Genomic DNA, 57,671 nt, shown 5'->3' on the forward strand with positions numbered 1-57,671 from the left:
ATGGCTACGATCCGACTTGCGTAGATGGTTGGTGAAGTCAACCAGCAGGATAGAGTTTTTGACTTCGATACCAATCAAGGCAATCAACCCAATAACCGCTACGAATGAGAATGGATTGCCCGAAAAGTATAGGGCCAGCACGGCGCCAATGATGCCCAGCGGAATTACCGATAGCACAATCAATGTGCTTTTAAAGGTACCAAATTCTAATACTAATACAGCGATGAATCCAAAAATGGTGATCAGAATAATGGTGCCTAAACCACCGAATGATTTCTCGCGGCTTTCCAACTCTCCAGCAGCCTTGTAGCTGAAACCCGTCGGGAACTTCATCTTGTCGAGTTTTGATAATACCCCATTGAATACATTATCGACCAGATAGCCCGTTTTTACAAAGCCGGTGATCGTCACATAACGGTCTTTATCGTAGTGGCGAATCTGGTTCATGCTACTCTCAAATTCGAGATCGGCAATCTGGCGCAATGGTACTGCTGATCCCGTTAAGGTATTGACATACAGATTGCTCAAAACGTGCTGGTCGGCTACTTTGCCTTTGGGAAGGGTTACGTTGATCGTGTAATCGTCGCCGTTGGGCTCTTTAAAGGTACCTACGTTCAGACCTGCAATAGCGAGTCGGATAGTGCGGTTTACATCGGCAATAGAAATGCCTAACAGGCCCGCTTTCTCTTTGTTAATGCGTACCCGCAAATCGGTTTTCTGACTGGATAACGGGTTGTTGACGTAAATCAGACCGGGCGTTTGTTTGAAGGCGGTTTCAACCCGAGCCGCCATCACTTTCAGGGTGTCAAGGTTTTCACCAAATACGCGAACGGCTACCGGAGCCTCCTGATCGGGGCCTTGCTCAAAATCTTTTACTTCAATTTTTGCGTTCGGATAGAATTTGAATCGCTCGCGTAGCTTATCAATCAATACGCGTTTTTCGGCGGGTTCTACATCCACCAATTGCACGTAAAACTGAGCGTAGTTCGGCGATTCATTTCGTTGAATGATGTTGTAGTAAATACGTGGCTGGCCCCGGCCCACGTTTGTGGTAACGTATTTAACGTCGGGTTCCTTTTTCAGAACGCCTTCCACGTAACGGGCTACCCGGTCGGTTTCTGACAAACTGGTGCCATCGGGCGTATCGATATTGATCAGAAACTGTGGTTTTTCGGAAGCTGGAAACAGCGCGAAGCCAACAATTTTAAACATGTACAAAGCACCTGTAAACAACACCCCCGCTACCAGCAACGTAACAACTGGATGGCGTAATCCCCAGTGCAACAGGCGACTATAGGAACCACTAATAACTTTTTTGAGGGCACGCATGAAGATGTTCCCTTCTGGATTATGCGATTCCTTTAAAATTCGGCTCGATAGAAAAGGAACAATCGTCAGTGATACCAGCAACGAGGCCAGAATAGTTGTTACGACCGCCATCGGCAGTGAACGGATGAAATCGCCAGAAGCTTCGGGCAGAAATAAGAGTGGCAAAAAAGCTAGAATCAGCGTGGTTGTACAGCCGATAACCGCTAGTGTAATCTGTCCGGTCGCCTTAATGGCGGCTTCCCGTTTTGAATACCCATCGCGTAGGTAACGCTCGATGTTTTCGACGACCACAATGGAGTCATCGACTAGAATACCCAGAGCCACAATCAGTCCGACAATGCTTAACTGATTGATGCTGAATCCAAGAAAGTCGAGACCCGCTAAGCCAATTGCCAGCGATAGTGGAATTGAGATCATGACGACGATGGCAGCTCGGAAACCGAGTGGGAGCAGGGTAAGCGAAACAAGCAGAATGGCCAGACCAAAATCCTGTACAAAATGGGCGAGTCGTTTGTTGACGCTAACCGTCTGGTCGAAATTTTTAACGAGCGTAATGTGTGGAGGTAGTGTTTTTGCAAACCGATCGATAACGGGATTCAACTGCTCACCAACTTTGGCAATGTTTTCGCCCGTTTTTTGACCTGCTGTTACAAGAACAGCCCGGTGGCCATTCAGACGTGTGATGTACGTTTCGTCTTCATAATTAAAATCAACGTCGGCAACGTCACGCAAATAGATGATTTTCTGACCGTTGGTCGAAACAATTGTATTCCGGATTTCGTCGAGCGATTGGTAGTCGCCAGCAGTTTTAACGTTGAATTTCCGCGTACCGGCCTGGATATTTCCACCCGGAATATTCAGATTTTCAGCCTGAATGGCACCCAGTACTCGGTTTACGGCTACCCCATTCTGAGCCATTTTTTCAATGTTCAGCGACACCCGAACCACGGATGCCGGATAACCCCAATCTTCGGCATTTTTCAGGCTTTTTACTTTCTCAAAGTCTTCTTTCAGTTTGTCGGCATACTCACCCAGCTCTTTGGAAGACGCCACTTCCGACAACAAAGCCACCTGTACGATACTGACGTCGGTTGGCGAAAATTTCTTGATATCAATCCGGTAAATATCCGAGGGTAATTCGGCCTTCAGCGCGTTTACTTCCCGAATAATTTCCTGGTATTTTTCTTCAGGATCGACACCGTAATCGTAATCAAGTCGGAACACGGCCAGACCATCATCCACGTTTGTAATCACGTGGTTCATGTTCTCCAGTGCATTGAACCGAGCTTCTCCCGGATCAACCACCAGCTTTTCCATATCAAGCGCATCGGTGCCAGGATAAATGACCGCTACGGCAAAACTAGGCGCCGTAAATTCGGGATCTTCGCCCCGTGGCATATTAAGCAGTGAGTTGATGCCCAGCGCGGCTACGCCCAGAAACAGCACCAACATAAACTGCCAGTTTTTAACGGAAAATTCGGATAGATTCATAGGTCGTTCTAAACACAGAGGTCACGGAGGGCTTCACGGAGATCACTGAGGGCTCCGTGTTCCTCTGTTTTTACTCTGTGTTCTCCGTGTTTAAATGGTTATTTCACAACTACGCTTGATTCTTCTGTCAGATATGCCGATCCGCCGGTGACTACGTCTTTTACACCAGGTAACCCGTTCGTTATTAGTACTTTGTCGCCATCGATAAAGCCAATTTGGATCGGCACTTTGCGGACATGTTTCTTGTCGTCGGCCAATAGATACACAAACCCTTCCTTGCCATTTCCTTCCACAATCGCTTCGATGGGTACTAAGGTGTAGCTACGGCTTTGGGCTGGAACGAGGGTCACTTTCGCAAACAGACCGGGTGCAAGTTTTACCCCACCGGGATTAATTCGGACTTCCACCTCATAAAGCTTGTTGGCTGGATCGGCAGCCTGGGCTAGCTCGCTAACGGTACCGGTAAATGTGCGATCGGGATAGGCGTCGAGGGTGATGCTGGCGCGGTTGCCCAATCGGAGTCGCGCCCAGTCTTTGTCAGATACGCCCACGCGCACAACCCAATCACTAGGGCGATTTGATGAAATCTGGTAAACAGGTGCTCCTGGGGAGGTCAGCTCGCCCGCGTTGGCAATTTTACGGGTTACGGTCCCATCAACGGTGGAGTGAATCTGCGCGTAACTTTGGTTGAATTGGGCAATGGTCAGATTTTGTTTAGCTACGTTGGTGCCTGTCGTGGCATTCTGAAGTTGCTCTAGTGTGGCGGCAGTATCGGCGTATAGACTTTTGACGCGGCCTAAATCACGTTCCGCTTTCTCATTCGCCAGTCGAGCCTGACTCACCTGCGCATTGATTTCGGTTAAATCGAGCGTGGCCAGTAACTGCCCTTTCCGAACCGACTGCCCTTCTTCGACAAGCATCCGGTTGATGATGCCGCCAATTTTGAAGGACAAGCGAGCCTCCTGCGCCGAAGAGACCAGACCCGATGCCACGACAGGCTCGGCCCGTACAACGGTGCTTACTGGTGATAATTTGATTGGAACTACGGCGTCTTCGGGTGCCGTGGCGGTGGTTTTTTCGTCTGTGCTGGCTTTGCTGCCACATGACCAGAGCACGACGGCAACTAAAATAGAGTAGACTATTTGTGATAGTTTCATGCGCTTATTTGTTTGCTAGGACACTTTTGCTAAGTTGTCGCTGTTTCTAAGAGTATTGGACATTAATGCTTTCGATCATGAGTCAACTCATTACCATACACCCGGATATTCAGAGTGGAACCCCCGTTTTTTTTAACACACGAGTTCCAGTTAAGAATTTGTTCGATTATGTAAAAGGTGGTCATACAGTGATCGAGTTTATTGATGATTTTCCATCGGTTAAATACGAACAGGCGCTCGCTGTTTTGGATCTGGCCGAATCAACTGTAACGCTTAATTCGGTTGCTCGTGCCTAAACTTCTCCTAGACGAAAACCTACCCAAAAAACTCAAATACCGCTTTGGCGAAGGTTATGAGGTTACCACTGTTCCTGAAAAAGGCTGGCATTCGCTACGTAATGGTGAACTGCTTCAGGCAATGAACCGGGACGGTATCGAATACCTCGTTACAGCAGATAAGAATCTGAGTTATCAACAGAATTATCGCAAATGGAATGTCAAGCTAATTGTTCTGGATACGCTTGATAATCAATATGAGATGGTTCTGCCATTTGTGAAAAAATCAAACTGTTATTCGAACAAGGCAATATTCAGGATTACAATTGGATTGATCGTTAATGCCAGTGTTTAGCCGCTTTGAGTAATTGATACCCCTGTCGCTAATGCAAAAGAGTTGTAAGTTTCTTTCATGATTTTGATAGGGAAAAAATCAACAGGAATGTGTTTGCGCTCAGTAGCAAACACAGTGGGGAGTAAAATTTTGTGTCTAAATCCGCGAACCGGCTGTTGCGTATTCGTTTGAAAAAGCCGACGTAACGAAAGTCGCCGATGGCACGTATGAGAAAAATTCCAGCTAATACCCAAAGGCCATATTGACGCACCCAAGTCGGTAGTAGTGAATCAACTTCTGGCAGACGACCGATTTTAACTAAATAAAGCAGAGCCATACTACCAAAAAAAATGGCAACAATCAGCGTAGCAAATCGACCAGGTTGAAATGCTTTCGTTCCATTGCGTTCAGGTAATGATGCACTTAAACCCCAGTTACCGCCAAGCGCCCAATATATATGGATGCCGCTGACAGTTAATAAAATAGTGAAATTTATCAAAGCAGGTATCATCGAATTATCTGGATTTTGTCAACCTTTAGCCTTGAACTGATATTACTGCCCCACCGCTACGGCCCTATCTAGGGCGGCCCGTTTTACGAGCACATCGGTGCGGGCCAAGGAGTGCTGCAATTGTGCCGTTAACTGGTCATTCTGATAGCGCAGATACTCAATCAATAGCGACTGGCCGTTGCGGTATTTGCTGTCGATGACTCGAAACGTCTGGTCGGCGTTGACCATGCCACTTTGTGTAGCGGCTAAACTCTCAGTAGCTGCATTGAGGTCGTAATAAGCCTGCAACACCTGGAGTTGAATTTGCTGCTGAACCTCGGCCATGCGCGTTTGGAGAGCATTGGTCTGAATCTTGGCCTGTTGAATTTTCGAGCGTTTTTCGTAGCCTCGAAATAAATCCCACTGAAGGCCAACTTGCGCAACCATATACGCCTGATTCTGGAACGTGTAGCCGTATCCCTGGAAACCCGCATTACCGCCCACATATACATTGGGGATTTTAGCATTGGCTTCGTTCAGTTTGACCAGCGTTTGGGCGGCCTGTAACGAGCCACCTAACTGATTCAGTTCCTGCCGACTGTGCAAGGCTGTCTGTTGTAAATCGGTTAGGTTTTCTTTCGATTCAGGCAGAATTTTGGTGAGGGTAGAATCGACATCAACAGCCGTTGTTAGCTCCCGATTGAGTAGAAAATTGAAGTAAGCGCGAGCGGCTTCCCGATTCTTCTGAGCTACCGCCAGTTGCTGATCAACCTTACTGATTTCGTAACGTGCTGATGTAACCACCTCTTTTGTCGCCACGTTATTGCTGACAAATTTCTCGTTCAAACGTGCCAGACTAGTTAATAGCTGACGTGAATTTTCAAAAATTCGGATAGCGTCGAGTGTTTGCAGATATTGGTAATAGGCAGTAGCAATGTTATACCGAAGTTCGTTTTCAACAACGCGTTTGCGAGCTTCCTGTGCCGAAACGAGCTGTTTCTGAATCAAATAGTTGTACTGAATATCGGTGTTGAAGATCGAATACTGAACCGTAAACTTCGTGTCGTGGAAGTTATTGGGTGCCAGTAACTGATTCACGTTTTCGATGTTTGTGGGAAATTTATCGGCACCAATCAACTGATTTAGTGTTTTGTAGGCCGGGTTCAGCAGGTCGCCCACCGGAAACTCCAACCGCCGTCCGCCAGCCGCTACTGAGTAGGTTGGGTTAAAGGCGATACGTGGATAAAACAACGATTTCGCCTGATTGAGCGATTCTGTAACGCGGCTAATTTCCAGCGACTCCTGCCGAAGTGCCAGATTATTTGCCAAACCTTCCCGAACATAGCCATCTAAAATCGTTGATTGGCTTGACGGAGCGGACTGGGCCACTACTGAAAATGGAATAAGTAGGCTCAAATAGCGGATATGCTTATAACTAAGTCTCATAATCGCTTATCAATTAATAAACAGTGTTTAGTGTATGGTCAAAAAAATAGAGACGTTTATTACGATTGGTGGTGTCAGGTTCTTAAACCTGACGTCGCGAGGTTTCTTAAAACCTCGTAGATAGTACTGGTTCAGTTTTGAGAAACCTCACGGCGTCGGTTATAAGTAACCGACGCCACTTACCCCACCCATTACAACCCTCGCCGTAACGTTTCGCAAAACAGGTTAAACGCATCATCCATAACCGATTGACGGTCGCATTCTGGAATCATACCTAATCGTTTCCGTAGAAACAGGGCCGTATAGCCATGAATCCCGCTCCAGATCATCATCGCCGTTGACTGAACATTGTGCTTCTGAAAAATACCGGCATCCATGCACTCCTGAACAATGCTCATGAGCAGCCCAAATGCCTGATCGCCTTCTACCCAATCTTCTTTATCTAGCGTGTCCATCGGAGCCGTCATGATGAACATCAGATCGAACAATTCTGGATTCTCAACCGCAAACCGGATGTAAGCTCGGCCCATTTCGACCAACTTCTCAAACGGATCTTTCAGCAACTGTAAAGGCATGAACTCGCCAATCATTTTGACGAAACCGCGTTGATGAAGTGCAAAAAGCAACTGGTTTTTATCTTTAAAATACAGGTAAATCGTGGCTGGACTGTACTCAATTTCGTCGGCAATGTTCCGGATGCTAACCTTCTCGAAGCCATTGGACAGAAAAAGCTTTTGTGCGCCATCCAGAATCAACTGCCGCATTTCTTCCCGCTCCCGTTCTTTCCGCTCTGTAATACCCATCGATTTGTTAATTAACGACGCAAACTTACTGAACAGTGTTTAGTAAACAAGTGTCTGTCTATTTTTTTTCGTTTTTTAATTAAACGGTTACTCGTTATAGTGGATTGATGACCGATGCCTAATTGAATTTTCATTTGTTCAATAATTCACTAATATTTAGGGGATTGACTCCATAGAAGATATGAAATATAGTTATCTGGTCATCTTATTCGTCATTAAGTTACTAGCTGGCGTATCCTTTAAGGCGTTAGCGCAAGTGCCTAATTCAATCGATTCGGTACAGGTTTATCTGAAAAACCACACGGTTCAGGACACAAACTACGTCCGGGCGCTGAATGTACTGGGTCGTGAACTTCATTCGGCGGCTAATCCCGATTACGCTAAGGCTGATTCTGTATTACAGGTGTCGGAGCAGCTCGCGACCAGACTTCAATATGGCATGGGACTGGCTAAAGCTTATACCAATCGAGGATCAATTTATTACCTGACCGATCGGCAACCGCTGGCCGTAGAATACTTTCAGAAAGCGTTGACAACGGCCGAAAATTATAAACTAAGTCCCCGGTTTATTTGTGGGGCTATATCGAACGTGGCTGCGGCTTTGAGCAAACTACAGCAGCACGAGAAAGTCATAACGATGCAACTCCGTTCGCTGCGGCTTCAGGAACAGTATAATATACAGCCACGCATTGCCACTACTTATGGCGGCATTGGTAACGCACTCCGTGAACTTAATAAATACAAGGAGGCACTGTCTTATTATCGGCAGGCTCTGACGCTGATGCATGCCGAAAAAAACATCCGTGGGGCATCTATCATCGAAAATAACATGGGTATCTGCTACGATGGGCTGAAGCAATATGATAAGTCGTTGGCTTCCTACAAGTCGGCCCTAAAGCATGCGAAAGAAGTTGATTTTGAGCTGTTACAAGCTGATATTCTGGTCAATATTGGGTTGGCCTTAAAACTATCGAACCATCCCAAAGAGGGAATACCTTATGTTGAGCAATCATTGGCAATTGGCCGAAAGCAGGAGAATAAAGCGACAATGGCCACCGCTTATTTCAACCTGGGTCAGATTTATGAAGAGTTGAAAGACTATAAACCTGCCGAAGTGAATCTTAAAAAAGCGCTTGATCTGGCGAAAGAGCGGGACGATAAAGAGCAAATTGCGAACTATACGCAAGGGCTGGCCGATTTCTACGGTGGGGCGAAAAATTTTCAGCAGGCCTACGTCTTTCAACTTGAAAAGAATAACCGCAAGGATTCACTTATTTCTGTTCAGACCAGCGCTGAAGTGCAACGGTTAATTGCGCACTACGAAAGCGAGAAAAAGGAAGCCCAAATTAAACTACTTCATCAGCAGGCTCAGCTTCATGACGAAGAGCTGATTCGCCAGCGCTTTCAACGGAACGCCCTGCTCATTGGCGGCACAATGTTGCTTTTGTTAGGGGGAGCTGTAAGTGCCTGGTTGCTCAATCGTTCCCGGCTCCGGCGACTTGAGGAAGCCCAACGTTTACGCAGGCAAATTGCGCACGATTTGCACGACGAAGTAGGCAGTACGCTGAGTAGCATCTCGCTGCTGAGTGGTATGGTCAACAATCTTATTGCCCAAAAACGACCTGAAGCGGTTGAACGCGCTATCCAGAAAATTAATACCGATGCCCGTCAGATTCTGGAAGCTATGGACGAGATTATCTGGACAATCAACCCCGGCAACGACTCCTTGCAGCGAATTGCGTTGCGGCTTCAGGAGTATGCGCAACCGCTGATGGAATCGAAAGACATTAGCTTCTCGTTTCAGACCGATCCCGAATTAGCCGATATTCCTATTTCTATGGAAGTTCGGTGGAGTTTATATCTGATTGGAAAAGAGGCTATTAATAATTTGATTAAGTACTCCGAAGCCACGCAGGCTACGGTTCGATTTGCGCGACGGGATAATCAGCTTGAGGTGCTGATTGAGGACAATGGACGTGGTTTTGATGTAACCCAGCCCCGAGAGCGTACTGGCCAAACCAGCATGAGGCAGCGAGCTGAAGCGATGGGCGGATCGCTGGACGTACAATCCGCTCCCGAACGAGGTACTCGGTTAGTGCTCACCACCGCCATTGTCGGATAAAATATAGGTTTACACTGCTACCCAAATTGATGAAATCTCTATACGCTTTCCTGCCAATTACGCTCTCTTTCCTCTTGTTGAGTAGCAATATCGTAATTGCACAAATACCCCAATCGCTCGATTCGCTGGAAACCTATGTGCACGCCCATACGCCAACCGATACAAACTATGTAAATGCGTTGCTTCAGTTGGGGAATCTGACTACCAAGACAAGGGCCAACTATAATCGGGCGGATTCGTTGTTGCGGGTGGCCGAAAAACTGGCCATTAAATTAAGTTTCGGCCGGGGCATTTATAAGGCGAATACCCTTCTGGGGGCCAATTATTATCTGTTGGGCAAAGGACAACAAACGCTGGAGTATTTACAGAAAGCACTGGCGGTTGCTGAGGCCAATAAACTTCCTCTGCGTACACTGGCCAATGCCATGACAAATATCGCGACGGCTTATCGGCAAGTGAATCAGCACGAAAAAGCCCTCGAAATATCACTGCGTTCGCTCCGGATGCAGGAGCAGTATAACATCCTGCCCCGCAATGAGAACACCTACACCGGCGTTGGGCTTGCCCTGAAAGAAATCAAACGCCCCCGCGAAGCCATTGGCTATTTTCAGCAGGCCCTCGTACTGAACCAGAACTTAAAATACCCTTATGGCATGGCCATTGCCGAGCAGAATATAGGCAGATGCTATGACGATCTAAACCAATACCAGAAGGCATTAGCCTACTACCGAATAGCGCTTAAACACGCAAAAGAGTCTGAATCAGAGCTGTTACAGGCGGATATTTTAGTCAATACGGGCCTGGTCTTACGAGAGAGCAAACGATTTGAGGAAGCAAAACGCTCCATAGAGCAAGCGTTGGTTCTCAACAAGAAGCAGGAAAGTAAAGGGGCGATGGCTACCGATTATTTCAATCTGGGGCAGGTATATGAAGAGTTGAAAGACTATAAGCAGGCGGAGCTAAACATGAAAAAGGCACTGGCCCTGGCTAATGAACTAGAAGACAATACGAAAATAGCCATCTATACGCAGGGCCTGGCCGATCTGTACGGTGGCATGAAGGACTTCCAGCAGGCCTACGTTTTCCAGCTCGAACGAAACCAACGCATGGATTCCACGACCACCGTCCGTACTTCGGCCGAAGTGCAACGTATGATGGCCAAGTACGAAACCGAAAAGAAAGAAGCCCAAATTAAACTACTTCAGCAGCAAGCTAAACTCAATCAGCAGGAGCATGAGCGTACTCGCTTCCGAACCAATGTACTGATTGCCGGTAGTGTGCTCCTGCTTTTGTTGGGAGCCAGCGTGAGCGCCTGGTTACTCAACCGATCTCGGCTCCAACGGCTCGAAGAAGCGCAGCAGTTGCGTAAACAGATTGCCCATGATCTTCACGACGAGGTAGGTAGTACACTTAGTAGTATTTCGATGCTGAGTGGACATACCGATACGTTGCTGAGTCAGAATCGACCCGAAACGGCTCAGAAAATGGTTCAGAAAATTTATACCGATGCGCGTCAGATTCTCGAATCGATTGATGAAATCATCTGGACCATTAACCCAGGCAACGACTCCCTGCATCGGATTGTTCTGCGATTGCAGGAGTATGCTCAGCCATTGATGGAGTCGAAAAATATTCAATGCTCGTTCCAGATCGATGCTGCTTTGGAAGAAGCCCCCATCTCAATGGATGTGCGCCGAAATTTGTATTTGATTGGGAAAGAGGCTATTAATAATCTGGTTAAATACTCTGGGGCTACTCAGGCAACAGTTCGTTTTGAGCGAAAAAGTAGTCAGCTCCAGGTCGTGATTCAGGACAATGGCCGGGGATTTGATCCGGCCCAACCCAGTGAACGAACGGGGCAGGACAGTATGAAACAGCGCGCCAAATCGGTGGGTGGGTCGTTAGAAATTCAGTCGTCGCCGGGTCAGGGCACGCGCCTTCAATTGGTAGTTAGTTCATAGGGGTCATACGTTTATCCGATTTATCAGTATTCGTAGGCGCAGTATTTTTGTCAGATAAGCAGCCAGAGCCTATATAGCTTATGATCCGCATTTCTATTTTTGATGATAATGACTCGCTTCGGGAAACACTTGCCCTGATTTTCGACGCAACCGACGACCTGATTGTGACCGGGCAGTATCCGAATGCCCTCCAGGCTGTTGAGGCTGTTCTGATGAATCAACCCGATGTGATTCTGATGGATATTGATATGCCCGGTCGGACGGGTATTGAAGCCGTTAAACTTATTCGTCAGCAGACAACCCGACCCAAAATCCTGATGCTGACCGTGTTTGAAGATGTGGAACGTATTTTTGCGGCTGTCTCGGCTGGGGCTGTAGGCTATTTACTGAAGAAAACGCCCGCCGATAAGATCATGGATGCCATTCGTGAAGTGATGAACGGGGGAGCGGCCATGACACCCTCTATTGCCTTAAAAGTACTGGAGGCATTTCGGCAACCTAAAGCCGATGATTTCCTACTTACCGACAAAGAAAAAGAAGTGCTACAACGACTCGTGGAGGGCGACAGCTACAAGCTGATTGCACACCATTGTGGTATCAGCATGGGTACGGTTCGCACACATATTGTCAATATCTACGAGAAACTGCACGTCAACTCCAAGTCCGAAGCGGTAGCGAAAGCATTAAAAACGGGGCTTTTTAAATAAATATGTGGATAAACACATAGAGTTATCCACATTTCCACAAAAATATCCATGACTCAGGCGCAATTGTTCGATCGTACAAGTTGGTTCTTCAAATTCTGTGAGTGCCTCCTTGCGGTCATTGCGCTGTTGAATCTTCTGCTGATACCGCTTGAGTTGCTGCCGTCGTCGTTCTGGATGAAGTACGGCCAGTATTTCAACTACGTGTTGATTGGTATGGTTGGTTTAGCTTTGGTAAGTGGCCTGGTGTACAGCCTTCTCTGGCAACAACGTGAAAAGACGATAACTCTAAACAGCGGTTTGCGTCATGCCTGGATGCAGGGGATTATTCGCTACTGGCTGGCCTTTTCTATTTCAACCTATGGGTTCGCTAAAATCCTTAAAACACAACTCCAGTCGCCATCTTACCATCTGGACATGCCCATGGGTGATGTTAGCGGTTTTGGCTTGACCTGGTATTATTTCGGCTATTCGTACACACTGGCTGTTATCATTGCACTGTTCCAAATTGGGGGCTCAATCCTGCTGCTATATCGTCGAACAACGCTACTGGGCGTGATGATTTTGCTGCCAGTAATGGTCAATATTGTTCTGATCAATCTGTTTTATGAGATTGCTGTCGGAGCCTTTTTTAACTCGGTTATCTACACACTTAGCCTTGTCTTTTTCTTAGTACTCGACATAAAGAAACTCAAGGCGGCTTTCTGGGATCTGGTCGATCGTCTACCTCCGGTTACGCTGGGCAACAATTGGGTAAAACATGGTCTGCGCATACTGCCTATTGCTGCTGCATTTGCCACGATTGAGTCGTTTGTCCTGACCGACAAGAGCGACAAAGCGCTGAGAGGCACCTGGAAAGTCGAAAAGCTAATCCGTAACGGTCAGGCATTATCGGCCAATGCCTGGCTGACAGATTCACGGGCCTGGAATCGGCTCTATTTTGCGGAGGGTAATTCCTGTGCCTTTAGTCCCAATCCTTATCGATACAAACCTGCCGAAAGCCTTATGGGCGATTATCTGTTCGATCATACAAAAAATAGTTTACAGGTGATTTTTCAGATGAAGGATACACTTCGGGCGACGGTTTCTCAACGCACAGATAAAGCCATGAAGCTACATGGAATTATCTGGAAAGACACTCTGGACATGCAACTAACCAGGTTGAAATAAACTTACATCGTCTTATCTATCTCTTAGCTATTGGTACCAATGAAAACACCACTAATTCTGACATGGATGGCGCTGATGCTGTCCGTCTCTTTGTATGCGCAAAAGCCCTTCTCATACACGCTGACCAAGCCCGGCAGTATGACAATTAAGTTCGATCCTAAGAAACTGCAAAAGATTCCGCCAATTCTTCTTCCGTGTAAACTGACGAATGGGAAAGATCGGCCTTATGCCTGCGAGTTTTCGTTCGATAAACTGGAGTTCTACGGAAATGATGGCTCGTTGCTGGGAACGGTAAAACCTGCGAAAGGGCAGCCTGCTATTACGCAATTGCCATTCAACAAGGCCAAAAAATCAGCTCCGGCCGGACAAGGGGGACTGATAACCTACACGGTGAAAGCGTATTTCACCCGCCGGAATACCCCCGCTTTCCCGGTTAACAAAGGCTACCAGATTCGGACGTGTAAAGTAACAGCCTGTTTGCCATCCGATGATATTTCAACCGTGGTATCCGGTATTACTATGCCTGCCGGCATAAATGACCAGGCTATCCAGACGTTCGATCTGTCGTGGATTTATAGTAAAAAAGATGGGCTGATGATTGGCCCGCACGAAGTATATCTTGAAAATGACGTAACATCAGCCAAGATGGGGGCTTCGGTACAGACACCCATTCGCGACCGGGCAGAAGCCTGGATCGATATTCGCCCTGCTATTACCGGCGACCCTTCGAATTGATCAGAACCCGCTCTATCCACACCATTGCCCCGTCTGCCAGCAACCTTTTACTGCATGACTACGCTTCCATTGCCAATACTGTTGTTAGCAGCTACACTAGTAGCCTGCCAGTCAAAACCATCGACGACCGAGCAGACTGGAAAACCGGTAAAAACGGATTCGGCGACTACAGTTCAGACTACTAAATCGGAGGGGGCTATCGATGTGAAAACGACCGCTGCTGATTTCCTGATTATACCCGGCAAGCAGGTCGGGCCAATCAAGGCGACTACATCGGAGGCTGAGTTACTTAAGCTGTTAGGACCATCGGTAGTTACGGCTGGTGATACCCTGTATGGTCCTGAAGGTGCCGAATTTATAGGAACAACGCTTTATAAAGACACTTCAGATGAGGTGCAGATCATTTATACCGACGAAAAACGAACAAAGCCCGAAACGATTCTCATTCGTCCGAAACTTACTGATGACGAAGGCGAGCCCCTTAAAAATGTCATGCCTACGCGTTGGGCAACAGCCGACGGCCTGCGTATAGGAACTACGTTAAAGGAACTGGAACAGCGAAATGGAAAGCCGTTTAAATTGTGGGGTTTCGCCTGGGATTATGGCGGTATGGTATCGAATTGGCAGGGTGGAAAACTAGAGCCAGCCAACAAAAAAATGTTTCTTTCGATAGGTCTTGGGCCTTCGGCTACGCAGACGTCGGCCCAGGAGAAAGCCTATAACAAACTGATGGGCGACAGTGAATTTTTATCGTCTTTGGCAGCCATGCGCGTACTCAACCCGGTTGTGCAGAGCATGCAGGTGAGTTTTTGATGGTGTCGATACCGATGGGAGGGACAGACTACGACTATTCGAAGGGATAGCTTAAGAAAATTTGAAGTAACATATTGTTACTTTTTTTTGTTCTACTTGTTAGATAGATAGTTTACCCACTTCATTAGTATAGCATCTTGTCAATCAACCTCTTTAACTCATTCCAATTCTCCATCAGCTGCCCTGCTTGCGGAAATATCGATGCTAGACGTATTCATCGAGTTGGATTACAGAAACTTATTCCTGGCAGAGCCTTACAATGTTCATCTTGTCGCCAGCGCTATTTTCAATTAGGGATTTTTAAGGCTCCTAAAAGCTACGATAAAGCTGAGTAGCGGCACTATTATCTGTTATATCCGATTGATTTACAGGTGTTTTAGTTCAGATAAATTAAGGTACTAACTAAGTAATCAAGCAAATTTAAACTGGCTTATGCAGCTTCATAATATGACGGCAGCGGCCGACCGTCCCTTCAGGGTCACATGTTTATAGTAAATAGGGCCTTTCTATAAACATGTGACCCTGAAGGGGTCATACAAAATTTATCTATTTTAATTCTGCGTAATTACTTATTGAATCTAAGTATTTATACTCTACGTATATCTATTGATCACATTCATGAAAATCGTTTGTGACTTTTTCTATATGATCGCATCTAACTTGTAACTTTAATTCAAAAGCGAACTAACCGTGTCTGTCAAAAAGTACTCATTGCAACTGCCTCTGTCGGCTTTCTTCTTCTCGTTCTCGCTCCCAAAAATTAGTCCTCGTTTAGCTAATCAGCTTATTCGGATTACAACATGGTCTGTTGTTTTTGGCATTGGTTTCTCTCTGTTTGCCCTGACCGTGCGAACTATCTGGTCGGCGATTGTCTAGTAGCTACCGCGCCGTATTGGGTAAAACTACGTATTAATTCAATCCTGAGTTAATTTTATTCTTTTAGTAATATATTGATTAGTAGTGAGTTGTGTATGATTTGTGTATTCGCGTAGTTCCCCTATCATACATTTATCCGATTGATGCACGCACGAGTGCTAAGTAGTTTTGATACAAGATATTCGAGTAAAATCTGTGTCAAAGAATGCGCTCAACTCTACTACTTCTACTTTTCGGGTTTTGGCTGAGTTGCCCAGTGTGGGCTCAGACCGATTCGCCCAGTAGTAAATCGGTGCCTGTAAAGGTATCTGGTGGCCTAAATGCTTACGCAGGCTTTTATACGGCGACTGGTATCGAAGCCCGCAACCAGACTTCACCTTTTGGGATAAGCGGTTCTGTAACCGTAGCCTTACCGGGTGGAATCTCCCTTCCATTTTCGGCTGTGCTGGGAAATCAGGGCAGCAGCTTTCGGCAACCTTTCAATCAGTTTGGTGTCTCGCCAACCTATAAATGGGCCACTGTTCATGCGGGCTACCGAAACGTATCTTTCTCCCCATTCACGTTGGCAGGCCATACGTTTCTGGGTGGTGGTGTCGAGTTAAATCCTGGTATGCTTCGGCTGGGGGCCGTTTATGGCCGGTTCAACAAGGCGATCTCCACCAATATCGCCGAACCCGATATTATTCCGGCTTACCAGCGCACAGGTTATGCTGTGAAAGTGGGCTACGGAAAACCCGGCAATTACGTTGACCTGATCATGCTCCGGGCTAAAGATGACCCCGCTTCGATTAGTTCGCAACCACAGTCTGTTACCCAAACCGTTACACCCGCCGAAAACCTGGTCGTTGGCCTGACAACCCGATTGTTAATCCTGAAACACATCACGGTTGAACTGGATGGAGCTGTAAGCGCCTACACGCGTGATGTTCGGAGTACAGTAGTGCAAACAGAGGGGAGTAATCCGGTAGTACGCTTATTCGGCAAACTGATTACGTCCCGACTCGCTACCCAACTCACGCAGGCCACGCAGGCATCTATTGGCTATAAAGGCCAGATGGCAGGTATCAAACTTCAGTACAAGCGCATCGATCCCAATTTCCAGACGATGGGCGCTTATTATTTCCAGAGCGATATTGAAAGCTACGCCATTGAGCCCAATCTCACGCTCATGGAAGGCAAACTACGGCTTTCGGGTAGTTACGGGGTTCAGTACGATAACCTGGCCAGTAACAAAAACGCCCGTACAGGCCGCAGCATTGGATCATTGACCGCATCGTATAACCCGGCAACCAAATTTGGTATTGATGTACAATTATCCAATTACGGCATTAGCCAGCAGGCCGGACTTCGGCCCATTATCGACACGCTGAAACTAGCCCAGAATAACTTGTCGGCTACCGTAAACACGCGCTACACGCTTCAAAAAGAAGATGTTATGCAGGTGTTTACCTTGACAACAACCTACCAGAAACTGAGCGATCTGAATGCAAGCACCGCCAGCCAGACGGAAAACAACAACATCAACCTGAACCTGGGCTATTTCTATCAGCAAACAACTACTGGCTGGGGCTTCAACGGGATGCTGTCCTACACTCAGACACAGCTACCAATTTCTATTGGCGATACCAACCGGACCGTTCGCTTCTTCGGACCGACGCTGGGTGCCACGCAATCCTTTTTTGATAAGAAACTAACGACATCGGCCAATGCCAGCTATCTGGTCAATCAGCAGTCGGGTGTAACGGGGAAGGTCATGACAATTTCGGCTAACGGAGGCTATCAGGTGGCCAAACGGCAAACCATAACCGTATCGCTCAACTATTTGAATTCGAATACAGGTATTCAGGAACAGGCTTTTAACGAACTCAGAGGTAATCTCGGCTATGGAATCTCTTTTTAAATCCAGAAAACCGCAAAGGGCGCAGCGTGTTACGCAAAGAGCGCAAAGAATCGTAGCGTTCTTTGCGGTTTTCTTAGCGGCCTTTGCGGTTAACCCTGCGTTCTCGCAGACCTTTCCCTTACAAGTTCAGGTGAGCGTTATGCCTCCTTACAGCGCTTATTTGCAGGATTATCCGGGGGCTGGGCAGCAGGTGCGGGTGTTCATTATCAACACCAGCCGTACAACATACCAGGTTCGGTTAACGGGTCAGTTAACGGGCGATAATGGGATTGAAATTCGAACCGCGCCTAGTTACCGCCCACCCCGCCCTGTAACGATACCGCCCGGCCAGACGTTACTGACCCGGAATGACCTGGAAGGTCTGTTCGATCTGAATCAGGTGGAGGTAACGGGTATCGACAAAAACCTGTTGGCCCGTGGCTTTCCGCTGCCCGATGGTACGTACCAGCTTTGCATCCGGGCCTTTAACGAAACCGCTACCAATACCGCTGCTGTGGCGTTTGGCCAGGCGCTTTCCTCCGAATTCCCGTTGGGTTGTTCGGCGCCCATTGTTGTGAAATCGGTAGAGCCGCCCATTCTGATTTCGCCCCTTTGCGATGCGGAAGTAACGGCTACAACTCCGCAAGCCGTTGTGTTTACCTGGACACCGCCCGCAGGCGTGTCGCCCGCATCGGTTGAATACACCTTGCGGGTTGTCGAGTTGCCCCAAACGAATGTAGACCCCAACGTATTTATCGACGCGGTTGCGTTACCCAAATCGGGTGTCGAGGTTCGGAATTTACGGACGAGCACATTTTTGTATGGCCCGACCCAGCCCCCTTTGCAGGTTGGCAAGCGATACGCCTGGCGTGTGCAGGCCATTGATCGTTCAGGTAAACTGAATTTCCAGAATGATGGTAAGAGCCCCGTCTGTTCGTTCACCTATGGAACCGGATTGCCTGCGGTGGCCAAGAAGCCAGGATTCGAACTGGTTCAGAAGCCGACGGTCATCTTGCCGATTCCCGGCCTGGATGCACAGGATACCCCACCAGCAGGCGCAACGGCCATAGCCGACAAAATACCGGCTCCATCGACGCCCTACGAACAAAAAATTACCAACTGTAACTGTAAAACTCCTCCTTCGAACACAACCGGAAGTGTAGCCGATAATCAGACGGCCGTCAGCAAGAAGCAATTGACCGTCGCTGGTTTTACGGTCGATCTGGCGGGTGTACAGCTAGATGGTGAACAGAAAATTAGCGGTACAGGCACTGTGCAGCTTCCGTACGTGGGTGGAGGGTACATTAAGCTTCGGGTGTCGCTCAGTAAGGTGCAATGCAATTCGGGTGGGCAAGTTATTGCGGGTAAAATTCGTGGACTGCTGCAACAGAACGCCAGTCTGTTACCCGGCTACGACAAGCCCGATTTCAGCGCGCTTGACCTGAAACCGGCCGATGTTGGTGCGATCAGTAAAAAACTGGATGCCATCCGGGATCAGGTAAAAGAAAGCATTACGAATTCGAAGAACAGCATTGGCTGGGAAATGCCTTTGGGCGTATACACGGCTCACGTAGATGTGGCGGTCACCAATGTGGTATTTGAGCCTGCTCAGGCGTATTTCGACGCCGTGACCTGGTTCAAAGTCGCCAGCGCACAGTTCGGGGGTGTTCCGCTGAGTGCCACGAAGGTGTGCATGAGTCCTGACAAGCCAATCTGTGGCGACATGACGCTGTATCTGGGACTGGATATGCCCGTATCTACTTTATTGACGCTGAAAGGAGCGACAACAGACGTCAATAAAAAGTCGGCCGATAATCTTGATTTCAAGAAGATTACGAACGTGAATCTCAACAACTGGGATTTCAAAACGTTTCACATTGTCGCCGATCTGAAACCACCCGGCCTGAAAGAAGCCAACGGCAAAAATAAAGACAAAGAACTGGCAATGACAGTGGTTTATGACTCGCCCAAGGCCGATCTGAACGACTGGACTGCCACGGTCGAATTCCCTGACTTTTACGTCGATAAACTCTCCCGCGATTTCATCTTTTCGATGGATGGCAAGCCCGGTATTTACGATCAGTCGGAGTTGCCAGATGAATACACGGCCAAGTTACCGAACGATTATCCGCAGGCTGGCCAGAAACCGGGAGCCGAATGGACAGGTTTGTTTTTCCCCAAGTTGAAAGTGACCACAACCGTATTGAAGTCGCTCAATCAGGGCAATCCGTCAACCGTGTCCGTCGAAAACCTGATCTGCGATGACAATGGCTTTACGGGAGCCTTTATGGCCACACCCGTTATCTCGCTGGGCGACGGATCGCTGGATGGCTGGTATTGCTCAGCCGATACGTTGAAGCTTAACCTGCTGATGAGTCAGTTTAAGAATGCGCGACTGGCCGGGCGGGTTGTGATGCCCATCTTTAAATACACCGACGAGAAGAAAATGGAAAAATCGTCGATCTGGCCCTATACCTGTACGCTTTCAAAAGACGACAAAGCCAACGGCGCGCTAACCTACCAGTTCCTGATTGTTCCCCCGAAAGAGGAGTCTAGTGTTGCCTTATGGGCGGCTAAACTATCCGTGCTCGACGGTACTGAAATTAAGGTTGGCAATCAAGGCAATAAAGATGGGGCTTTCAATGCTTCAGTTACGCTCAATGCCAAACTAAGCGTGGATGCCAAAATCGTGTCGCCGGGTATGACCATTATGGGCATGAAACTGCAAAGTTCCCCTCCCGATGGAACCAGCTATTTCACCTCCGGCTCCATCAATTCCTCGTTCGCGTCACCTCAGAAATCACTGCTGGCGGCTGCCGATGACGAAGGCTTTCCGGTGACAATTAAGAGCGTTAGTCTGGATAAGACAAAGGGGCAGCCTGGCAAATACGATTTCAAATTTACGGGCGACATAACGCTGATGGAAGGGAATATCAATGCGGCTATTAGGCCCTACGTTCGGTTTAAAATTGGATTCGGGGCTAACAAGCGGCCCGACTGGGGTCTCGATAAAATAGGCGTCGATTCGGTGGGTATTCACGGGAATCTGAGCTTTATGCGAATCGACGGTACGGCAGACTTTTTCGATAATGAGGCTCCCTATGGTACTGGTTTCAAGGGGGATCTGAACGTTAAAGTATTAGGCGCGGGCTTTTCGCTAGGGGGCTATTTTGGGCGGGTCAACGGATTCCGATACTGGCAGGTGGGGGGAAAAGCTGATCTACCGGCGCCCGTTCCCATTCCAGGCACGCCACTAACGCTGGCTGCTTTTGGTGGGGGTGCCTTCCACAATATGATCAAGGAAACCCAGACTGATGAAAAGGGTAAGCCAAAGGTAGGAGCGCCGGTTAAGTTTACCCCGAGCCAGAAACACGACGGGTTTGAAGTAGCCGTAGAGGTAACGGTGCAGACTAAAGACCTGCTCGATATGAACGGGGTAATGGCGGCAACCGTGAGTACCGATAACGGTTTCCATTTGAGCGATTTGCGATTAGATCTGGATGCGGCTCTATTCGGTCCCGAACGCGATAAGGCACTGGCAACAGGCGTAGGCTTTATCGATGTCAATTTCGACAAGGGCTATTTCGATAGCAAGTTTGGGCTCAAGCTGCACTATCAACCTGCTGTAACCAGTGCATTGAGCGTGACTGGAAGTGGCGATATGGGCTTACACGTCTCATTTCCGCCATCCCTGGGTAATCCTGATCAAAAGCAGGATTATAGTAAAGAGAAACCCGGCGACTGGTACTTCTTCATTGGTCTGCCCGATGCAACGCCCTGCGGTAATGCCGATGACTGTTTTGCCAGTTCGGAGCGAGTAAAGCTGGCCATCAGTGTGAAGGGGTTAGGGGCGCTCACGTTTGGGTCGTATTTTGTGATGTATCACAACCTGAAACCCGATGGGGTTACGGTATTACCGCCACCACCCTGGGGTATGTCGGCGGCTGATCTGGCTGCGCTGGGCTACAAAGGCGGGCAGTTGGCCGGGACCGATGCGCTGGCTTTCGGATCAGGTTTTATTACTGACGACAAGTTTACATTTGGGCCTTTTGAAGCCAAATTTCATGCCGCGTTCGGCTTCGATCTGGCGCTGCAAAAAATAACGGCTCCCTGTAGCGGTGGACAAATACCGGGCTTTAATGGCTGGTATGCCAACGGTCAGATGTACGCCGACCTGGCGCTGACGCTCGGTATCAACATCGACATCTGGATTTATTCGGGTTATCTGGAATTGCTCAAAGTACAGGCTGCTGCCCTGCTCGAAGGGGGTATGGTAAATCCGATCTGGATACATGGTAGCATTCTATTACGCTATCGGGCATTGGGTGGCCGTATCAAGGGCAGCACTACCTTCGAGATGTGGTATAACAAAGATGAGCAGTGTAAACCGGCTTTCGAACAACCCAATCCGTTTGCCGATCTGCCCATCATTGCGGGCATGACCCCCGAAAACAACAGCAAGAATGTATCGGTTATCGCGCCTTACTATGCCGAATTCAGCTATCCTGTTCGGACATTGATTCAAATCAATGATGTTGATCCTGAATCGAAACAGCCTATTTCGACTTTCCGAACGTTCCGGTTGGATTTTACGAGTGGTACACCTACCAATCCGTTTGTAACCACTCAGTTGCAGGCAAGTAGCACAAATCCTGCGTGTTCTCTGGACAACAGCGGTCGGCTGCGGTTCGGTAATGACCCTGACGGCGGTGGCAACTTCAATGTAACGTTCTTCCGCGATGCTACGCTGCCACCCAATGCCAAGTTTAACGTCTCGCTGACCGTAGGGGTCAATCTGTTGAACACGGGTACGAATAAATACGACCCCTATTATTACAAGAGCCAACTGGTTTCAGACACTAAATCGTACACCTTCACAACGGGCGAGTGTGTCAGTTCACTGAGTCAGGATGGGGCGGTACCGTCGGTTGCGTACTCCTATCCATTCGAAGGGCAACGGTATTACACGATTAGCGACGGTGGTATTTCCGGCTATGTTGAACTGGCCAGTAATTTCGGCTGCTGTCTCGACAAGATTGATAGCGATAAATACTACAAGCTCAGTGTGCGCTATACCGCGCTGAAAGGAAATAAGTTCGACAAAAAAGACCCCAGCAGCGTCTGGACGAACAGTAATGCCAAGTTCGATGGGAAGCTATTGCGCTTTGGCATTCCGCTTACGTTCCTGCAAAAGAAAACCTTATACCGCATCGAAATCTTCCGCGAACCCACCGACGCGCTGGTGGCCGAACAGAAGAAAATTATTGCCCAGCAGAAAGGTAAAATCCGTAAAGATCTGGAAGACAAGTATTTAGGTGGGCAGAAAGCCGAATTTGGTTTTGGCAGCGATGTTACGGCTTCGTCTAAACCAGGATTAGGACCAGGAACAGGTGTATTGGGCAGTAAAGTATCAACTGTGAATGGATTGGCACAGGCTTATAATGCGGCCTACGTCGATCAGACTGTACAAAAAGTGAATAGCAATCAGGGGAATGCCATTGGTGCGAAAGTGACCGGGCAATCGGTTGGAGCGATGACGGACATCAAGCTAGGTAAGGGCAAAAGCGACGAGGAGGTTGATGTAAAAACGCAGTTGGAACAACCCGTTTATACCTACTATTTCCAGACCAGCCAGTATAACACACTGGCCGAAAAGCTGAAAGCCAGTCCGTTCCTGACGGCTGAACAGAAAACCGTTCGGACGGATAACATCGAAGCTTATACCATTCCGGTTCAAAATCCCGAAGGTTTTGACAGCTACGAGTTGCTTTGGAAGAAACTGCCTAACGGTAAGGCATTGCCTCCGCTGGTGCTTCAAAAAGTGCTGGATACCACGAATCCCTGGTTTGCCGACTTCGTGAAACCAATGGTCAATTTGATCAATGGGTTATCGAGCTACCAAATGAGTGATGGCAATATTTTGTTCAAAACGACGGCCAATACCACGGCGGCTACTGTCGATTATGAGCAGTTGATGCGGCAGGTGGTACTGTTTAATCAGGGAGGCTTCGATAACGCTCAGAAACCCATCTCAAAAAATAGCCTGAAAGGCATTGTACAGAACTGATGAAAACGAAAAATCGACTCCAGGTTTACGTCGTTGCCGGGCTACTTTCGCTGATGATGAGCCTGGTACAGCCATCAACAGGCTTGGCTCAATACAGCCTAAAGATGAGCCAGCAGGATATGACGAAGGTTGCCAATACTGCAATCACCATGGATGATGTGAGCCAAAAAACGATGTCAACGGCTTTGAGCGGACAGGCATTTGTAAACACGCCCGGCAAATACGGCATGATGTTTTTGAACGCGCCCGTGTACAAAGCCTACGTCGAACGGCTGGAAGACAATATCGATGTCATGCTCAGTACGCTCAATGTCGCTTACCCACAGCGTAAGGCGCTGATCGATAAACTGCTGACCATGGCCAATGGCTTGACCTATGAATACCACATGGCGGTTGGCACACAAACGGGGCAGCCTAAAAGCATGAGCCAGGCTGGTCGGGAAAAATTTATGAAGAGTATCACCACCTCGTTAAATCTGGATTTTTATACAGATGATTTCTTCTCGATGAACGATGACTACCGAGTCTATTTCTTTCAGGGGCGATTAAGCAATGCGGCAACGGCCTCGGGAGAAGCCTCTATTACGCAATACAATCCGAATATGACTTATATGGCTCCGCAGGGTAGCGATCCGAGCCGAGGGCAAGACCGGATTCGGGATACGGCCAAAGACTGTGTTGCGCTGGTTCTGAGCGAAGTCAAGAAAAACGAGAGTTTGGGCGCTGTAAGCCAGGCCGTCTCTCAGGCCGTTTCTGGCCTTAGTAATTCGGGCACTCCAACGGGCACAGTACCGAATAGCGCACAGGTAAATGCGCTCTTCAAGACATTCACGCAGATTAAAGGCGGCAGTTACTGGCAGTTAACCAAACCGGGTTCTGTTATTGGTTTTTATCTCAAACAATTACCAGGCGCTACGCTGGCTTCCGATGTGACGTCTAACGACGGCACCGGCGATCGCTACGTTGATGAGTACGCCCTGAAAAGTGGTATCCCACCCTTTCCATCGCCTTACGCCCTGAATCTGGCCAAATCCGTTAGCAATGATTTTTCGGGGGTAGGGGTGGTAACAGTTCCTGGCAGCAGCAACGGAGTCATTCTTGTTCAACCTAATTCGTCATCGGGGAACACATCGGGTAATGGTCAATCATCGGGCACACCGGCTCCTCCAACTCCTATTCATTAACGGCTCGACTCTTTTCAAAAACCTGATCATGAAAGTATTTGTCACGCTTCTTGTCCTGTTCATGGGTATGTTGGGCACGAGTCTGATGGCCCAACGTACACCAGGCCCAACTTCGCCAGCGGCTACTCGGCCTGCTACTCAAACATCCACGTCCAGCAATGATACTCATTTCGAACTATCCATGATCGGTCGAGCCTTTGGCGATTCCGTTGTAGTTCGATGGGCTCCTCATAACATTATACTCTATCGTGAAATCAACCGCAGTGGCGGATATATCTTAACGCGTCGGAGCCTGGGGGCCAATGGACGGCTACAGGTCGATTTTCAGAAAGATGTGAAAGTCTGGACCCTCAACGAATGGAAACAACGTGTTTCGCGTACCGATAGCCTGGCGGCTGCCTGTGCCCAGTTGATTTACGGAAAAAGCAGTGTACTCCAGTCGGCCAACGACCCTGTGACGCTCGATAAACTGGTGCAGCAGAAAAGCCGGGACGATTTTCAACTGATGTTTCTGCTGATGCTGGCCGACGAAAACGTGCGCCATGCCGAAGGGATGGGACTGGGCTATATCGACCGGGCCGTTAAAAAAGGTGTCCAGTATTTTTATTACCTGACACCCCGTTACGATGGTAAACTATTGTCGGTTGACGAGCAGAAGGTACTGGTGAGCAATGTAGGGCCCTACACTCGTCCACCGATGCCAGTTGTTCGGGCAGAGCAAAAAGACCGCGCCATCAAACTCATTTGGGACCGGCAGGTGACTGACGAGCTATTCTCGGCCTATTATATTGAACGGTCGCAGGATGGCGGACGGACGTTTCGACGCGTGAATCGACTGCCTTACACGCAGGCGCCTATTCAGTCGGAACAGGCATTGTATAGCTACGTCGATTCGCTAAAACAGAATTACGTGAAATACCAGTACCGCGTGGTGGGCATCTCGCCCTTTGCTGAGCGAAGTATTCCATCGCCCGTTATAACCGCACAGGGTGTCGACTTAACGCCACCCGTTGGCGCTCGAAACGTGCAGGCGAAACACCTTGGGGGGAGTAAAGTCCGTATTACCTGGGAGCAGCCCAGCCTATCCTCCGATTTTGCTGGGTACATCATTGCGCGGGGAAGCGACGAAAACAAGCCACTGAGTCCGCTAACGAAGCAGGTGTTGGGCAAAGCGGTTCGTGAATATGTCGATGAAACGGCGAACCCTTACGAGAAAACATTTTACAAGGTAATTGCCCTCGACACGGCGAAAAATTCGAACCCGTCGATGGCCGCTTACTGCACCTTCAAGGATGTGACGGGGCCGGCAAAACCCAAAAATTTGCAGGGCTATATTGACACAACAGGCTTCGTGCGGATTGTTTGGGACCCAAACACCGAGCCGGATATACTGGGCTATGCCGTTCTGATGGCGAATCAGGCCGACCATGTGTTCACTAATCGCACCAGCAGCTATCTGCCAACCAGTGTGTTCGAAGACCGCACCACACTAGCCACATTGACCAGGAAGCTGTATTACCGCGTTGTTGCCTACGACAAAAACTACAACCCAAGTCCACCATCCGATATGCTGGAATTGGCTCGTCCCGATAAGGTAGCACCGACCAGTCCGGTTATTAGTGATTATGTAGCCAGCGACACCGCTATTGCCCTGCGATGGGTAGCCAGCATCAGCGAAGACGTTCGGGAGCAGGTTTTGTACCGGCGTGGTGCCAGTACCGAAAACTGGCATGAGCTAGGCAAACTGACGCCGAAACAGAATAGCTACGTAGATCAGCAGGTGAAACCGAATACCCAATATAGCTATATGCTTGTGGCGATTGATTCGGCTGGGTTACGGTCGGTCGAATCATTCCCGCTCAATACGAGTACGTTACAGATGGTGCCTCGTCCGGCTAAGCAGCTCAGCGGGCAGGTAAGTCCCGATGGCAAGACCGTTGTTCTAAACTGGAAGCACCCCGATCAGTACGCTCGTTTTGTCATTTATCGGTCCAACGAGGCCAGGATCTTACGCTCGTACGATGCCGTGAACCGTGAACTGACTTTTACGGATCGAGCCATTCAGAAAGGGCAATACGAGTACGCTGTTAAAGTAATTTATCAGGATGGGCGCGAATCGGGCCTCTCGAATCGGGTAAAAATTGACGTCAAATAGCCATGAAATCACGCATACGTTTTCTACTACCGAGCTTGCTGCTGCTGGCGTCAACTTATCTGTTCGCGCAGTCCAACGCCCCAACGAATCTGTCGGGAACGGCACCCGCGTACAACCGGGTCGTGCTCACCTGGAAAGACAATTCGACGAACGAAACTAAGTTCGAAATCGAACGAAACAACTTCGCCAGTTATACAAAAATCGGTGAAGTTGGCGCTAATGTGACAACCTATACCGACAATACAACCGGCGGAGGAACCTACCGGGTACGAGCCGTTTTCGCGACGGGAGCCGCTTCGGGTTACTCCAACGAATTCACCATTACCACACCTCCCGAACCACCGGGAGTACCGACCGGCTTTACGGCAACGTTGCAGAATGGCAGCGTGGTTCTTAGCTGGAGCAATGGCTCGGGTGGGACGGCATCCACTTATCGGGTTGAGCGGTCTGTACAAGGTGGGGCGTATAGTCTGTACCAGACCGTTTCCTACAGCCGGTCGCCCGGTTTAACAGACAATGGGGTGCAGGGCGGCCAGCAATACTGTTATCGAGTTCAGGCGGTGAACACTGGGGGCTCATCGGGCTATGCTGGACCGGCTTGCCAGACAATTCCACTGACACCGACCAATATCAAAAACTTAACCGCAACCACGTTGAGCAGTAGTTCCATTAAGCTAAACTGGACACCCTACGGTAAAGAATCGGGTATTACGATTGAACGACGCAAAGGGCAAGCGGGTAATTTCGATAAGATCAAAGACTGGCTGGCCGATAGTGGCGAATTTACTGACACGGGGCTGGAGTCGAACACAGAATACTGTTATCGGATTGGTGAAAGTGGACATGAGTATTCGGCAATAGTCTGCAAAACAACCCTCCAGAGCACTCCGGCGGCTCCGGGTCGAATGCAGGCTCAGGCCGTGGCGTACAACCGAATCGATCTACAATGGGCTGACCTGAGCAATAATGAAACCCGATTTGAGATTGAGCGATCTACAAATGGCTCAACGGGGACGTATACTAAACTTGCTGACGTTGGAGCCAATACGCAAACGTATAGCGATCAGAGCGTTCAGGCGAGTACGCAATATTGCTATCGAGTGCGTGCCGTCAACGACGTTGGTGCCAGCGGTTATACTGATCCGCCAGCCTGTGCTACAACGCCCGCACCTCCCGCAGGCGTTCCACAAAATGTAGCGGCTGTGGCTACGTCAACCACCCAGATTAATGTGAGTTGGGATGCGATAGCGGGAGCTAGTGGTTATCAGCTCGAACGAAGCCCAAATGGTAACGATGGCTGGCAACAGATTGGCCCCTCACCAGCAACAGCCACTACCTTTGCCGATAATGGACGGACACCTAATACGCGCTATTACTATCGGGTTCGGGCGGTGAACAGTGCTGGTGTACCAGGCGATTATTCAAGTGTTGTCAATGCCATTACGCCCGATGTACCACCCGCCGATCCGGCCCGGCTCTCAATTACTTCCTTTACCTATAATCAGGTTAGCTTGCAATGGGCTGATCTGTCGAACAATGAAGCTGGATTTCAGATCGAACGCTCGACGGATGGAACCAACTGGAGCAAAATTGCGGATGCGGGCGTAAACGAGACGACCTATACAGATCAATCGGCACAACCACAGACGCATTATTATTACCGGGTTAAGGCAGTCAATGCGGCCGGTTCGTCGAATCCATCCGATGTAGCAGACGTAACCACACCCGCTGGTCCGCCGGTTGCCGCTCAGGATTTGAAAGCCACAGCCACGTCAACTACGCAAATCAGTTTGACCTGGAGTGCTATCGCCAATGCGGCCAGTATCGTCATTGAACGGAGTCCAGACGGTGCAAGTAACTGGAATTCGCTCACAACGGTGGCCGGTACGGCAACGAGCTATACCGACAACGGTCTGACGCCGAATCAGCACTATTATTACCGAATCCGGGCGACTAATGCGAGTGGAACCGGGGATAACAGTAACGTAGCTGATGCCACTACGCCTGATGTACCTCCAACAGCGCCAACTAATCTGACGATTACGTCGGTGACCTACAATCAAATCAGTTTGCAGTGGGCCGACAACTCGACCAACGAAAGTGGGTTCGTACTGGAGCGATCGCCTGATGGGGCTACGTTTACCAAGCTCACCGACCTGCCTGCCAACACGACTACGTATAACGATCAGACAGTTGCGCCCCAAACGCGCTACTATTATCGGGTTCGGGCTGTAAACGCAGCCGGACCGTCGGGCAACTCCAATGTGGTTGATGCAACTACGCCCGTTGGCCCACCTACCGCTGCTCAGGACCTGAAAGCCACGGCTATTTCAACAACGCAGATTAGCCTAAGCTGGACGGCGATCCCTAACGCAGCCACTATCGTTATTGAACGCAGCCCTGACGGTGTTAATAATTGGACTTCTGTCACGACGGTAACGGGTACGGCAACGGGCTATACAGATAACGGCCTGACGCAGAATCAGCATTATTATTACCGCATTCGGGCGACTAACGTGAGCGGAACGGGGAATAATAGTAACGTCGCCGATGCGGCTACACCCGATGTACCGCCAGCCGCTCCCGCCCGACTGACCGCTACTGTCGTATCGACCAGCCAGATCAATCTGGTCTGGGCCGATCTGTCGAACAACGAGAGTGGTTTTGAGATCGAGCGAAGCAATAGCGCGACAGGCACCTTCACCAAAATTACGGATGTACCTGCCAATACGACTACGTACGAAGACAAGAACCTGACCGACAATACGCAGTACTGCTATCGGGTACGAGCGAAAAATGCGGCTGGCCCGTCGGCTTATACCGACCCAGCCTGCGCCACAACGCCCCTAGCTCCACCAGCAACTCCGACTAATTTAGTTGCTCAGGTGTTTGATTATGATCAGATAAAACTAACCTGGGCCGCCGTGAGTGCTAAAGCGGTTACCATTGTTATCGAACGAGCCACGAATTCCAACGGTCCTTTTTCTGAGCTTAAACAAATCCCGGCTTCGCAGACCAGCTATGTGGATATGGGCTTGCAGGAATTCACAACCTATTATTACCGGATTAAAGCCATAAATACGGCAGGTAGTTCGGACTATTCCAACGTAGCTACGGCTCGGGTTGAAGAAGTGATCATTGCTGTGGAAGATGAGCTGGAAACCCATACCACACTGTTTGTGAGTCAGCGCACCCTACACGTCATTACAAACTGGTTTACAACGGCCCAGACGACGATTCAGCTTCATACGGCCAGTGGAGGAACGGTATTGACCGACAACCGAAAAGTTCGCCCGGCCGATCGCTGGGATTATAATCTGGACACGCTACCTACGGGTCTGTATATCATCAACATTGTTGCCGATGGGCGCAAACTTGCCAAACGTATTCTGCTGCCATGAAAAAGCAAACGCCTGTTATATACCTGTTGATTACAGTTATCCTTGGAAGTCTGGCAGCCTGTCAGCCCAAAACGGTTACGCCCATTACGTCGTTGATCAACAAAGTCTGGAAGGCCAACACGGTGAAAGAAGCCGATCTGCTGGTGTTTACCTTGGGTGCAACCAATAATATCAAACCCGGCTACACGAACTTTCGGCTCGATCTAAGTAAGGCAGATACCGTGCGGTTGAAGGATGTTGATGGGCGGTTGACCGTTGGCAACTGGACCGTATCGACCGATAACAAACGGTTGATTCTGTCGAATCTAAACCCGAAGCCAACCAATACCGGGGGGAACATTGAATATTATATTCTGAGCGAACCCGATGGCCTGTCGTTAAGCCTGGAACGTACTGCTGAAAGCCGGAAGACGGGGAATACGATTGATCAGTACGGACTAGTACCGGAGTAGGCTATTATAGAATTCTCATGACTTCTTTATGTGTGATCCCGTCGGGATCAGATATTTATAGTGGCTAATTAGTTACTATAAGCATTTGACCCCGATGGGGTCATACTAAACTGGTAGCCTGGTTAACTCTCTTCACTCAACCGGCAGCGTTATCGTAAATTCGGTAAATTCTCCAGGTTCGGTTTCTACGCTGAGTGAGCCGCCATGCCCTTTTGTAATAATGTCGTAGCTGAGTGATAAGCCCAGGCCCGTTCCCTGGCCGGTGGGCTTAGTCGTGAAAAAGGGCTGGAAAACTTTCTGGCGAACGTCGTCGGGAATACCCGTACCATTATCCCGAATCTGAATAACAAGCCGATCAGACTCCTGTGAGGTGTTTACGGAAACCGTCGGCACAAAATCAGGTGTTGATTGACTCTTCTGTTGGACAGCGTAAAAGGCATTATTAAACAGATTAACAAGCACACGCCCAATCTCTTCGGGTACAATGTTGATGTTGGGCAAATCAGGCGCAAAATGAGTGCTCAGATGGGCATTGAAGGTTTTGTCTTTTGCGCGTAGTCCCTGATAGGCCAACCGCAGGTATTCATCAACGAGGGCGTTCAGATTGGTCGGTTGTTTCTGGCCCGAACTGGCCCGGCTGTGCTGAAGCATACCCCGAACGATACTAGCGGCCCGTTTGCCGTGGTCACTGATTTTTTGTACATTCTGGCCAAGATCGCTTAACAAATCGGTTTCCAGTTCAGTATCGCGTTCACCTTCGGGCTTTGCCCGTTCTTCATTAATCTCCTGCACAAGTTCCACCGACACTTCGGCGAAGTTGTTCACAAAATTGAGCGGGTTCTGAATCTCATGTGCGATCCCGGCCGTCAATTCACCCAGCGACGCCAGTTTTTCTCGTTGAACCAACTGCTCCTGCGTTGCCTTCAGATTTTCCAGCGATTGGTGGAGTTCGGCTGTCCGTTCCTGTACCTGTTCTTCCAGTACCTCATTTTGGCGAGCCAGCAGGTGTTGCTTTTCCTGTTCCTGAGCCAGTGTGCGGGCTGAAAGTTGTTCAACTTCCCGGAGATTATCGCCCAAAGCCTTATAAGTGCGGGTGTAATCGCGTACCAAGGAGAGCGAGAGACCAACGGGAATACTGATGATGGCACCGGCAACGAGTAGAACGAAAACGACGATCATGTACTCTATGACGTTATTCCGAAGCGATTCGAAAATGCCGGTAATAATGCCAAATACAATGATGAGCAAAAAGCAATATAAAGATGCTTTCAGCGCATTCCAGGGTAATCGGGCATCGGCATCCTTTATTTTGCGGCCGAGCCAACTCACACGGATATAGTCGACAATGACCAAACCCAGTGGAATCCACCCGAATTCGTTGAGGAGGCTACCCATACCTATTCGATAAAGCTGGTCAAGAAAAACTATGGACAGAATACCATAATAAATCCAGCTTCGGCGGAGGTGTAGATACTGATAAACCGCAGTGAGAATCAGGATGAAACCTGCATGAAGACTTACATCGCTCAGCAAATCGGTCAACGAAACATAGGTGAGTGTACCGACGTAGTCATTTAACTCCGACATGGCAGCCGAAAGGGCAAAAAACAGCATAGCCCAGGCCAGTGTCCGGTTAATTGGCTGCTTCCGATTAGCCCGGTAAAATAGAAAATGGAGTAGCGCCAATACGCCACATAAACCTATAAAGCATCCATTGAGTATCGCTGGCCATTGGGTTTCATCCACTAACGAAATGCCCACCTGATCGGATTCCTGAAAATGAATGCTTAACGGAGAAATATCGGTCGATGCCTGAACAATTGGATCGCGTCGAAACTGGTATCGAATGGCTAAAACATGCCGATTTGTATCGGCAAAGTGAATGGGAATAAATCGAATAAGTCGCTGAGAACCGCCTGAATCAAACCGGGCGGGTTTGAGAGTAGCGAATAGCTTACCATCCAGGTAAATTTCAGAAGAACCAAATTGCTTGACAACAAGACGAAGATCTTTCTGAGAAAGACTTTTTCCGGGATACAGCGATTGTCGGAACCAGGCCCTGTTTTTTGACCATGTCGTATCGTTTAGTTCGATTGCTGTTTCAATAGACCGTTTTTTCCATGACTTGTCATTAAAGGCAGAATCAGCCCATTTCATATTATCGCCGGGCATAAATTGCCACTTATCTCTGCCTAACTCCAGATTACTTTCGTTGGATATGCGTACCAGCTGGCCAACAGCGATATTGGTTATAAGCAACACGAAAGTTATCCCAAGTAGTAGTCGATTCATTGGGCTAAAATACGGGTAAACTAATCTTTATGCTGTATTTGTTGTCTAACCAAAAAAGAACACTCCGGTGAAAACAAATAAACTAGTTCGCTTTGCCTTAATGGCCTTGCTGGTGTCACTGACTTTATCAACGGCACAGGCTCAACCGAAAGGCTATACATTAGGAGACGTTGTCGCCGATTTTCGCCTGAAAAACATAGATGGTCGTATGATTTCGTTAGCCGACTACCGTTCTCAGAAAGGGCTGATCGTCGTGTTTATGAGCAATCACTGCCCATTTGCGAAAGCCTATGAAGATCGGGTCAGTGCGCTGGATCGTAAATTTTCGTCCCAGGGCTACCCAGTACTAGCCATCATGCCGAATGATCCAACGGCTTACGAAGAAGACTCCTTCGAAAATATGAAAGTTCGTGCTCGCGAAAAGAGTTTTCCGTATGCCTATACCATCGACGAAACACAAGCCACGGCCCGTGCTTTTGGAGTCACCCGTACACCACAGGTGTATGTCCTCAAGCAAACAAATAATCAGTTCGTCATGGAATACGTAGGTACCATCGACGACAGCCCACAGGATGAAGCCAGCGTTCAACGTCGGTATGTCGATGAGGCTGTCAATAGCCTGTTAGCCGGTCGGCCTGTACAGTCTCCCATCACCAAGCCTATTGGGTGTGCCATTAAGTGGAAATAAGGGGACGGTTAAGTTAGCCCCTCTCCTGTTGTAGGAGAGGGGTTGGGGTGAGGTGAATTTCCTCAGTTGGCCACTGCCCTCACCCCCGACCCCTCTCCCAAACTGGAGAGGGGAGCAAGGCAATGTATGAAGTTCTGGCACATCATTTGTCAGGAGGGTTGGTAGAAATCAAACTACACACAAATCGTTATGAAAAAGCCACAATTAATACTGACCCGATTGAAGAACGTTGCCGGTACCCTAATGTTGGTAGCCTCGTTGGCACTCTTGCAAGCGTGCGGTTCCGATGGTAAAAAAGAATCGCGCACGGAAGATGCGCTCGAAAAAACGGGCGATGCCATTGCTGCTGATACTAAGGATGCGACCGAAAAAGCGAAAGACGATTTAAAAGAAGCGGGTGAGAAGGCGGATGCCAAATCAGAAGAGATATCTGCTGATTTTAAGCGAGAACGCGACGAAGCGGTTGCTAAAATGAAAATCCAGAAAGAAAAACTGGATGAAAAAATTGATGAATTAAAGGCAAAGGCCGACAAACAAAAAGATAAAGCGAAAGCCGAAACCGAACGGCAGAAAGCGAAGCTGGAAGATGAGCGGAAAGACTTAGATCGAGACATCGATAAAGCTAAGAATGCGACAGCCGATGCCTGGAAAGACGTAAAAGCAGGCTTCAAAAGCGCCGGTCGTGACATAGGCGAAGCCTTTGATAAAGCGGGCGATAAATTGAAAAAAGACAACTAAGTTTAGGCTCTTTTTGGAAAACGGTGCCATCTCTCTCAGGAGGTGGCACCGTTTTTGTTTAGAAGTTGTGGAGCCAACTCCTCACTTTTGGGGATAGATATACAGTTACTACTTGTATTCGAACAGGGAAAATTGTTATTTTGCGGGCTAAATTGACTGTTAAAAGCGAAATGTCTGTCATTAATAAGATCAGAGAACGTTCGGGGTTGGCTGTAGGCGTTATTGCCGTCAGTTTGATCCTGTTCATTGTGGGTGGAGATTTGCTCGGCGGCCGTAGCTTGCTGTTCGGTGGCGATCAACAAAAAGTCGGCGAAATTGCCGGTCAATCCATTGATTATCAAGAGTTCAATGCAAAAGTGGACGAACTCCGGGCGCAATACGAACAACAAACGGGCCGTGCTCCTGGCGATCAGGAAATGGGTCAGGTTCGGGAGCAAGCCTGGAATCAGCTGTTGTTCGACATCGCCTACCAGAAAGAGTTCGACAAGCTAGGCCTTCAGGTTTCTAAAGAAGAACTCATTGATATGGTGCAGGGTAATAATATCAGCCCTACCGTTCGACAGGCATTCACAGATCCTCAAACTGGAGTATTTGATAAAAGTACAATTGTCAAATATCTCAAAGATTTTGAAAGGATGCCTGCTCAACAAAAGATTGCTTGGGCTAGTTTCGAGAAAAACTTAAGCTCGAACCGTCTGCGTGATAAATACGAAGGCCTGATGCGTATGTCGATCTTTGCTACTACGGCTGAAGCGCAGAAAGAATATCAGGCACAGAATTCGAAAGCGAACGTGAAGTTCCTGTTCGTGCCGTATTACACGATCAGCGATACGACGGTTAAGGTAACGGATTCGCAGTTGCAGGATTATCTTAATAAGCACAAAGACGAGTATCCTGGTACCGACAGCCGGTCAATCCAGTACGTAACGTTCTCAGTTGCTCCGTCTAAAGAAGATAGTGCTACGTTGTACAACGAAATCAAATCGCTGGCACGTGGATTAGGCGCAGCTTCGAACGATTCGACTTTTGCTCAGCAAAATAGCGACGTTCGGGTTCCCCTTTACCTGACCGCAGGCGAAATGCCAGAACAACTCCGGGCGGCTATCCCAACGTTCACACCAGGTGGTATTTATGGTCCCTTCCGTGAAAACAACACCTATTTTATCTACAAATACGGTGGTAGCAAGAAAGACACGAGCTATACAGCTCGCGCCAGCCATATCCTGATCCAAACCAAAGGCCTGGCCGATTCGGCTAAGGCAGAGGCTCGTCGGAAGGCAGAGGGCATCCTGAAGCAAATTCAGGGTGGTGCTAGCTTTGAAGCACTGGCACAGGCGAACAGCCAGGATGGTTCTGCTCAGGCAGGTGGCGACCTTGGTTATTTCAAAAACAATGGTCAGATGGTGAAACCATTTGAATCAGCTGTTTTTGGCGCTACGGGTGCCGGTTTGATTCCCCACTTGGTAGAGACTGAATTTGGTTATCACATCATCAAGGTAACGCAGCCTAAAACCAATACGCTCTACCGTGTAGCCGCTATCGGTAAAACGATTGCACCAAGCCAAACAACGCGTGATGAAGCGCTGCGCAAAGCCGATGAGTTTGCCTCGACGGTTCACAGCAAAGAAGAGTTTGATGCCAAAGTGAAAGAAGATAAATCGCTGGTTGTAGCTACGGCTGATCGGATTCCAGAAGGAGCTGCTCAGATCAATGCATTGACCGGCACCGAAGTTCGTCAGATTGTTCGGTGGGCCTTCAATGATAAAACCGACCTGAATTCAGTTTCAGAGCCTTTTGAAGTTGGTGATCAGTACGTTATTGCCGTATTGACCAACAAAACGGATAAAGACAAAGTAGAAGTTGACGATTACCGGGCTGAGTTGACGGCTAAAGTTCGTAACGAACTGAAAGCTGAGCAGATTATCAGCAAATTAGGCAACCCAAGCGGTACCCTTGATGCCATTGCTCAAAAATACGGTTCAGGTGCGCTGGTTGAACTGGCTGATGATGTGAACCTGGCTACTGGCTTCCTGCGTAGCGCGGGCGTCGATCCTGTTGCTTTAGGAAAAGCATTCGGTCTGAAGCCTGGCAAACGTTCGAAACCTTTCGCTGGCGAAAGCGGTGTTCTGATCATGGAAACAGCCTCGCTGACGCCTGCTCCAGCTATTGCTGACTACACAATGTACAAAACACAGCTTCAGCAAAACAACACCTCGCGTGTAGGTTTCTATATCAATGAGGCTATCAAAGACGCATCGAAAGTAGAAGATCGCCGGGCGAAGTTCTATTAGAAAGTAAGAGTTGATTGATATTAAAAAAGGCTCCCACTGAAAAGAGGGAGCCTTTTTGTTTAGTAGCGCGGACAAGATGTCCGCGCTACAGCATCACCATGTCCGCTTACTCATTACTTTATCCAGTTCAGGGCGGGTCATGGAGCCTAGTTCTGGATGCTGCGCTAACCATTTCAGGAAATCGGTTTTGATTTCGTCGGTCCATTGACTATCGATCTGACCGGTGGTGTATTTGCCCGACTTGACGGTTTCAAAGCCAAACTGATCTTTACGGACAACAAACTCGGCAGTGCTGACAACTTGCTCGGCCATGTGGGCAGGTACAAAAAGAACGCCTTCTCGTTGGGCAATCACCAAATCGCCGGGGAGAACCATCACATTACCGATGCGGATTGGCGTGTTAAGGCCCATTAGCACCATCTCTTCGAGAAAGGAGGGATGAAAATCGCGAACAAAAGCGTTGAATCCTTTTATGTTTTCGAGTTCCTGTAAGTCTCTGGCCGCTCCATTGAAGATAACTCCATTGCCCGTTTTGCTGAAAATAGCGTTACCTAAAGTCGCGCCGACTAAGGTTCCCCCACCAATTTTACCAAAACCGTCGGCTACATACACATCGCCTTTAGTCAGAGTTTCTATCGGCCAGGTATTCGTATTGCCTTTTCGACCTTGCTTGGTAATACCACGTTCTTTAATCGTTTTCTCAACATCGGGCCGACTAGGCATGAACATAGCCGTTACGGCTCGTCCGGTTACCACAACATCATTGTGAATGAGTTTCCAGTTGCCTTCAAACTGATTGGTGTAGCCTTCGTTTTTTAAAACCGTCCAGGCATCGTCAATCCCAATGTGTTTAGCCCGTTCGATTAAGTTATCCGAAACTTTAGGGCGCCCATCCGGGAAACGCTCGCCTTTCCACTCCGAGGTTAAAAAGATCAATTCGTCTTTAGGGATTGTTTGTGCGGATAAAGAGCCTGCGGTATAAAATGCAGTGATAAAAGAAAATAGAAATGCACTATTGAATTTCATTCGTGTAGTTAATTAAACAGACTCTAATTTGAGCTTTCTAGTAGGTTAACCAATATGTTTATTTTTTGTCATTCCGACGTCAGGAGGAATCTTAAGCTCACATATTAGCAAAGCTTGAGATTCCTCCTGACGTCGGAATGACAAAAAATAAACGCGTATTCAATGCCCTTCTTTTGCCAGATAGGCATCAATATCTTTCTGGGTAATGGCTAATTTCTTTGGGTATTTACCAACCCAGGTTCTGAATTCACCTTTGATTTTATCAGACCAGTCACCGTGAATTTCGCCCGATGGGTATTTGCCTTGTTGCAAAAGAACCCGCTCGAATTCGTCGCGTAAGGCGGTCATTTCGGACGCTGATACCAATCCTTCAACGAGGTGGGCCGGGATAAATACCGTACCGTATTCATTGGCAAAAACGGCATCGCCAGGAAGCACAGTAACCTCGCCAATGCGAATCGGCGCATTAATGGACGTTGGGGTCATGTCTTTAATGTAGGATGGATCATGCCCTTTTACCCAGGCGTTGAACCCTTTGGTGTCCTTCAATTCCTGCATGTCGCGAACCGACCCGTAAAAAACGACGCCTTTACCTGTTTTTCCATAAATGGCATTTCCCAGACTCGACCCGATCAGTGTACCATCTTTAATTTTACCGTAACCATCAGCGACGTAAATATCACCTTTTGTTAGAATGTCAATGGGCCAGATGTTGATGCCGCCTTTTTGCGAACGACCCTCGGCTTTGCCCTGCGCCCGTACCAAGCTATCGAGGTCGGGGCGGGTGGGCATAAATTGAGCCGTTACGGCACGACCAGTCATTGTTTCGCCGGGTTTAAGAATAACCCAGTCTTTCTCAACCTGATTTCGGTAGCCTTTTTTACCCAGATAGCCCCAAATCTGTTCTAATGTGCAGTTCTGTAAGCGCTCCAGCACGATGTCCGGAATCTTCGGGCGGCCATCTGGAAAACGTTCACCTTTCCAGTTTGAGGTCAATGCCGTTATGTATTCGGGCGATGAGCCTATGCGTTGGGCCTGGGCAAAAAAGCTCACCGAAAGGGTGATGATTGTCAATACGACGAGTGTTCTTTTTGTCATTGGGAAACGAAGGGTTTTAGAGGAATTATGCATCAAAAAGCCTAAAGCATAAGTAAAATACTGGCATTAGTCTACTTATATACATCCCTGACGAGAACGTTGGACCACAGTAGGCGCTCGTTCAATTTTGCCGCGGAATGCACCCTACTCATTTCTAAAATTCTGTATAGAATAGCCTTTAACCTTCAAGTTCTACTATGAAAGACATTTTTTCCCGGTTGTCATCTCCCGACAACTCCTCTGGCCGCCGTGACTTTTTCCGTAAAGCGGGATTAGGCGGACTCTCACTTGGTCTCATGTTCGATAAATCGCCAGACCAGGAGATGGAATTTATTACGCAGAAAGTAAGCCGTTTTGCCAAACCATCGGAACTGAAAATTACGGATATGCGGGTGGCTATTCTGCAAGGTGTGCCGTTCAGTAGCCCAATTATTCGAATCGATACGAACCAGGGCCTGGTGGGCTGGGGTGAGGTTCGCGACGGAGCTAGTGCCAACTACGCGCTTATGCTGAAAAGTCGGCTGTTGGGTAAGAACCCGTGCAACGTAGAACAGATATTCAAGCAGATCAAGCAGTTTGGCGGGCAAAGCCGGGCAGCTGGTGGCGTTTGTGGCGTTGAAATGGCACTTTGGGATCTGGCTGGTAAAGCATACGGCGTACCGGCCTATCAACTTCTGGGGGGCAAATACCGTGACTTCATCCGGCTGTATGCCGACACACCCGAAGCTGATACCTACGAAGGGTTCGCTGAGAATATGAAAAAACGTCGGGATCAGGGCTATACGTTCCTGAAAATGGATTTCGGTATTGGTATGCTGGCCGATCAGCCGGGTATGCTGGTGAATGCCAACAACTGGAGTGTGAAAAGACAATGGAACGATAGTGAGCCAGGGAAACTAGGCAACTACGCTAATACAAAACACCCGTTTACACGCATTCAGGTTACGAAAAAAGGGCTGGATCGGTTGGTTGAGCACGTAGGTAAGGTACGCGACATTGTGGGCTACGATACCCCTTTAGCTGCCGATCACTTTGGCCACTTCGACGTAAATACGGCTATTCAAATTGGTAAAGCGATGGAGCCATTCCGGCTCGCGTGGCTCGAAGATCTTGTTCCCTGGTTCTATACCGATCAATGGAAACAGATTTCTGACGCTATCGACACACCAACATTGACTGGTGAAGATATTTATCTGAAAGAAGGGTTTATTAAACTCATCGATGCGAAAGCCATCGATATGATTCACCCCGATCTGGCATCGTCAGGTGGGTTGCTGGAAACCAAGAAAATAGGCGATTATGCCGAAGAAAAAGGGATTCCAATGGCCATGCACTTTGCCGGATCGCCCATATCAATGATGGCTAACGTACACTGTGCGGCTGCTACAGAGAATTTTGTCGCTTTGGAACATCACGGTGTAGATGTGGCCGGTTGGGAAGACTTGGTAACGGGTATCAAACCAATCGTTGAAAAAGGTTTTGTCCGCGTTCCAGATAAACCAGGTTTGGGCGTTGAACTGAATGAGGAAGTTGCTAAAAAATTCCTCAAGAAAGGTGGTACCTGGTTCGCGCCCACCGATATGTGGAATACAAGAGACTCTGCCGATCGGGAATGGAGTTAATGTAACGCGGACATCCTGTCCGCAGTGTAGAAAAGAAATAATTTATCTCACACTGCGGACAGGATGTCCGCGTTACCCTAACAAATCCTCCAGTGCTTTAGTCAAATCGGTGTACTGATACGTAAACGTGGTCTCTTCGGCGATGCGCTTATTCAGTACATAATTCCCCCCAGTAACAACAATCGCCATTTCGCCGTAGAGAAGCTTGATCGCAAAAGCGGGAATGTTTGGCAAAATGGTAGGTCGGTGTAACACCTGAGCAATCGCCTTTGTCAACGTTTCATTTGTGACTGGATTGGGTGCTACTGCATTGTAAGCTCCTCGCCACGAGTCATCGGCCAAGGCTTGAATGTACATCTGACAGAGGTCGTCGAGGTGAATCCAGGACATATATTGCTGTCCCGAACCAATGGGCGCGCCTGCCCCAAGCCGAATTGGCTGGACTAATTTAGGTAACGCACCACCCGTCATCGTTAATACGATACCCGTTCGCATTTTCACCGTACGAATACTGAGTGCGGCAATCTGATCTTCCGAACGCTCCCACGCCCGAACTACCTGCGCCATAAAATCGGTGCCGCCTACGGTGGTTTCGGTTAGTGGCCGGTCGCCCGTATCGGCTCCATAGTAGCCAATAGCCGATGCCCCGATAAATGATTTTACGTGGTGATCGGTTTCTTCTAAGGTTTGGGCCAACAATTCGGTGGATTGCGTCCGGCTGTTCAGAATTTCATCTTTTCGCTCATCAGTCCAGCGTTCATCGGCAATACCTTCTCCGGCCAGATGAATAATATGATCGGCGGTGGTAATCGCTTGTGGGTCAATCTGCCCTTTTTTTACATCCCATAGATATACGCGTACTTCGGGAATGGTCTTTAGCGATCGGCTTAGTAGCGAGACCTGATACCCTTTCTGTTGGAGCAATTGGGTTAAGCGCCGACCAATAGAGCCGGTGCCCCCTGTAATCAATACTGTTTCATTCATACGTCAGCAATCGAGTTGGTGGGTACAAACTTATAACGCACCGTACAGACAGGTTGTTTTTAGAAATGAGGTAAGGTCTTACCCGGATTATCGTGTAAATGATTGGCCTTTAGCCCATTTAATCAAAAGTATGAAAACCACTCGGTCGGGCTATTATTTTTACGTATATATGTTCTATAGCGTTAAACGATATCCGTTATGACTATTCGGCAACTTATAGGTTTTGTACTCGTAGCTCTTTTAACCTATACTGCCGGATGGGCACGAACCTATACTGAAGCCGAAGGGCGGGCTGCCTGGGCACGAATTCAGCGCCAGTCAATTACGGAAGCCACATTTCGGGAAACCTGTGATCTGATTCAGGATATGGGCCAAACCAACTTGCCGCTGGCTTACGAATGGCTGGCCGAGTACGTCCCTAAAGTGCAGAAAATGGGTAATCGACGCTGGACGCATATCCTGCTCATTAACTGGGGAAAGGCGAAAGAATCGCTGAACCATTTCGATGAAGCTGAGCCATTGTTTCGGCAAGCTCGGCAGAATGCCCGACCTATTCCCAAACTTTATGATGATGCCCTGACGTATACGGTTCAATTGTATCATAGTTGGGATAAACCCGATTCGCTGGCGCGTTACTTAGCCCTGGGCGAACAGGCTGCTCGTGCTGCTAATGATCGAGAGATGTTATCCTTCCTGCGGAATTTTCGGGCTGCCTCCCGCAATAGGACCGGAGAAACCGAAGCTATGTGTGCCGATTTCAATGAGGCCATTCGCCTGGCAAAAGGCTTACCGAATAAGAATGCACTTTTTATGGCGCTCCATAGTCGTGCTTCGTATTGCCTGGCCGATCCACAGCAGCAGGTTATGGCTTTCGACAGTCTTCTTGAGTTGGCTAAAGACAGCAGCCTGGCTCGAAATCCTCGTTTCTATGAGCGAACGACTATTTATTTTCGTAGTGCTCGCCCTACGGTTCTTTTCAAGCTGGCCCAGTTGAATCTGTTATTGACAGACTACGAGAATGCCGGTAAGTTCGCCGATATGGTGTATGATGCGCTGGTTCGTCCTAACCCCAAAGCCCCCAATGTCCCTTATTTTAATGCTGAAATGGCTGCGATACGGTTTTATCAGGGGCAGATTAAGGAAGCCAGAGTATTTGTTGATTCGAGTCGGCGGCAGTTTGGTGGCGTAGAGCGTGAGATTCCATATTCTGGCTACTTCCTGGCGGCTGGTCTATTGGCTGAGTACGACGGACAGCTAAAAAAGGCCGCCGATTATTACAAACAATCGCTGACAAAAGGTGCCACGGCCGCTTCGTTTTCACGGATTCCGCCCGAGCTTTTCTATGCCCGGGCGTTACTTCGATTGGGCGATTATGCGAAAGCGCGGCAAATGTTGCTGCCTTTAACAACAGCGGCAACGGCTAATCAATACTCGGCTATTGGGTTGTATTACTATCAGTCATTGGCCGAACTCAACAAAGCACAGGGCGATTATCCGCGTTATGGAGAAGCCTTAGGGACGTACTATGCCATTCGGGATTCGCTGACGAATTTGAATCAATACCGGGCTGTTCAGCAGATTCTGGCTCGTGTGCGCATTCGGGATAAGGAAGAGCAAATCAGTCGTCTGAATGCTGAAAACGCAGCGCGCGAACGGCAGCTCCAGCGCGAACGACTATTCTACGGAGTCATCCTGGCGCTGGCCTTGCTGGCAATCGTTTTACTAACCCTTTATGTTCGAAATCGGCAGATTCGCGCCCGCCAGCGAGAAGCCTTGCAACAGAGTCAGTTAGAGCAGCTTGAAAAACAGCGGCAAATCGATCTGATGCATGGCGTTATGCAGGCCGAAGAAAACGAACGATTGACCATTGCCGATCAGCTTCATAATGAGGTAAATCCGTTACTGGCGGTGGTTTTACTGAACGTATCGTCGGCGCTGGAAACAGTAGAATCGGATACGCCCACAGAACCAAAACTACGTAAAGCGCAGGACGTGCTGGCTTCTGTAACGAGTACGGTGCGTGGAATCAGCCATCGGTTGACCCCGCAACTCATTGAACAACAGGGTTTCAAGCGAGCAGTTGACGAATTGGCCGAGAGTATCAATCTGTCGGAGAAAGTTAAAATTCAGACGATTGTGGTTGGTTTTGAAGAGTCTTTGCCAATCTCATTTCTGAGTGACCTTTACCGAATTGTGCAGGAATTAGTGCATAACGTTATCCGGCACGCACAGGCTACCGAAGCCACTATTGAGGTTATTGAGCATGATCAGCACGTAACGATTTTGGTGGAAGACAATGGCGTAGGAATGCCAGCAGACGCAATAGGCGATGGGCAGGGATTGCAGACAATTCGGGCCAAAGTAGCGCTTCGTCATGGGCAGATGGATGTACAACGTAAAGCCGAGGGGGGGACACTAGTGGTTATCGACAATCTCGAAGTCCCGAATCAGGTGGGTAACAAAAATGAGCCTGTTGAATCGGAAATTAGTTAGGGATAACTATTTCAGACGACCGCTGTAGATCAGAATTTTAAGTCATTTAACAGGCTACCTACTCCTATGCGTCTTCTCCTTGCCGATGATCACCCTCTTTTGCTCGACGGACTGCGAAGCGTACTGTCCGACTTACCCGATACGGATTTATTGCCGCCCGTTACCAATGGCCACCAACTGCTCGATTACCTGCACTTACATCCGGTCGATATGGTTTTGCTGGACCTGAATATGCCCAAAACGGATGGTCTGACAGCCCTTAAACAGATTCGACGGGATTTCCCTACGGTGAAGGTGATCGTGTTTACCAGCTACAACCAGCCGCAGCGAATTCGGGAAGTACAGGCGTTGGGCGGCATGGGTTACCTGCTCAAATCGACCGATGCCCCAACGCTCAAAACGGCTGTGCAGCAAGTTTGGTCGGGTAAGCCGTGGTTCCCGACGCTACAGCCTGTGGCCGACTCTACTCGTCATACTTCGGCGGTGGATATGTCGGAAGATACCTTTATGCAAAAATACCAGTTGACGAAACGCGAGGTCGAGATTATTCAACTGATCAGTCGGGGAGAGACCACCCGGCAAATCGCAGATGAACTTGCCGTTAGTGAATTCACGATCAACGCTCACCGACGTAACATTGCCCGAAAACTTGGGATCGATACGCCAGTAGGTTTGGTCAATTTCGCCCGTGAGCAGGGCTTGGTGTAAAGAAGGAACTACCTCAAAAATCGTTAGCAGTAACTATTTCATAGCGGAGTGGCTAAGGCGAGTTTTGTTGAGTAAATCAACGTCTACGCTTTAATTATTCACCCGTATGGAAAAGCAATCATCATTTCTACTGACTTTGTTAATGCTCAGTCTGTGTCTGCAAGCAACAACGGCACAGGTACTTACGAACCGGACGGTCGTTAAACTGAACTTATCTGGTGCCGTTATCAATAGCTATACCCTGCAGGTTGAGCGGGTACTGAATCGACATAGCTCCATCACGCTGTCGGGTAGTTATACACCCAGCAACACGCCAGTTCCGTTCAAAAATGCCCTTCTGGATCAATACGGCGATAACCAGGATGCCCGACGCGCTATTGAAACTACCTTGTTTAACAAGAAGATTGGTACACTCGAATACCGTTTCTATCTGGCAGGTCATGCGCCTACGGGCTGGTATCTGGCACCCTTTGTGCGCTATGCGAGCATGGATATCAGCAACGATTACACCTACACCCCCAGCGATGGTATCCTGCACCATGCGCACTTGAATGCGAGTTTTAGTGGGGGCGGAGCTGGTATTTTATTAGGTTATCAGTGGTTGTTTGGCAAACACGTTGGCCTCGATTTGTGGTTGCTGGGGCCTTTCTATGGAACAAATGTGAAGTCCACTTTTACGGGCGAAGATCCCCTCTGGCCCAGCCTGAAACCAGCCGATATCGTAAAGCTGAAAAACGATATCGACAATACGCAACTGCCACTTTATACCGTACAGTCGTCCCTGAATCTGCCGACAATTACAGCCACCTTAAACGGACCTTATTATGGGGTTCGAGCTTTCGGACTCGCCTTTGCCTATAGTTTCTGAGCGGAAGACTAAGAAGCTTTTAAGTCAACTCAACTAATTACAGCCATGAAAAATACAATATATGCACTAGTCGTACTATTTTTTAGTTTGTTGACCGAGATTGGTTGGGGGCAAAACCTACCTCAGCCAACGCCGACCGAAGCGGATAAGCAAATCCAAACATTTCTGTCGGCATCAATTGATTTAGCTCGTTTACGGTTGTCTGGGCCATCGTATCAGTATACACCAGGTCTTAACGATTTACGAAATCACCCTGCCGATGTACTGGTCCTGAACCTGGCTATTAAGTTTAATAACAAGAGGTTAGTGAATCAGATGCTTAACTATTACCAAAATAAGAATAGCTCGTTTCGCAAGCCACAACCAGCCGATCCAACTACCTTGCTGGCTACCAATACGAATTTGCCTGGTCCTACGGCTCCATCCGAGAAAGCTCCATTTTTAAGCCACGTCAGCTTGCTGTATGGTTTTCAGCTAATTGGTAAAGGGGGGAAAGATGATGATAATTTCGGCACGTCGAAAACACGAATGACCTATCTGGAAACAATGGGTTATGTACTGTATAACCATGATCTGCCTAATGGTAAAGGCCGTCTATTTGGTGGTCCTGGTATCTACCTAGGCTATGGCTTATGGGGAAAAAACAGTTACAGTTACCAGGGCGGTAATGAATCCTATCCAGCTTTCGACAAGACTACGGGTTACAAGCGCTTCGATGCCGGAGTGGCCTTCACGGCAGGTTATGAACTGGCGCAGGCGTTACGATTGAGCCTGGAATATGAATTGGGATTAGTCAATATCGACCCCGCCAGTGGCGATGACAAAACCAAAACGCGCTCCATAAGTCTGAACATAGCCTATCCGCTTAAGAAACTGACAGCTATGGTTAGAAAGAAATAGGGTAAACCTTTATCTCACACTAACCATTCCTTCGGTAGCGCCAATTGACGAGCGTAGTGGGCCGAAGCAGTATGATTGACCCAGTTTAACAGTTTATTGATCTCGTCGGCAAACTCGATGTGGTAATCGGGGTCGAGTTTGCTGGCTTTTTTTAGAACCTGATCCGTGCGTTTGGCGATGTACTCAGCCGCTTTATCAGTCCGGGAATCGTATTTACGGAGTAGATGAGCGTTATTGTCGTAGAACGTATTGAGCATATACAACATCAGGTCTACCTCACCGTACTTGTCTTTTGTTACTTTCAGATGGCGACTAATATAGCCACTTACGGTGCGCATGTCCATCATCAGCCAGCCCGCCGTGTCGGCATGAAGTTTGGCCGTACGATCGATAAACTCCCGGATTAGATTGCGCCGTTCATCGATCGTCTGGCCTTCTTCCACCAGCTCAAACTGAAGCCGCTCGGTCAGCACAGCATCTTTGGCAATTAAACGTAGCAGCAATTTATCTTTCTCCGTGCCCGGCATTCGGACAATGGCTTTCTTCAGGTCAGGGTCAAGGGCTGGCATACTGATTTGCGATTTTGGATTTACGAATTACGATTTAGCTGGACTCGTAAGCAAATCGTAATTCGTAAATCGTAACCCGTAATTCATTTAAACTCCCACCGTATCACCTTCGTCGGTGCGGATTTTATCTTCAATATAGGTGATGATCTGCGAGGCAATGTCGATACCTGTTGCCGTTTCGATGCCTTCCAAGCCCGGCGACGAGTTGACTTCCAGAACGAGCAGGCCCCGATCGGAGGGGAGCATATCAACACCGGCAACTTTCAGCCCGAGGGCGCGGGTCGCATCGATCGCCGTTTTTTCCTGATCGGGCGTAAGTTCTACGGCACAAGCGTTGCCACCCCGGTGGATGTTTGACCGGAAGTCGCCCTCGGCCCCCTGGCGTTTCATGGCGCCAACCACTTTGCCGCCAATAACAATCGCCCGGATGTCGGCACCTTTGGATTCGGCGATGAACTCCTGAACTAATACGTTCTTTTTCAGGCCATAAAAGGCTTCTATGGTCGACTTGGCTGCTTTAGTCGTTTCGGCCAGTACGACACCAATGCCCTGCGTTCCTTCCAGTAACTTAATCACAACGGGCGGGCCACCAACGAGGTTAATGAGTCGGGTGATATCGCCATTTTTAGGGTGGTTGGCAAAAACCGTTTTGGGTAAGCCAACGCCTGCTTTCGAAAGGACCTGCAAACTCCGCAGTTTGTTGCGGGAACGCATAATGGCCTGCGATTTGGCGGTTGTGAAAACGCCCATCATTTCAAACTGCCGGACAACGGCACAGCCATAGTCGGTAACAGAGGCCCCAATGCGAGGGACCACGGCATCGAATGAATCCAGTTCAGTCCCTTCATAGAGAATCGAAGGCTTACCGCCTTCGATCATGACCTGACAGTTTAAATGATTGATAACAACACCTTGATGACCACGCTGACTGGCGGCTTCAAGAAGTCGTTGAGTTGAGTATAAATCAGGCTTAGCCGATAGAATAGCAATACGCATAAAAGTGGGTAGTCGCTGATTATCAGTCGATACGCTAGGCCAGTAAAAGCGAATAATTCGTTTTACTAACTACTTTTGACTGTGGACTTGCGACTTTTTTTTCTGGTACGATAAGTTTTTCTGAGAAACGTCTACGATAAAGCGGTTACGGAGCAGTTTTCGCCCTAATAGCACTGGATTTTTGAGGTTTTCCCGGTCGGCGAGGGTAAACTCAGCCCGAATGGTTCGTCCGAATAAAATGATTCGGGTTTTAATGACATAGCGTTTCTCCGCCACGCCGAATGAGTTGCGAATCATGCGCTGGCTGAACTCGTTGCTATAAAACGGCCGCGCTTCCTCGCCACTTTTACCAATTAATAAGAAACTTAACATGGTTCGAACGCCCGACTTTACCAGGCGAACATCTTTGCAATGCAAGGCCGATGTATAGGCTCCCGTATCGATTTTAGCCTGCACATCGAAAAGACTCAAGTCTGGAAAATCGACAAGGTCTGTCATGCCGATAATTTGCTTAGGCTTAGGCGTTTTGGCTTTCATGGGGGAGTAACTTGTTTCAAGTTTAATGTTCCAGGTTAGAACAAAATAGTCTGTTTGGCTCCAGTATTCTTATGGATACAACAACATTGAACATGAAACATTGAACATGAAACAATTCACGCGCGAATCAACCGACTAAATGTTAAGGACATATCGAGCATAATCATCTTGGCGCGAGCGTTGCGTTCGAGGTGGTAAGTTGCTTCGTTTAGATCGTGTACGATTCTTTCTATGTGGTTGATCGTTAATATTTTAGCGAAATTCTTAACGAAGGCCATTTCGTTGTCTGGCAAGCGTAATAATTCGGCGGCTCCCTGCTGCCAAAGAAACAGATCGCGGTACAAACGGATACTATATTCCAATAGCCCTTTCTGCTTTTCCTTGTTGAAACCGTCGAATTGATCGGCCTGTTTAACCAGCGAAATCAGATCCTGTCGGTAGCAGGTACGCATCCATTCGGCAAACCAGTTGTGCTGATCCATCGATGCCGTATCGTTCTGGCTTAGTTGTAGGGCTTCGGCCAGATTCCCGTCGGCCAGATAAGCAATACGACGGGCTGTGGTTTCATCGAGATTCAGGTGCTGACGTAGGTAAGTAGCCACTTCCTCATCCGTAAATGCCCGTACGGCCACCCGTTGGGTTCTAGACAGAATCGTGATGAGCAGCTTATCGGGCTGATTCGTCACGAGCAGAAACAATGTTTGCGTCGGTGGTTCTTCCAGTACTTTCAATAACGCATTGGCCGAGGTCACGTTCATCAGCTCGGGAAGCCAGATGAGCATGATTTTGTAGGCTCCCTCATAGGCTTTGAGCGACAGCTTTTGCAGAATATTTCGGGCTTCTTCGGCCGAAATATTGCCTTGTTTATTGTCGGCTCCCATCGTTTCGAGCCAGTTGGGCAATGTTCGATAGGGTTGCTCAATCAGAAATTTTCGCCAGTCGGCTAAATACGTTTCGGAGTTTTTGCCCTTTCCCAGATTGGCCACCGGAAAAACCATGTGTTGATCGGGGTGAACCAGCTTCTGGCTTTTTATGCAGGATGCACATCGCCCGCAGGCATCGTTGGCCTGTTTATCCTCGCAGTTGACATATTGAGCCAGGGCCAAGGCTAACGCCAGGTTCGCGCTTCCTTCGGGACCATCGAACAGCAACGCATGTGCAAGATGGTTCGTTTGAACCGCCCGCAGCAATAACTGCTTGGTTTCTTCCTGGCCAATTATTTCAGAAAATTGCATAAGTCTGTGGAAACTTTGACCTCACCGTAATCCCTCCCGTAACGGCAGACCGCCTGAAAAGAATAGGGCCTAAAGCGGAGTACTAAATAGGCTCTAAAAAAGGGAGCTATAAATCGAATGGGGATGAGTTATTAAAGGATCGGGTTCGCTCCAGCGTGAAGATTTCTCTGAGGATGTCTTCTTCCTGTTTATCAAATACTTTATTGCGTCGTTTAAAGGCTTCGGCTGCTACATGAAGCGCTTTTTCTAGTCGATAAGTGGTGAAGCCGTCAATCGCTCCGCCCCATGAGAAGGAGGATATGTGTTTAGGTTGAAATCCACTGCCAAACACGTTGGCGCTAACGCCCACAACAGTACCCGTATTGAACATGGTGCTGATACCCGCTTTGGTAAAGTCGCCCATCATCAGGCCACAGAAAATACGACCCGTATCTTCAAGTCGTCCCGTTGCGTAGGAGTGGAGTTTAACGTTGCTATAGTCGTTTTTGAGGTTTGAGTTATTTACGTTAGCCCCCAGATTGCACCATTCGCCAATAGCCGAATTGCCCAAAAAGCCGTCGTGTCCTTTGTTGCTATGACCGAAGAAGATAGAATTACTCACTTCGCCACCTACTTTACAAAATGGCCCAATGGTGGTGTTGCTGCGCATTTTTCCACCCCAGTTCACGGTCGATTCCTCACCAAGCGAAAATGGCCCAATCACTATAGAACCTTCGCTAATTGTTGCGTTGCGCCCAATATAAATGGGGCCACCTTCGGCATTCAGGATAGAGGCCCGAATGGTCGCGCCGGGTTCTAAAAAAATGTTTTCGGGCGCATAGCAACGTGTAAAGGGGTCTGTGATAGGTGCCGATGTTCGTCCGGCGGTTAATCGGGCAAAATCAGCACGAATCTGGTCGCCATTATGAACGAAAATATCCCACAGATTATAGATAATGGTTAGTGGCTCATTGAACGTTTGAAAGCTATAGCCGCCGTTGATCGTGGGCGAAACCGTCAATTTAGTATTCGTTCGGATGGCTAATACAACACCACCTGCGGTTATGAGACCTGCACCGGGTGTTAGCGTTAAAATGGCCTCATGCAGTGCTGGCGTTGGACAAACAGCCCCGTTGATATACCAATTGTCGGAGCCTGCATTCTGAGCGAATTTGGCCCGTAAATACGGTTCCGTCAAAAACGACTCCGTCTGACCAAGCACATCAGCCCATTTTTCGGCCAGCGTTTGGATACCCACACGAATACCCGCCACCGGTCGCGTAAAGGTGAAGGGCAGCAGCGCTGTTCGGATAACCGGATCGTCAAATAAAATCAGGTTCGGCATTGAGTAAGTCAATGGATCAGATGGCAAATATCTAACCTTAATCGTTAAAAAAAGAATACATGAAACAGTACTTTTACCAAAACTATGACTGTCTCGAAAACCGACGCCATCATTCAGCGCATTGCCGATTTACAGAAGGAGACCGGCTTGTTTCCCTCTGTTCGTCGAAATGACACGATTGGGTATCGACGGCAGGATACCAATGTATTCTTTACGGCGATTACGGTTTTTACGTTGCAGTCGCTGCGTGCTCGTGTCGGGCCAGAAACTCGATTATTGATTGACCAAATAACCGAACAGGCGATTGCTGCTTACCCCATTTTTCGGAACAAAGATGGCCTGAATACCTACAATTTCTGGCCTACGTGCCCGTCCCAACATTTTCCAAATGGGCATTTGTTCCATCGGTTTGAGCATTTTCGGATTCCCGACGACATCGACGATACGGCTATGGTTTACCTGACGACCGATCAACCCGACGCCGATAAACATTGGTTAAAAAATAAGCTGACTCAGCACGCCAACGGCAGTCAACGCCACAAAATTCGGAATACCTATCCAGAATACCGGCAGCTACGCGCTTACTCAACCTGGTTTGGGAAAAACATGGGCATTGATTTCGATGCCTGCGCCTTGAGTAACCTGCTCTACTGGATTTATCAGTACAAGTTGCCGTTAAATCAGCACGATGCAGATTCACTGACGTATTTACGATCAATTGTCGAATCAGGGCAATACGTATCGGAGCCATTTCGGTGTGCGCCCCACTACGCCCGAACCTCCCTGATTATTTATCATCTGGCGAGGTTGATGGCTGCATTTCCTATTTCGGAACTGGAGCCCATTCGCCCCCGACTGATTGCGGATGGTTATCGAGAATTGGCAAAAGCCACGAACCGTGTTGAGCAAATTATGTTGACAACGGCTTTGGTTCGTTTAGGCGAAACCGTCCCCCTTCCATCGCTTGATGGTATCGAACAGGACGTTAAAACCTTTCATTTCTTCATTGCGGGTTTACTCACTGCTTATGAGCAACCCTGGCTACGCCGTTTTGCCGACCGATCTATTGTGCAAATGCGTTGGCAATGCGAAGCCCATAGTTGGGCGTTGGTGGCGGAGGGGATGGTTTTAGGTAGGATGTAGGACGTATGATGTATTCCTGGAATTAGGCTCGATTATTTAATCGGAATTTTGTACTTTAAAGTGAGTATTGGATTGAGTGATTTTGTACTGCGTTGTACAAAATGAGATAGTCATAAAATTTTCTAAAATCGAAACTAAACCCGCTATGACAACACCAACCAATATCGACGCCTATATCGCCGATTTCCCGGATGCGACTCAGGTGCTTTTGCAACAAGTTAGGCAGACGCTTAAACAGGCTGCACCAGAGGCTGAGGAAGCAATCAGCTATGGACTTCCTACCTTAAAACTGAACGGAAACCTGGTGCACTTCGGGGCTTTTAAAAATCATATTGGCTTTTATCCGGCACCAAGGGCTTTGGAGGAGTTTAAAGAAGAATTAGCTGGGTATAAAGGTGCCAAAGGATCGGTTCAATTTCCGCTTGATCAACCACTTCCGTTAGAGTTGATCACCCGAATTACGAAGTATCGGGTTACTCAAAACCAGGTCAAAGCAGTGGCAAAAGGCAAAAAGAAAGTGTAGTGTCTGATGAGTTCGCTACAGCTTACAAACTCATACCGCCATCGACAAAAATTGTTTGCCCCGTAATGTACCGGCCTGCGTCGGAGCAGAGGAGCGTAGCCATACCGGCAATGTCTTCGGGCTGACCTTCGGAGCCAACTGGAATGCTCATGCGGTCGCTGATGTGCTCGGGAATGGGTGGCGTAGGTTCATCGGTGCGCGGTGTCTTGATAACGCCGGGTGAGAGATTATTAACCGTAACGCCTTTGTTGGCGAGTTGTAGCGCCAGATTTCGAACCATGTTGGCAACGGCTGCTTTGGTGCCCGCATACACGATCATGGCAGGATGAGGCTTCAATTCCTGCACACTCCCGATGGTTAGAATTCGGCCCCAGCCACGCTTGGTCATACCGGGTGTAAATCGTTGAATCATCAACAATGTCGACTTCCAGTTGGCGTTTACCTGTTTATCGAAATCGTCGGGTGTGGTTTCCTGCCATTGATCTGGGACTTGTACCGATGCATTAATCACCAGAATATCAATGGCTCCCAGTGCCTTAGCGGCCTGTTGGTATAGTTTCTCAATAGCATCTTCTTCTGCGAGATCGACGCCGATCACAGCACTTTTACGACCAAGTTGTCGAATGTGGTTGGCTACGTTTTGGGCCTCTTTGTCGCCACTCCGATTATGAACAATGACGTTTGCTCCAAATTCAGCCAGCGCCAGCGCAATGGCCTGACCAATCCCCTGACTGGAACCCGTGACAAGTGCGTTTTTATCGGCGAGGTTGAGTAAGTCTTTGATCATTTAGATTGTTTCAAGTTTCAGGTTCAACGTTTCGACGCAACGCCTTTGGGAGTTTACTAATACTCGTCCAATTTAGTTTCTATCGATTCTCGGGGCCGCCCGCGCGGTGGATTCTATCATCTTTGATTATCAGTATAATAGGATTAAAAGAATCGATAGATTCTCCTAGAAGCTAGTTTGCTAAAGCACTAACCTGAAACCTTGAACCTGAAACAAAAGATTAAAAACTTATCGAACGCGACCGTTAATACGTTTTTGTCATATCGGCGGGGATAGCGATGACAAAGTCAGCCAGATTGCGATTTTCGCTCGCAGGTTTGTCGATGTCGGGGATCTCAACTGAGGAAATCGTCAGGATTTTGAGTGTAGGTTGTTGCTTACGCAGGTACCACACAATTCCCTCGAAATTTTTGGAATGATAATCGCCGTTAAAATGCAGTAATGTCTGACCGGGTTTCCGGTTTTGCAGAATGAAATGGGCCATCGTTGCGTCTTTAATGGCCTGGGCACGAGCGAAATTGGCCGTCATATCGCTCGTCATTCCATGCGGATTGGCGCTGGCGGCACTAGTAGTACTACCTGGCGAGGAACTTCCACCCATCATATCCATCATACCTTTATAGCCAGGGAGCGTTAAATCGACGGTGAGGGGTAACGGAGCCATCTGGGTTTTTGCTTCGGCAGAAACCGTATCGAGCGCGGCTAACCCCTGTTTCGATACCAGTCGGGCATATCGGCGGGGTACATTCGTGGCTATAAATGGGATATGCTGCTCGCGGGCAAAATCGGCAATGGGTTTATAATCGGTATTGAAATTAGACCACAAGCGGGCTTGCGTGGCTAATTCTTTGGCCGTTGTTTTACCCTGAACATAGTCGGTGAGAGCGGTTTGATTGTCTGCTTCGAACATCTCGGCGCCGAGTATCAGATTGCCTTTTTTGGCTGCCTGCAAATCTTTGGTTAATTGGAATTCGAGCCAGTGGCAAATGGGGTCGTTGTGCAATTCGCCAAATAGCACAACATCAGCTTCTACGGCCTGACGAAGTAGTTTGGCGTAGGTTGTGGATTTTAAAGTAGGTGTGTATAATCGATAGGCCGGTTTGTCGGCGCGGAAGGCAATGGCCAGACAGCAAAGCAGTGGTAATAGATAGCGCATCATGTAGAAAGTTCTTTGTCGAAATGGCGGACAAAGTTATTTTGAAAGATTCTAAGATAGCAATCCAAACGGTGGCTAGGTTATAATTCTGTCAAAAAAAGCCCCTATCTTAACACATTGTGTCCTCAGTTTGCTTTCGGATGTTAACCAATGCGCAAAACAATTAGTTATCTAGTACTTGTCCAATTTAGATTCTAGAGATTCTTTCGATTCTAATTGATCGTTTAGCTGTTGATTATCAATAGAATGACATCAATAGAACCCGACAGAATCAACCGCACGGGCGAACCCGAAAATCTACTTTGGTAAAGCACTAGTCAGTTATTAGTCCTCTTCCTCCTATGAATTTAGTAGAAACCCTGCGTCAGTTTCCCGCTTTCGATGGTGTGCCTGATGAACAGCTTCAGTGGGTCATTGATCGATCTGAAGAGGTTACCATTCCTGCCGAAACGATTATTTATAAAGCGAATGACCCCGTCGATTACCTATCGTTATTGTTGGAAGGCCGCATCCGGATTGATACAGGCACCAACAGCTCAGGTGATGAAATTCTGACCTACGATGCCCATGCCATTTTGGGCGTGCTACCCTTTTCGCGGATGAAAAGCATTCCGAATCGGATGGTGACCGAAAAGGAAACCCGGTTGCTTCGTCTTCACCGAAACCAACTGCCTGACCTGATTCATAGCTGCTACGAACTGACCGAAGCGTTAGTGCATCAGATGACTACCCGCGTTCGGGACTTTACGAAACTGACGCAGCAGAATGAAAAAATGGCATCGCTTGGACGCTTATCGGCAGGATTGGCGCACGAACTAAATAATCCCGTGGCCGCCGTTGTGCGCTCCGCCGATACGCTGAAAACACATATGCGAGCCACCCCCGAAGCCTTCAAAACCATCATGCACCTCAACCTGACCGATGAGCAGGTAGATTCGGTCAATAGGGTATTTTTCGGGAAATTAGATCAATGTCTGGCCAAAGGATCTGCTTCGCCCATGACGTTGCTGGAACGGAGTAGTCTCGAAGATGACCTGACCGACTGGCTCGACGATCATGGTGTAGATGACTCGATGGATTTGGCTGGCCCCTTAGTCGAATACTGCTTTACGGTTGAGGATCTGGACTGGATTCTGGAAAAAATTGGCGATAAGAACTTACTAGGTGTCGTTACCTGGCTGGTTAATAATCTGGTGACTGAGAAATTAGTACTGGATATTAGTGAGGCTTCTAAACGAATCTCGACGCTGGTCAACTCCATTAAAAACTATACCCACATGGACCGGGGAGCCGGGAAAGAACGCATCCAACTGGCAGAAGGTATTCGGAATACACTTACTTTGCTGGATCATAAAGTCAGAGGCAAACACATTAACCTGACACTCAACTTGCCTAGTGATTTGCCCGACGTTTGTGGCTGGCCGGGTGAATTGAATCAGGTCTGGACGAACCTGATTGACAATGCCGTAGATGCGCTACCCGATGGTGGAACGCTTGAAATCAGCAGCCAGCCTGACGGTTCAGACTTTGTATTGACTAAGGTAATTGATAATGGTTCGGGTATTCCGAGCGATATTCAGGACAAAATATTTGAACCGTTTTTTACAACAAAAGGAATTGGTAAAGGCACGGGTCTCGGTCTGGATATTGTTCAGGGCATTGTGAAACACCATAATGGTTCTGTCAAAGTCCAGTCAAAGCCAGGCCGAACGGAGTTTAGTGTTTGTCTTCCAACTCAATGAGTGAAAGAGCGAAAGAGTGCATGAGCGTAAGGAAAGTGCTCTAGCCGGATCATCACTCTTTCGCTCTTTCACGCTTTCACTCTTTAACCAATGAAGCTTCCTATCATTTTTGCCATTGACGACGATCCACAGGTATTACAGGCGATCCAGCAGGATTTGCGAAAAAAATACCGAAAACAATACCGAATTATAGCCACCAGCTCCGTTCGCGAAGCGCTTGATTCGTTGCCCGAATTCAAGAAGAAAGGGGAGGAAGTGGCCCTGTTTCTGTCGGACCAGCGTATGCCTGAATTAACGGGCGTCGAGTTTCTGATGCAGGCCCGCAAGATTTTTCCGAATGCCAAACGGACCTTGCTTACGGCTTATTCGGACACCGATGCGGCTGTTCGGGCTATCAATGAAGTTCAACTGGACTATTACATTGCCAAGCCCTGGGACCCACCCGAAGAAAAACTTTATCCGGTTCTGGATGATTTGCTCGGCGACTGGCAGTCAGACTATCGGCCTGCTTTTGAGGGCTTAAAGCTGATAGGCTATCAGTTCTCGTCACAGTCGCATGATTTAAAGGATTTTCTGGCGGGCAATCTATTCCCCTATCAATGGCTCGATATTGAAAATGACCCTCAGGCGCAGGAGCTACTTGATTTGCACGACAAAAATCGGAATGATTTACCCGCTGTCGTACTGGAAGATGGAACCGTCCTGGCACGCCCTACAATTGCCGAGTTGGGGAGCAAACTAGGCTTGCAACCTAAAGCAACGCAAAGTCTTTACGATCTGGCGATTATCGGGGCAGGCCCCGCTGGCCTGGCCGCTGCGGTATATGGTGGCTCCGAAGGATTGAGAACCATTCTGGTCGATAAACGGGCGCCTGGTGGACAGGCAGGTACGAGCTCGCGAATTGAAAATTACCTCGGCTTCCCTAATGGGCTGAGTGGTGCTGATTTGACCCGTCGGGCTATTGCGCAGGCGCAACGCTTTGGCGTCGAATTTCTGGCTCCTCAGGAAGTTATCTCCATTCAATCGCAGGGGCAATACAAGCACATTAAGATGGCCGACGATAGTGAGGTGGTAGCACGAGCGATTGTGTTGAGTACGGGTGTTTCG

The 57,671-nt window shown here is 48.4% G+C and carries 43 protein-coding genes (1 of these 43 running past the window's edge); 27 read left to right on the top strand and 16 right to left on the bottom strand.

Annotation, left to right across the window (positions count from 1 at the left end):
- Both ACYVGR_RS19760 and ACYVGR_RS19765 read right to left on the bottom strand, forming a co-directional pair.
- The coding region (locus tag ACYVGR_RS19760) for an efflux RND transporter permease subunit (RefSeq protein WP_460959822.1) at positions 1-2,820 on the bottom strand (2,820 nt) is incomplete at its 3' end.
- Positions 2,821-2,918: 98 nt separating this feature from the next.
- On the bottom strand, positions 2,919-3,977 hold the full coding sequence (locus ACYVGR_RS19765) for an efflux RND transporter periplasmic adaptor subunit (RefSeq protein WP_460959824.1): 1,059 nt from the start codon (positions 3,975-3,977) through the stop codon (positions 2,919-2,921).
- 77 nt (positions 3,978-4,054) lie between these two features.
- Here ACYVGR_RS19765 and ACYVGR_RS19770 point away from each other — a divergent pair, with 77 nt between their 5' ends.
- Together ACYVGR_RS19770 and ACYVGR_RS19775 are read left to right on the top strand one after the other, a co-directional pair.
- Positions 4,055-4,273, top strand: coding sequence for a DUF433 domain-containing protein (locus tag ACYVGR_RS19770; RefSeq protein WP_460959826.1), 219 nt, complete (start codon positions 4,055-4,057; stop codon positions 4,271-4,273).
- Positions 4,266-4,607, top strand: a complete 342-nt coding sequence (locus ACYVGR_RS19775; RefSeq protein WP_460959828.1) for a DUF5615 family PIN-like protein — start codon at positions 4,266-4,268, stop codon at positions 4,605-4,607. The genes ACYVGR_RS19770 and ACYVGR_RS19775 overlap by 8 nt, the downstream gene beginning before the upstream one ends.
- A gap of 55 nt (positions 4,608-4,662) precedes the next feature.
- Here ACYVGR_RS19775 and ACYVGR_RS19780 read toward each other — a convergent pair whose 3' ends face one another.
- The 3 genes from ACYVGR_RS19780 to ACYVGR_RS19790 all read right to left on the bottom strand — a co-directional run bounded on the left by ACYVGR_RS19780 (position 4,663) and on the right by ACYVGR_RS19790 (position 7,325).
- Positions 4,663-5,097, bottom strand: a complete 435-nt coding sequence (locus tag ACYVGR_RS19780) for a DUF3995 domain-containing protein (RefSeq protein WP_460959830.1) — start codon at positions 5,095-5,097, stop codon at positions 4,663-4,665.
- 42 nt (positions 5,098-5,139) lie between these two features.
- The gene (locus ACYVGR_RS19785; RefSeq protein WP_460959832.1) at positions 5,140-6,522 is read right to left on the bottom strand and encodes a TolC family protein; all 1,383 of its coding nucleotides are present in this window, start codon (positions 6,520-6,522) and stop codon (positions 5,140-5,142) included.
- Positions 6,523-6,713: 191 nt separating this feature from the next.
- Positions 6,714-7,325, bottom strand: a complete 612-nt coding sequence (locus ACYVGR_RS19790; RefSeq protein ID WP_460959834.1) for a TetR/AcrR family transcriptional regulator — start codon at positions 7,323-7,325, stop codon at positions 6,714-6,716.
- Between the two features lie 181 nt (positions 7,326-7,506).
- On the opposite strand from ACYVGR_RS19790, the gene ACYVGR_RS19795 reads away from it, so the two are divergent.
- The 13 genes from ACYVGR_RS19795 (at position 7,507) to ACYVGR_RS19855 (ending at position 30,844) form a co-directional block, all read left to right on the top strand.
- Positions 7,507-9,447, top strand: coding sequence for a tetratricopeptide repeat protein (locus ACYVGR_RS19795; RefSeq protein WP_460959836.1), 1,941 nt, complete (start codon positions 7,507-7,509; stop codon positions 9,445-9,447).
- Between the two features lie 29 nt (positions 9,448-9,476).
- Positions 9,477-11,408 carry a tetratricopeptide repeat-containing sensor histidine kinase gene (locus tag ACYVGR_RS19800; protein ID WP_460959837.1) on the top strand — a complete coding sequence of 644 codons (1,932 nt, stop codon included), beginning with the start codon at positions 9,477-9,479 and terminating at the stop codon, positions 11,406-11,408.
- Positions 11,409-11,488: 80 nt separating this feature from the next.
- Entirely contained in the window at positions 11,489-12,115 is a 627-nt protein-coding gene (locus ACYVGR_RS19805; RefSeq protein WP_460959839.1) for a response regulator, read from the top strand.
- Positions 12,116-12,163: 48 nt separating this feature from the next.
- On the top strand, positions 12,164-13,282 hold the full coding sequence (locus tag ACYVGR_RS19810; protein WP_460959841.1) for a hypothetical protein: 1,119 nt from the start codon (positions 12,164-12,166) through the stop codon (positions 13,280-13,282).
- Between the two features lie 39 nt (positions 13,283-13,321).
- On the top strand, positions 13,322-14,017 hold the full coding sequence (locus ACYVGR_RS19815; RefSeq protein ID WP_460959843.1) for a hypothetical protein: 696 nt from the start codon (positions 13,322-13,324) through the stop codon (positions 14,015-14,017).
- Positions 14,018-14,071: 54 nt separating this feature from the next.
- The gene (locus ACYVGR_RS19820) at positions 14,072-14,830 is read left to right on the top strand and encodes a hypothetical protein (RefSeq protein WP_460959845.1); all 759 of its coding nucleotides are present in this window, start codon (positions 14,072-14,074) and stop codon (positions 14,828-14,830) included.
- Positions 14,831-15,520: 690 nt separating this feature from the next.
- Complete coding sequence (locus ACYVGR_RS19825; RefSeq protein WP_460959847.1) at positions 15,521-15,706, top strand: hypothetical protein; 186 nt, start codon at positions 15,521-15,523, stop codon at positions 15,704-15,706.
- 205 nt (positions 15,707-15,911) lie between these two features.
- Positions 15,912-17,606: a hypothetical protein gene (locus ACYVGR_RS19830; protein WP_460959849.1), complete on the top strand. Its 1,695-nt coding sequence runs from the start codon at positions 15,912-15,914 to the stop codon at positions 17,604-17,606.
- Positions 17,590-23,652: a hypothetical protein gene (locus ACYVGR_RS19835; protein ID WP_460959851.1), complete on the top strand. Its 6,063-nt coding sequence runs from the start codon at positions 17,590-17,592 to the stop codon at positions 23,650-23,652. The genes ACYVGR_RS19830 and ACYVGR_RS19835 overlap by 17 nt, the downstream gene beginning before the upstream one ends.
- Entirely contained in the window at positions 23,652-24,836 is a 1,185-nt protein-coding gene (locus tag ACYVGR_RS19840; RefSeq protein ID WP_460959853.1) for a hypothetical protein, read from the top strand. The genes ACYVGR_RS19835 and ACYVGR_RS19840 overlap by 1 nt, the downstream gene beginning before the upstream one ends.
- A 28-nt stretch (positions 24,837-24,864) precedes the next feature.
- Positions 24,865-26,991, top strand: a complete 2,127-nt coding sequence (locus ACYVGR_RS19845) for a hypothetical protein (RefSeq protein ID WP_460959855.1) — start codon at positions 24,865-24,867, stop codon at positions 26,989-26,991.
- A 2-nt stretch (positions 26,992-26,993) separates the two neighbouring features.
- Positions 26,994-30,392 (top strand): fibronectin type III domain-containing protein, encoded by a 3,399-nt coding sequence (locus ACYVGR_RS19850; protein WP_460959857.1) that lies wholly within the window; start codon positions 26,994-26,996, stop codon positions 30,390-30,392.
- On the top strand, positions 30,389-30,844 hold the full coding sequence (locus ACYVGR_RS19855; RefSeq protein WP_460959859.1) for a hypothetical protein: 456 nt from the start codon (positions 30,389-30,391) through the stop codon (positions 30,842-30,844). Before ACYVGR_RS19850 ends, ACYVGR_RS19855 begins: the two co-directional genes overlap by 4 nt.
- 132 nt (positions 30,845-30,976) lie before the next feature.
- On the opposite strand, the gene ACYVGR_RS19860 is transcribed toward ACYVGR_RS19855, so the two are convergent.
- On the bottom strand, positions 30,977-33,136 hold the full coding sequence (locus tag ACYVGR_RS19860; protein ID WP_460959861.1) for an ATP-binding protein: 2,160 nt from the start codon (positions 33,134-33,136) through the stop codon (positions 30,977-30,979).
- A gap of 100 nt (positions 33,137-33,236) precedes the next feature.
- Here ACYVGR_RS19860 and ACYVGR_RS19865 point away from each other — a divergent pair, with 100 nt between their 5' ends.
- The 3 genes from ACYVGR_RS19865 to ACYVGR_RS19875 all read left to right on the top strand — a co-directional run bounded on the left by ACYVGR_RS19865 (position 33,237) and on the right by ACYVGR_RS19875 (position 36,853).
- Positions 33,237-33,824, top strand: coding sequence for a thioredoxin family protein (locus tag ACYVGR_RS19865; RefSeq protein ID WP_460960802.1), 588 nt, complete (start codon positions 33,237-33,239; stop codon positions 33,822-33,824).
- A gap of 189 nt (positions 33,825-34,013) precedes the next feature.
- Complete coding sequence (locus tag ACYVGR_RS19870) at positions 34,014-34,562, top strand: sll1863 family stress response protein (RefSeq protein ID WP_460959863.1); 549 nt, start codon at positions 34,014-34,016, stop codon at positions 34,560-34,562.
- A gap of 170 nt (positions 34,563-34,732) precedes the next feature.
- Positions 34,733-36,853, top strand: a complete 2,121-nt coding sequence (locus tag ACYVGR_RS19875) for a peptidylprolyl isomerase (protein WP_460959865.1) — start codon at positions 34,733-34,735, stop codon at positions 36,851-36,853.
- Between the two features lie 93 nt (positions 36,854-36,946).
- Here ACYVGR_RS19875 and ACYVGR_RS19880 read toward each other — a convergent pair whose 3' ends face one another.
- Positions 36,947-37,879: an RraA family protein gene (locus ACYVGR_RS19880; protein ID WP_460959867.1), complete on the bottom strand. Its 933-nt coding sequence runs from the start codon at positions 37,877-37,879 to the stop codon at positions 36,947-36,949.
- Positions 37,880-38,038: 159 nt separating this feature from the next.
- The gene (locus ACYVGR_RS19885; RefSeq protein ID WP_460959869.1) at positions 38,039-38,977 is read right to left on the bottom strand and encodes an RraA family protein; all 939 of its coding nucleotides are present in this window, start codon (positions 38,975-38,977) and stop codon (positions 38,039-38,041) included.
- 197 nt (positions 38,978-39,174) lie between these two features.
- Between ACYVGR_RS19885 and ACYVGR_RS19890 the strand changes: the two genes are divergently transcribed.
- Entirely contained in the window at positions 39,175-40,599 is a 1,425-nt protein-coding gene (locus ACYVGR_RS19890) for a mandelate racemase/muconate lactonizing enzyme family protein (RefSeq protein WP_460959871.1), read from the top strand.
- A gap of 72 nt (positions 40,600-40,671) precedes the next feature.
- On the opposite strand, the gene ACYVGR_RS19895 is transcribed toward ACYVGR_RS19890, so the two are convergent.
- Complete coding sequence (locus ACYVGR_RS19895; protein WP_460959874.1) at positions 40,672-41,583, bottom strand: TIGR01777 family oxidoreductase; 912 nt, start codon at positions 41,581-41,583, stop codon at positions 40,672-40,674.
- Between the two features lie 198 nt (positions 41,584-41,781).
- Between ACYVGR_RS19895 and ACYVGR_RS19900 the strand changes: the two genes are divergently transcribed.
- The 4 genes from ACYVGR_RS19900 to ACYVGR_RS19915 all read left to right on the top strand — a co-directional run bounded on the left by ACYVGR_RS19900 (position 41,782) and on the right by ACYVGR_RS19915 (position 46,552).
- Complete coding sequence (locus ACYVGR_RS19900; protein WP_460959876.1) at positions 41,782-44,076, top strand: sensor histidine kinase; 2,295 nt, start codon at positions 41,782-41,784, stop codon at positions 44,074-44,076.
- Between the two features lie 66 nt (positions 44,077-44,142).
- Positions 44,143-44,784 (top strand): response regulator, encoded by a 642-nt coding sequence (locus tag ACYVGR_RS19905; RefSeq protein WP_460959878.1) that lies wholly within the window; start codon positions 44,143-44,145, stop codon positions 44,782-44,784.
- A 106-nt stretch (positions 44,785-44,890) separates the two neighbouring features.
- Positions 44,891-45,652, top strand: a complete 762-nt coding sequence (locus ACYVGR_RS19910; protein ID WP_460959880.1) for a DUF3575 domain-containing protein — start codon at positions 44,891-44,893, stop codon at positions 45,650-45,652.
- Between the two features lie 45 nt (positions 45,653-45,697).
- A complete protein-coding gene (locus tag ACYVGR_RS19915) occupies positions 45,698-46,552 on the top strand; it encodes a porin family protein (protein WP_460959882.1) in 855 nt (284 codons plus the stop codon).
- A gap of 14 nt (positions 46,553-46,566) precedes the next feature.
- Here the strand turns inward: ACYVGR_RS19915 and ACYVGR_RS19920 are convergent, their stop codons facing one another.
- The 5 genes from ACYVGR_RS19920 to ACYVGR_RS19940 form a co-directional block, all read right to left on the bottom strand.
- The gene (locus tag ACYVGR_RS19920; protein ID WP_460959884.1) at positions 46,567-47,121 is read right to left on the bottom strand and encodes a hypothetical protein; all 555 of its coding nucleotides are present in this window, start codon (positions 47,119-47,121) and stop codon (positions 46,567-46,569) included.
- A gap of 87 nt (positions 47,122-47,208) precedes the next feature.
- Entirely contained in the window at positions 47,209-48,117 is a 909-nt protein-coding gene (rimK, locus tag ACYVGR_RS19925) for a 30S ribosomal protein S6--L-glutamate ligase (protein ID WP_460959886.1), read from the bottom strand.
- A 69-nt stretch (positions 48,118-48,186) separates the two neighbouring features.
- Complete coding sequence (locus tag ACYVGR_RS19930) at positions 48,187-48,654, bottom strand: ATP-dependent zinc protease family protein (protein ID WP_240543577.1); 468 nt, start codon at positions 48,652-48,654, stop codon at positions 48,187-48,189.
- Positions 48,655-48,770: 116 nt separating this feature from the next.
- A complete protein-coding gene (locus ACYVGR_RS19935) occupies positions 48,771-49,889 on the bottom strand; it encodes a DNA polymerase III subunit (protein ID WP_460959888.1) in 1,119 nt (372 codons plus the stop codon).
- 106 nt (positions 49,890-49,995) lie between these two features.
- The gene (locus tag ACYVGR_RS19940) at positions 49,996-51,213 is read right to left on the bottom strand and encodes a putative sugar nucleotidyl transferase (RefSeq protein WP_460959890.1); all 1,218 of its coding nucleotides are present in this window, start codon (positions 51,211-51,213) and stop codon (positions 49,996-49,998) included.
- Between the two features lie 84 nt (positions 51,214-51,297).
- Between ACYVGR_RS19940 and ACYVGR_RS19945 the strand changes: the two genes are divergently transcribed.
- Together ACYVGR_RS19945 and ACYVGR_RS19950 are read left to right on the top strand one after the other, a co-directional pair.
- On the top strand, positions 51,298-52,356 hold the full coding sequence (locus ACYVGR_RS19945; RefSeq protein ID WP_460959892.1) for a hypothetical protein: 1,059 nt from the start codon (positions 51,298-51,300) through the stop codon (positions 52,354-52,356).
- A gap of 145 nt (positions 52,357-52,501) precedes the next feature.
- Positions 52,502-52,879: an iron chaperone gene (locus ACYVGR_RS19950; protein ID WP_460959894.1), complete on the top strand. Its 378-nt coding sequence runs from the start codon at positions 52,502-52,504 to the stop codon at positions 52,877-52,879.
- A gap of 22 nt (positions 52,880-52,901) precedes the next feature.
- Here the strand turns inward: ACYVGR_RS19950 and ACYVGR_RS19955 are convergent, their stop codons facing one another.
- Complete coding sequence (locus ACYVGR_RS19955) at positions 52,902-53,666, bottom strand: SDR family NAD(P)-dependent oxidoreductase (protein WP_460959896.1); 765 nt, start codon at positions 53,664-53,666, stop codon at positions 52,902-52,904.
- A 244-nt stretch (positions 53,667-53,910) separates the two neighbouring features.
- Complete coding sequence (locus tag ACYVGR_RS19960; protein WP_460960804.1) at positions 53,911-54,822, bottom strand: ChaN family lipoprotein; 912 nt, start codon at positions 54,820-54,822, stop codon at positions 53,911-53,913.
- A 341-nt stretch (positions 54,823-55,163) separates the two neighbouring features.
- Between ACYVGR_RS19960 and ACYVGR_RS19965 the strand changes: the two genes are divergently transcribed.
- Both ACYVGR_RS19965 and ACYVGR_RS19970 read left to right on the top strand, forming a co-directional pair.
- Positions 55,164-56,564: an ATP-binding protein gene (locus ACYVGR_RS19965; protein WP_460959898.1), complete on the top strand. Its 1,401-nt coding sequence runs from the start codon at positions 55,164-55,166 to the stop codon at positions 56,562-56,564.
- 90 nt (positions 56,565-56,654) lie between these two features.
- Positions 56,655-57,671: the 5' portion of an NAD(P)/FAD-dependent oxidoreductase gene (locus ACYVGR_RS19970; protein ID WP_460959900.1), read on the top strand. Its footprint extends 645 nt past the window's final position; only the first 1,017 of its 1,662 coding nucleotides appear in the window; the start codon lies at positions 56,655-56,657; its stop codon lies beyond the right edge, outside the window.

This window comes from Spirosoma litoris, assembly GCF_054776755.1.

Excerpts from the sequence above, each read along its gene's own strand:
- ACYVGR_RS19770 (WP_460959826.1), top strand. The coding sequence starts at position 4,055 with ATGAGTCAACTCATTACCATACACCCGGATATTCAGAGTGGAACCCCC.
- ACYVGR_RS19955 (WP_460959896.1), bottom strand. The coding sequence starts at position 53,666 with ATGATCAAAGACTTACTCAACCTCGCCGATAAAAACGCACTTGTCACG.
- ACYVGR_RS19865 (WP_460960802.1), top strand. The coding sequence starts at position 33,237 with ATGGCCTTGCTGGTGTCACTGACTTTATCAACGGCACAGGCTCAACCG.
- ACYVGR_RS19855 (WP_460959859.1), top strand. The coding sequence starts at position 30,389 with ATGAAAAAGCAAACGCCTGTTATATACCTGTTGATTACAGTTATCCTT.
- ACYVGR_RS19850 (WP_460959857.1), top strand. The coding sequence starts at position 26,994 with ATGAAATCACGCATACGTTTTCTACTACCGAGCTTGCTGCTGCTGGCG.
- ACYVGR_RS19840 (WP_460959853.1), top strand. The coding sequence starts at position 23,652 with ATGAAAACGAAAAATCGACTCCAGGTTTACGTCGTTGCCGGGCTACTT.
- ACYVGR_RS19910 (WP_460959880.1), top strand. The coding sequence starts at position 44,891 with ATGGAAAAGCAATCATCATTTCTACTGACTTTGTTAATGCTCAGTCTG.
- ACYVGR_RS19810 (WP_460959841.1), top strand. The coding sequence starts at position 12,164 with ATGACTCAGGCGCAATTGTTCGATCGTACAAGTTGGTTCTTCAAATTC.
- ACYVGR_RS19895 (WP_460959874.1), bottom strand. The coding sequence starts at position 41,583 with ATGAATGAAACAGTATTGATTACAGGGGGCACCGGCTCTATTGGTCGG.
- ACYVGR_RS19950 (WP_460959894.1), top strand. The coding sequence starts at position 52,502 with ATGACAACACCAACCAATATCGACGCCTATATCGCCGATTTCCCGGAT.
- ACYVGR_RS19960 (WP_460960804.1), bottom strand. The coding sequence starts at position 54,822 with ATGCGCTATCTATTACCACTGCTTTGCTGTCTGGCCATTGCCTTCCGC.
- ACYVGR_RS19900 (WP_460959876.1), top strand. The coding sequence starts at position 41,782 with ATGACTATTCGGCAACTTATAGGTTTTGTACTCGTAGCTCTTTTAACC.
- ACYVGR_RS19920 (WP_460959884.1), bottom strand. The coding sequence starts at position 47,121 with ATGCCAGCCCTTGACCCTGACCTGAAGAAAGCCATTGTCCGAATGCCG.
- ACYVGR_RS19780 (WP_460959830.1), bottom strand. The coding sequence starts at position 5,097 with ATGATACCTGCTTTGATAAATTTCACTATTTTATTAACTGTCAGCGGC.
- ACYVGR_RS19815 (WP_460959843.1), top strand. The coding sequence starts at position 13,322 with ATGAAAACACCACTAATTCTGACATGGATGGCGCTGATGCTGTCCGTC.
- ACYVGR_RS19875 (WP_460959865.1), top strand. The coding sequence starts at position 34,733 with ATGTCTGTCATTAATAAGATCAGAGAACGTTCGGGGTTGGCTGTAGGC.
- ACYVGR_RS19965 (WP_460959898.1), top strand. The coding sequence starts at position 55,164 with ATGAATTTAGTAGAAACCCTGCGTCAGTTTCCCGCTTTCGATGGTGTG.
- ACYVGR_RS19890 (WP_460959871.1), top strand. The coding sequence starts at position 39,175 with ATGAAAGACATTTTTTCCCGGTTGTCATCTCCCGACAACTCCTCTGGC.
- ACYVGR_RS19945 (WP_460959892.1), top strand. The coding sequence starts at position 51,298 with ATGACTGTCTCGAAAACCGACGCCATCATTCAGCGCATTGCCGATTTA.
- ACYVGR_RS19805 (WP_460959839.1), top strand. The coding sequence starts at position 11,489 with ATGATCCGCATTTCTATTTTTGATGATAATGACTCGCTTCGGGAAACA.
- ACYVGR_RS19885 (WP_460959869.1), bottom strand. The coding sequence starts at position 38,977 with ATGACAAAAAGAACACTCGTCGTATTGACAATCATCACCCTTTCGGTG.
- ACYVGR_RS19905 (WP_460959878.1), top strand. The coding sequence starts at position 44,143 with ATGCGTCTTCTCCTTGCCGATGATCACCCTCTTTTGCTCGACGGACTG.
- ACYVGR_RS19930 (WP_240543577.1), bottom strand. The coding sequence starts at position 48,654 with ATGAAAGCCAAAACGCCTAAGCCTAAGCAAATTATCGGCATGACAGAC.
- ACYVGR_RS19795 (WP_460959836.1), top strand. The coding sequence starts at position 7,507 with ATGAAATATAGTTATCTGGTCATCTTATTCGTCATTAAGTTACTAGCT.
- ACYVGR_RS19880 (WP_460959867.1), bottom strand. The coding sequence starts at position 37,879 with ATGAAATTCAATAGTGCATTTCTATTTTCTTTTATCACTGCATTTTAT.
- ACYVGR_RS19765 (WP_460959824.1), bottom strand. The coding sequence starts at position 3,977 with ATGAAACTATCACAAATAGTCTACTCTATTTTAGTTGCCGTCGTGCTC.
- ACYVGR_RS19785 (WP_460959832.1), bottom strand. The coding sequence starts at position 6,522 with ATGAGACTTAGTTATAAGCATATCCGCTATTTGAGCCTACTTATTCCA.
- ACYVGR_RS19830 (WP_460959849.1), top strand. The coding sequence starts at position 15,912 with ATGCGCTCAACTCTACTACTTCTACTTTTCGGGTTTTGGCTGAGTTGC.
- ACYVGR_RS19845 (WP_460959855.1), top strand. The coding sequence starts at position 24,865 with ATGAAAGTATTTGTCACGCTTCTTGTCCTGTTCATGGGTATGTTGGGC.
- ACYVGR_RS19820 (WP_460959845.1), top strand. The coding sequence starts at position 14,072 with ATGACTACGCTTCCATTGCCAATACTGTTGTTAGCAGCTACACTAGTA.
- ACYVGR_RS19940 (WP_460959890.1), bottom strand. The coding sequence starts at position 51,213 with ATGCCGAACCTGATTTTATTTGACGATCCGGTTATCCGAACAGCGCTG.
- rimK (WP_460959886.1), bottom strand. The coding sequence starts at position 48,117 with ATGCGTATTGCTATTCTATCGGCTAAGCCTGATTTATACTCAACTCAA.
- ACYVGR_RS19915 (WP_460959882.1), top strand. The coding sequence starts at position 45,698 with ATGAAAAATACAATATATGCACTAGTCGTACTATTTTTTAGTTTGTTG.
- ACYVGR_RS19870 (WP_460959863.1), top strand. The coding sequence starts at position 34,014 with ATGAAAAAGCCACAATTAATACTGACCCGATTGAAGAACGTTGCCGGT.
- ACYVGR_RS19935 (WP_460959888.1), bottom strand. The coding sequence starts at position 49,889 with ATGCAATTTTCTGAAATAATTGGCCAGGAAGAAACCAAGCAGTTATTG.
- ACYVGR_RS19800 (WP_460959837.1), top strand. The coding sequence starts at position 9,477 with ATGAAATCTCTATACGCTTTCCTGCCAATTACGCTCTCTTTCCTCTTG.
- ACYVGR_RS19835 (WP_460959851.1), top strand. The coding sequence starts at position 17,590 with ATGGAATCTCTTTTTAAATCCAGAAAACCGCAAAGGGCGCAGCGTGTT.
- ACYVGR_RS19860 (WP_460959861.1), bottom strand. The coding sequence starts at position 33,136 with ATGAATCGACTACTACTTGGGATAACTTTCGTGTTGCTTATAACCAAT.
- ACYVGR_RS19790 (WP_460959834.1), bottom strand. The coding sequence starts at position 7,325 with ATGGGTATTACAGAGCGGAAAGAACGGGAGCGGGAAGAAATGCGGCAG.